The organism is Pseudonocardia sp. HH130630-07 (assembly GCF_001698125.1).
In the GTDB taxonomy this organism is placed as follows: Bacteria; Actinomycetota; Actinomycetes; order Mycobacteriales; family Pseudonocardiaceae; genus Pseudonocardia.
Genome location: NZ_CP013854.1, coordinates 2162932 through 2218461, shown reverse-complemented (window position 1 = coordinate 2218461; position 55530 = coordinate 2162932). Strand labels below are relative to the sequence as shown.

57 protein-coding genes and 3 pseudogenes (2 of these 60 cut by a window edge) are annotated in these 55530 nt (G+C 74.1%); 29 read left to right on the top strand and 31 right to left on the bottom strand.

Translation table 11 applies throughout. From position 1 onward, the window contains the following. The 9 genes and pseudogenes from AFB00_RS10775 to AFB00_RS10735 all read left to right on the top strand — a co-directional run. On the top strand, window positions 1–767 hold the 3' portion of the coding sequence (locus AFB00_RS10775) for a histidine kinase (RefSeq protein ID WP_231974318.1). Its footprint begins 460 nt before the window's first position; the window shows 767 of its 1227 coding nt (coding positions 461–1227); the start codon falls outside the window, past its left edge; its stop codon occupies window positions 765–767. A gap of 47 nt (window positions 768–814) precedes the next feature. Then, window positions 815–1711 carry a S49 family peptidase gene (locus AFB00_RS10770; protein ID WP_068797116.1) on the top strand — a complete coding sequence of 299 codons (897 nt, stop codon included), beginning with the start codon at window positions 815–817 and terminating at the stop codon, window positions 1709–1711. 169 nt (window positions 1712–1880) lie between these two features. Next, on the top strand, window positions 1881–2729 hold the full coding sequence (locus tag AFB00_RS10765) for a LytR/AlgR family response regulator transcription factor (protein WP_068800195.1): 849 nt from the start codon (window positions 1881–1883) through the stop codon (window positions 2727–2729). Next, window positions 2726–4453, top strand: coding sequence for a hypothetical protein (locus tag AFB00_RS35590; protein WP_197519815.1), 1728 nt, complete (start codon window positions 2726–2728; stop codon window positions 4451–4453). The genes AFB00_RS10765 and AFB00_RS35590 overlap by 4 nt, the downstream gene beginning before the upstream one ends. After that, window positions 4450–6207 carry a sodium/solute symporter gene (locus tag AFB00_RS10755; protein WP_068797115.1) on the top strand — a complete coding sequence of 586 codons (1758 nt, stop codon included), beginning with the start codon at window positions 4450–4452 and terminating at the stop codon, window positions 6205–6207. The genes AFB00_RS35590 and AFB00_RS10755 overlap by 4 nt, the downstream gene beginning before the upstream one ends. A 214-nt stretch (window positions 6208–6421) precedes the next feature. After that, window positions 6422–6766 (top strand): DUF485 domain-containing protein, encoded by a 345-nt coding sequence (locus AFB00_RS10750; protein ID WP_068800193.1) that lies wholly within the window; start codon window positions 6422–6424, stop codon window positions 6764–6766. After that, window positions 6763–8355 (top strand): annotated as a pseudogene (locus tag AFB00_RS10745) (solute symporter family protein); the annotation flags it as partial. The gene AFB00_RS10750 and the pseudogene AFB00_RS10745, both read left to right, overlap by 4 nt. Before the next feature lie 491 nt (window positions 8356–8846). Further along, window positions 8847–9176, top strand: coding sequence for a rhodanese-like domain-containing protein (locus AFB00_RS10740; RefSeq protein ID WP_068797114.1), 330 nt, complete (start codon window positions 8847–8849; stop codon window positions 9174–9176). 3 nt (window positions 9177–9179) lie between these two features. Next, window positions 9180–10202: a DUF4328 domain-containing protein gene (locus tag AFB00_RS10735; RefSeq protein ID WP_068797113.1), complete on the top strand. Its 1023-nt coding sequence runs from the start codon at window positions 9180–9182 to the stop codon at window positions 10200–10202. A 764-nt stretch (window positions 10203–10966) separates the two neighbouring features. On the opposite strand, the gene AFB00_RS10730 is transcribed toward AFB00_RS10735, so the two are convergent. After that, window positions 10967–11392, bottom strand: coding sequence for a hypothetical protein (locus tag AFB00_RS10730; RefSeq protein ID WP_068797112.1), 426 nt, complete (start codon window positions 11390–11392; stop codon window positions 10967–10969). A gap of 144 nt (window positions 11393–11536) precedes the next feature. Continuing rightward, the gene (locus tag AFB00_RS10725) at window positions 11537–12268 is read right to left on the bottom strand and encodes a hypothetical protein (protein ID WP_068797111.1); all 732 of its coding nucleotides are present in this window, start codon (window positions 12266–12268) and stop codon (window positions 11537–11539) included. 243 nt (window positions 12269–12511) lie between these two features. On the opposite strand from AFB00_RS10725, the gene AFB00_RS10720 reads away from it, so the two are divergent. After that, window positions 12512–13936 carry an IS1380 family transposase gene (locus tag AFB00_RS10720; RefSeq protein WP_068797110.1) on the top strand — a complete coding sequence of 475 codons (1425 nt, stop codon included), beginning with the start codon at window positions 12512–12514 and terminating at the stop codon, window positions 13934–13936. A 172-nt stretch (window positions 13937–14108) separates the two neighbouring features. Here the strand turns inward: AFB00_RS10720 and AFB00_RS10715 are convergent, their stop codons facing one another. Next, window positions 14109–15329, bottom strand: coding sequence for a cytochrome P450 (locus tag AFB00_RS10715; protein ID WP_068797109.1), 1221 nt, complete (start codon window positions 15327–15329; stop codon window positions 14109–14111). Between the two features lie 20 nt (window positions 15330–15349). On the opposite strand from AFB00_RS10715, the gene AFB00_RS10710 reads away from it, so the two are divergent. Then, window positions 15350–16285, top strand: a complete 936-nt coding sequence (locus AFB00_RS10710) for a DUF5926 family protein (RefSeq protein ID WP_068797108.1) — start codon at window positions 15350–15352, stop codon at window positions 16283–16285. 64 nt (window positions 16286–16349) lie between these two features. Here AFB00_RS10710 and AFB00_RS10705 read toward each other — a convergent pair whose 3' ends face one another. Continuing rightward, window positions 16350–16883 (bottom strand): ferritin, encoded by a 534-nt coding sequence (locus AFB00_RS10705; protein WP_068797107.1) that lies wholly within the window; start codon window positions 16881–16883, stop codon window positions 16350–16352. Window positions 16884–16956: 73 nt separating this feature from the next. Next, window positions 16957–17976, bottom strand: a complete 1020-nt coding sequence (locus tag AFB00_RS10700) for a hypothetical protein (protein WP_068797106.1) — start codon at window positions 17974–17976, stop codon at window positions 16957–16959. Between the two features lie 98 nt (window positions 17977–18074). Between AFB00_RS10700 and AFB00_RS10695 the strand changes: the two genes are divergently transcribed. After that, complete coding sequence (locus AFB00_RS10695) at window positions 18075–18356, top strand: hypothetical protein (RefSeq protein WP_156819483.1); 282 nt, start codon at window positions 18075–18077, stop codon at window positions 18354–18356. A 344-nt stretch (window positions 18357–18700) separates the two neighbouring features. Here the strand turns inward: AFB00_RS10695 and AFB00_RS10685 are convergent, their stop codons facing one another. Continuing rightward, window positions 18701–19528, bottom strand: a complete 828-nt coding sequence (locus AFB00_RS10685) for a CPBP family intramembrane glutamic endopeptidase (protein WP_068797103.1) — start codon at window positions 19526–19528, stop codon at window positions 18701–18703. Window positions 19529–19588: 60 nt separating this feature from the next. On the opposite strand from AFB00_RS10685, the gene AFB00_RS34730 reads away from it, so the two are divergent. Next, window positions 19589–20254 carry a hypothetical protein gene (locus AFB00_RS34730; RefSeq protein ID WP_231974528.1) on the top strand — a complete coding sequence of 222 codons (666 nt, stop codon included), beginning with the start codon at window positions 19589–19591 and terminating at the stop codon, window positions 20252–20254. Beyond that, window positions 20251–20571: a DUF3817 domain-containing protein gene (locus tag AFB00_RS10675; protein ID WP_068797102.1), complete on the top strand. Its 321-nt coding sequence runs from the start codon at window positions 20251–20253 to the stop codon at window positions 20569–20571. The genes AFB00_RS34730 and AFB00_RS10675 overlap by 4 nt, the downstream gene beginning before the upstream one ends. A gap of 8 nt (window positions 20572–20579) precedes the next feature. Here AFB00_RS10675 and AFB00_RS10670 read toward each other — a convergent pair whose 3' ends face one another. After that, the gene (locus tag AFB00_RS10670; protein WP_068797101.1) at window positions 20580–21359 is read right to left on the bottom strand and encodes a DUF2470 domain-containing protein; all 780 of its coding nucleotides are present in this window, start codon (window positions 21357–21359) and stop codon (window positions 20580–20582) included. A 116-nt stretch (window positions 21360–21475) separates the two neighbouring features. Here AFB00_RS10670 and AFB00_RS10665 point away from each other — a divergent pair, with 116 nt between their 5' ends. The 3 genes from AFB00_RS10665 to AFB00_RS10655 are packed head-to-tail and all read left to right on the top strand — an operon-like array spanning window position 21476 to window position 24083. Continuing rightward, the gene (locus tag AFB00_RS10665; RefSeq protein WP_068797100.1) at window positions 21476–22384 is read left to right on the top strand and encodes a hypothetical protein; all 909 of its coding nucleotides are present in this window, start codon (window positions 21476–21478) and stop codon (window positions 22382–22384) included. 2 nt (window positions 22385–22386) lie between these two features. Continuing rightward, window positions 22387–23349: a prephenate dehydratase gene (gene pheA, locus AFB00_RS10660; protein WP_068797099.1), complete on the top strand. Its 963-nt coding sequence runs from the start codon at window positions 22387–22389 to the stop codon at window positions 23347–23349. Then, window positions 23346–24083: a histidine phosphatase family protein gene (locus AFB00_RS10655; RefSeq protein ID WP_083275427.1), complete on the top strand. Its 738-nt coding sequence runs from the start codon at window positions 23346–23348 to the stop codon at window positions 24081–24083. Before pheA ends, AFB00_RS10655 begins: the two co-directional genes overlap by 4 nt. A 33-nt stretch (window positions 24084–24116) precedes the next feature. On the opposite strand, the gene AFB00_RS10650 is transcribed toward AFB00_RS10655, so the two are convergent. Next, a complete protein-coding gene (locus tag AFB00_RS10650) occupies window positions 24117–24467 on the bottom strand; it encodes a metallopeptidase family protein (protein ID WP_068797098.1) in 351 nt (116 codons plus the stop codon). Window positions 24468–24474: 7 nt separating this feature from the next. Next, on the bottom strand, window positions 24475–25830 hold the full coding sequence (locus tag AFB00_RS10645) for a septum formation family protein (RefSeq protein ID WP_068797097.1): 1356 nt from the start codon (window positions 25828–25830) through the stop codon (window positions 24475–24477). Window positions 25831–26070: 240 nt separating this feature from the next. Here AFB00_RS10645 and AFB00_RS10640 point away from each other — a divergent pair, with 240 nt between their 5' ends. Genes AFB00_RS10640 through AFB00_RS10630 form a run of 3 tightly spaced genes read left to right on the top strand, consistent with a single transcriptional unit; the run spans window position 26071 to window position 28488 of the window. After that, the gene (locus AFB00_RS10640; RefSeq protein WP_083275425.1) at window positions 26071–26832 is read left to right on the top strand and encodes a hypothetical protein; all 762 of its coding nucleotides are present in this window, start codon (window positions 26071–26073) and stop codon (window positions 26830–26832) included. Between the two features lie 3 nt (window positions 26833–26835). Then, complete coding sequence (locus tag AFB00_RS10635) at window positions 26836–28002, top strand: glutathionylspermidine synthase family protein (protein ID WP_068797096.1); 1167 nt, start codon at window positions 26836–26838, stop codon at window positions 28000–28002. 33 nt (window positions 28003–28035) lie between these two features. Next, window positions 28036–28488 (top strand): DUF350 domain-containing protein, encoded by a 453-nt coding sequence (locus AFB00_RS10630; RefSeq protein WP_083275424.1) that lies wholly within the window; start codon window positions 28036–28038, stop codon window positions 28486–28488. On the opposite strand, the pseudogene AFB00_RS31660 reads toward AFB00_RS10630, so the two are convergent. Both AFB00_RS31660 and AFB00_RS10615 read right to left on the bottom strand, forming a co-directional pair. Further along, window positions 28485–29382 (bottom strand): annotated as a pseudogene (locus AFB00_RS31660) (IS5 family transposase). The gene AFB00_RS10630 and the pseudogene AFB00_RS31660 overlap by 4 nt on opposite strands. Before the next feature lie 59 nt (window positions 29383–29441). Then, window positions 29442–30554 (bottom strand): nucleotide disphospho-sugar-binding domain-containing protein, encoded by a 1113-nt coding sequence (locus tag AFB00_RS10615; RefSeq protein WP_068797095.1) that lies wholly within the window; start codon window positions 30552–30554, stop codon window positions 29442–29444. A gap of 56 nt (window positions 30555–30610) precedes the next feature. Between AFB00_RS10615 and AFB00_RS10610 the strand changes: the two genes are divergently transcribed. The 3 genes from AFB00_RS10610 (at window position 30611) to AFB00_RS10600 (ending at window position 33303) form a co-directional block, all read left to right on the top strand. Next, window positions 30611–31417, top strand: coding sequence for an HAD family hydrolase (locus AFB00_RS10610; RefSeq protein ID WP_068797094.1), 807 nt, complete (start codon window positions 30611–30613; stop codon window positions 31415–31417). A gap of 162 nt (window positions 31418–31579) precedes the next feature. Further along, the gene (locus AFB00_RS10605) at window positions 31580–32176 is read left to right on the top strand and encodes a phosphatase PAP2 family protein (protein ID WP_083275423.1); all 597 of its coding nucleotides are present in this window, start codon (window positions 31580–31582) and stop codon (window positions 32174–32176) included. Continuing rightward, window positions 32173–33303, top strand: a complete 1131-nt coding sequence (locus tag AFB00_RS10600) for a decaprenyl-phosphate phosphoribosyltransferase (protein WP_083275422.1) — start codon at window positions 32173–32175, stop codon at window positions 33301–33303. Before AFB00_RS10605 ends, AFB00_RS10600 begins: the two co-directional genes overlap by 4 nt. A gap of 27 nt (window positions 33304–33330) precedes the next feature. Here the strand turns inward: AFB00_RS10600 and AFB00_RS10595 are convergent, their stop codons facing one another. The 4 genes from AFB00_RS10595 to AFB00_RS10580 form a co-directional block, all read right to left on the bottom strand. After that, entirely contained in the window at window positions 33331–34278 is a 948-nt protein-coding gene (locus tag AFB00_RS10595) for an NAD-dependent epimerase/dehydratase family protein (protein WP_068797093.1), read from the bottom strand. Window positions 34279–34313: 35 nt separating this feature from the next. Next, entirely contained in the window at window positions 34314–36344 is a 2031-nt protein-coding gene (locus AFB00_RS10590; RefSeq protein ID WP_068797092.1) for a DUF6541 family protein, read from the bottom strand. Between the two features lie 73 nt (window positions 36345–36417). Next, window positions 36418–36882 carry a DUF2304 domain-containing protein gene (locus AFB00_RS10585; RefSeq protein WP_083275421.1) on the bottom strand — a complete coding sequence of 155 codons (465 nt, stop codon included), beginning with the start codon at window positions 36880–36882 and terminating at the stop codon, window positions 36418–36420. A 4-nt stretch (window positions 36883–36886) separates the two neighbouring features. Further along, window positions 36887–37570, bottom strand: a complete 684-nt coding sequence (locus AFB00_RS10580; RefSeq protein WP_068797091.1) for a glycosyltransferase family 2 protein — start codon at window positions 37568–37570, stop codon at window positions 36887–36889. A 144-nt stretch (window positions 37571–37714) separates the two neighbouring features. Between AFB00_RS10580 and pseI the strand changes: the two genes are divergently transcribed. Continuing rightward, window positions 37715–38773 carry a pseudaminic acid synthase gene (gene pseI / locus AFB00_RS10575; RefSeq protein ID WP_068797090.1) on the top strand — a complete coding sequence of 353 codons (1059 nt, stop codon included), beginning with the start codon at window positions 37715–37717 and terminating at the stop codon, window positions 38771–38773. Between the two features lie 80 nt (window positions 38774–38853). On the opposite strand, the gene AFB00_RS10570 is transcribed toward pseI, so the two are convergent. Further along, window positions 38854–39978 carry an NADH:flavin oxidoreductase gene (locus tag AFB00_RS10570; protein ID WP_068797089.1) on the bottom strand — a complete coding sequence of 375 codons (1125 nt, stop codon included), beginning with the start codon at window positions 39976–39978 and terminating at the stop codon, window positions 38854–38856. 187 nt (window positions 39979–40165) lie between these two features. Here AFB00_RS10570 and AFB00_RS10565 point away from each other — a divergent pair, with 187 nt between their 5' ends. Then, the gene (locus AFB00_RS10565; protein ID WP_068800187.1) at window positions 40166–40612 is read left to right on the top strand and encodes an RrF2 family transcriptional regulator; all 447 of its coding nucleotides are present in this window, start codon (window positions 40166–40168) and stop codon (window positions 40610–40612) included. An 8-nt stretch (window positions 40613–40620) separates the two neighbouring features. Here the strand turns inward: AFB00_RS10565 and AFB00_RS10560 are convergent, their stop codons facing one another. The 3 genes from AFB00_RS10560 to AFB00_RS10550 form a co-directional block, all read right to left on the bottom strand. Further along, window positions 40621–41004, bottom strand: coding sequence for a type II toxin-antitoxin system VapC family toxin (locus AFB00_RS10560; protein ID WP_068797088.1), 384 nt, complete (start codon window positions 41002–41004; stop codon window positions 40621–40623). Continuing rightward, entirely contained in the window at window positions 40988–41236 is a 249-nt protein-coding gene (locus AFB00_RS10555; RefSeq protein WP_068797087.1) for a type II toxin-antitoxin system Phd/YefM family antitoxin, read from the bottom strand. The genes AFB00_RS10560 and AFB00_RS10555 overlap by 17 nt, the downstream gene beginning before the upstream one ends. 134 nt (window positions 41237–41370) lie before the next feature. Next, window positions 41371–41922, bottom strand: coding sequence for a sugar O-acetyltransferase (locus tag AFB00_RS10550; RefSeq protein ID WP_068797086.1), 552 nt, complete (start codon window positions 41920–41922; stop codon window positions 41371–41373). Window positions 41923–42012: 90 nt separating this feature from the next. On the opposite strand from AFB00_RS10550, the gene AFB00_RS10545 reads away from it, so the two are divergent. After that, window positions 42013–42939 carry a LysR family transcriptional regulator gene (locus tag AFB00_RS10545; protein ID WP_068797085.1) on the top strand — a complete coding sequence of 309 codons (927 nt, stop codon included), beginning with the start codon at window positions 42013–42015 and terminating at the stop codon, window positions 42937–42939. A gap of 102 nt (window positions 42940–43041) precedes the next feature. Here the strand turns inward: AFB00_RS10545 and AFB00_RS35760 are convergent, their stop codons facing one another. The 10 genes and pseudogenes from AFB00_RS35760 to AFB00_RS10500 form a co-directional block, all read right to left on the bottom strand. Beyond that, window positions 43042–43371 carry an alpha/beta fold hydrolase gene (locus AFB00_RS35760; RefSeq protein ID WP_335726565.1) on the bottom strand — a complete coding sequence of 110 codons (330 nt, stop codon included), beginning with the start codon at window positions 43369–43371 and terminating at the stop codon, window positions 43042–43044. A gap of 76 nt (window positions 43372–43447) precedes the next feature. Beyond that, window positions 43448–43783, bottom strand: a pseudogene (locus AFB00_RS36150) (alpha/beta fold hydrolase); the annotation flags it as partial. Between the two features lie 113 nt (window positions 43784–43896). Further along, the gene (locus AFB00_RS10535; RefSeq protein WP_068797084.1) at window positions 43897–44370 is read right to left on the bottom strand and encodes a GbsR/MarR family transcriptional regulator; all 474 of its coding nucleotides are present in this window, start codon (window positions 44368–44370) and stop codon (window positions 43897–43899) included. A 45-nt stretch (window positions 44371–44415) separates the two neighbouring features. Then, a complete protein-coding gene (locus tag AFB00_RS10530; protein ID WP_068797083.1) occupies window positions 44416–45024 on the bottom strand; it encodes an energy-coupling factor transporter transmembrane component T family protein in 609 nt (202 codons plus the stop codon). Further along, window positions 45021–45698, bottom strand: coding sequence for an energy-coupling factor ABC transporter ATP-binding protein (locus AFB00_RS10525; protein ID WP_068797082.1), 678 nt, complete (start codon window positions 45696–45698; stop codon window positions 45021–45023). The genes AFB00_RS10530 and AFB00_RS10525 overlap by 4 nt, the downstream gene beginning before the upstream one ends. After that, a complete protein-coding gene (locus tag AFB00_RS10520; protein ID WP_068797081.1) occupies window positions 45695–46831 on the bottom strand; it encodes a thiolase family protein in 1137 nt (378 codons plus the stop codon). The genes AFB00_RS10525 and AFB00_RS10520 overlap by 4 nt, the downstream gene beginning before the upstream one ends. After that, window positions 46828–48117, bottom strand: coding sequence for an AMP-binding protein (locus AFB00_RS10515; protein WP_231974316.1), 1290 nt, complete (start codon window positions 48115–48117; stop codon window positions 46828–46830). Before AFB00_RS10515 ends, AFB00_RS10520 begins: the two co-directional genes overlap by 4 nt. Beyond that, entirely contained in the window at window positions 48114–48695 is a 582-nt protein-coding gene (locus AFB00_RS10510) for a biotin transporter BioY (RefSeq protein WP_068797080.1), read from the bottom strand. Before AFB00_RS10510 ends, AFB00_RS10515 begins: the two co-directional genes overlap by 4 nt. A 129-nt stretch (window positions 48696–48824) precedes the next feature. Continuing rightward, on the bottom strand, window positions 48825–50081 hold the full coding sequence (locus AFB00_RS10505; RefSeq protein ID WP_068797079.1) for an RNA polymerase sigma factor: 1257 nt from the start codon (window positions 50079–50081) through the stop codon (window positions 48825–48827). A 13-nt stretch (window positions 50082–50094) separates the two neighbouring features. Further along, entirely contained in the window at window positions 50095–50478 is a 384-nt protein-coding gene (locus AFB00_RS10500; RefSeq protein WP_068797078.1) for a YciI family protein, read from the bottom strand. A 246-nt stretch (window positions 50479–50724) separates the two neighbouring features. Here AFB00_RS10500 and AFB00_RS10495 point away from each other — a divergent pair, with 246 nt between their 5' ends. Continuing rightward, window positions 50725–51147, top strand: coding sequence for a VOC family protein (locus AFB00_RS10495; protein ID WP_068797077.1), 423 nt, complete (start codon window positions 50725–50727; stop codon window positions 51145–51147). Window positions 51148–51324: 177 nt separating this feature from the next. Here the strand turns inward: AFB00_RS10495 and AFB00_RS34725 are convergent, their stop codons facing one another. Further along, window positions 51325–52887 (bottom strand): bifunctional UDP-2,4-diacetamido-2,4,6-trideoxy-beta-L-altropyranose hydrolase/GNAT family N-acetyltransferase, encoded by a 1563-nt coding sequence (locus AFB00_RS34725; protein WP_068797076.1) that lies wholly within the window; start codon window positions 52885–52887, stop codon window positions 51325–51327. Window positions 52888–52891: 4 nt separating this feature from the next. Next, entirely contained in the window at window positions 52892–53641 is a 750-nt protein-coding gene (locus tag AFB00_RS10485; RefSeq protein WP_231974314.1) for a cytidylyltransferase domain-containing protein, read from the bottom strand. Between the two features lie 79 nt (window positions 53642–53720). On the opposite strand from AFB00_RS10485, the gene pseB reads away from it, so the two are divergent. Continuing rightward, a complete protein-coding gene (gene pseB / locus AFB00_RS10480; RefSeq protein WP_068797075.1) occupies window positions 53721–54704 on the top strand; it encodes a UDP-N-acetylglucosamine 4,6-dehydratase (inverting) in 984 nt (327 codons plus the stop codon). After that, window positions 54704–55530: the 5' portion of a DegT/DnrJ/EryC1/StrS family aminotransferase gene (locus AFB00_RS10475; RefSeq protein ID WP_068797074.1), read on the top strand. Its footprint extends 304 nt past the window's final position; the window shows 827 of its 1131 coding nt (coding positions 1–827); its start codon is at window positions 54704–54706; its stop codon lies beyond the right edge, outside the window. Before pseB ends, AFB00_RS10475 begins: the two co-directional genes overlap by 1 nt.

The following is a 55530-nucleotide window of genomic DNA, read 5'->3' as shown; positions in this document are numbered from 1 at the left end:
GCGAGGGCACGATCATCGGCACCCTCGCCGCGCTCACCCCGACCACCGCGGGGCCGCCGGTCCTGCGGGCCACCGGCGAGGTCGCCCGGTACGTCTCCAGCCAGCTGGAGCTGGCCGAGCTCGACGACTCGCGGGCCCGGCTGAACCGGGCCGAGGTCCGTGCGCTGCGCGCGCAGATCTCGCCGCACTTCATCTACAACGCGCTGACCACGATCGCGTCGTTCATCCGCACCGACCCGCCGCGCGCGCGGGACCTGCTGATCGAGTTCGCCGACTTCACCCGCTACTCGTTCCGGTCGGCCGGGGAGTTCACGACGCTGACCGACGAGCTCGACAACATCAAGCGTTACGTGCAGCTGGAGAAGGCCCGGTTCGGCAACCGGCTCAACATCCGGCTGCAGATCGACGACGAGATCAAGAACGTCGTGCTGCCGTTCCTCGCGCTGCAGCCGCTGGTGGAGAACGCCGTCCGGCACGGGCTGTCCGGCAAGCCGAACGGCGGCACCGTCACCATCCGCGCGGAGAACGCCGGATCCGAGTGCGTCCTGGTGGTGGAGGACGACGGTGTCGGCATGGACCCGTCCCGGCTCGACCAGGACCTCGACGACGCCCACCTGTCCGGCGCGCACGTCGGCCTCGGCAACGTCGACGACCGGATGCGCTCGGCGTTCGGCGACAACTTCGGCCTGGTGGTCGACACCAACATCGGCGCCGGCATGAAGATCACGCTGCGGGTGCCGAAGTTCCGGGCCGGGATCCGGGCCTGAGGCGCGTCCGGTGGTGGGCGACCGGCCACCGCGTACGCTGATCGGGCATGGACGTCCTGCGTATCCCGGCCGCCGTGACCTCGCGGCTGCCCGGCAAGCTCGGTGAGACCGTCGGATCCACCGGTTCACCGGTCGTCTCGGTGGTGCGGCTGCAGGGTGTCATCAGCGCCCAGGCGGCCCCGGTGCCCCGGCAGGTGATCAACGCGGCGTCGGTGGACAAGGTGCTGGAGCGGGCGTTCGCGCCGGACCGGCTCGCCGCCGTCGCGCTCGTCATCAACTCGCCGGGCGGGTCACCGACCCAGTCCCAGCTCGTCGGCGACCGGATCCGGAGCCTCGCGGACGAGGCGGGGGTACCGGTGCTCGCCTTCTGCGAGGACGTCGCGGCCTCCGGCGGCTACTGGCTGGCCTGCGCGGCCGACGAGATCTACGCCTGCACGACGTCGATCGTCGGCTCGATCGGCGTCGTCAGCTCCGGGTTCGGGCTCGACGGCCTGATCGAACGGTGGGGCGTCTCCCGCCGGTTGCACACCGCGGGTGGCTCGAAGTCCCGGCTGGACCCCTTCCTCCCGGAGCGTGCCGAGGACGTCGCCTGGCTCACCGGCCTGCAGGAACAGCTGCACGAGCGGTTCGCCGGCTGGGTGCGGGAGCGGCGCGGCGACCGGCTCGCGACCGGCACCGAGCTGTTCGACGGCGAGGTGTGGCTCGGCGAGCGGGCCCGGGAGCTGGGCCTGGTCGACGGCATCGGCTCCGTGCACGAGGTACTGAAGGAGCGGTTCCCGGACGCCGAGCACCGCCCGGTCGAGCAGCGCAGGCCGCTGCTCGCCCGGCTCGGCGCGGGCGGCTCGGCGGCGCACGCCCAGCCGTTCGGGGCCCCGGCCGAGCTGGCGTTCGAACTGCTCACGGCGGTTGAGACGAAGGCGTCCTGGGCCCGTTACGGGCTCTGATCCGCTCCGGTGACCGCGGTGCGCGGCCTGGCTCGCCGTGTCCGCGCAGTCACCGATCCGGTTCGTGCCCTGGCATCAGAGGCGCTCTGGCGTCACCATGGTCACGCGCCGGGGGATCATCGAGACCGATGGGCTTCCCGGCCCGGCCCGGAAGCAGGATGAGGAGATCGTGGACAGCAACGACACTCGGGGACTGGTCGTGCTCGCGGTGGACGACGAGCAGCCCGCGCTCGAGGAGATGGCCTTCCTGCTCGAGGACGACCCGCGCATCGCGACCGTGCTGACCGCCGGGGAGTCCACCGAGGCACTGCGCATCCTGAACGGTCGACGTGCCGGTGCCCCCGCCGGGGGTCCCCCGGCCCCCGGGCCGGACGTCGCGAGCCAGACCGACATCGACGCGGTGTTCCTCGACATCCGGATGCCCGGCCTGGACGGCCTGGAGCTGGCCCGCGTCCTGCAGAACATGGCGGTGCAGCCGGCGATCGTGTTCGTGACCGCGCACGACGACCGCGCCGTCGACGCCTACGACGTCGGCGCCATCGACTACCTGCTCAAGCCGCTGCGGACCGAGCGGCTCTCCGCCGCGCTGGACCGCATCCTGGCGAGCCGCCGTTCCGGTGTCGCCGAGCCGGTGCGCGAGGAGAGCGGCGGTGGCGACGACGAGGTGATCCCGGTCGAGCTGGCCGGCACCACGAAGCTCGTCCCGCGGTCCGCGGTGCGCTACGTCGAGGCCCAGGGCGACTACGCCCGGCTGCACACCACCGAGGGCAGCCACCTCGTGCGCATCCCGCTGTCGGTGCTGGAGGACCGCTGGCGCGACGCCGGGTTCGTCCGCATCCACCGGTCGTTCCTGGTCGCGCTGCCGCTGGTCACGGAGCTGAGACTGGCCGGATCGGGTTACGTCGTCCGGATCGGGTCCGGGCCGGAGACGGCCGAGCTGCCGGTCAGCCGGCGGCACACCCGTGAGTTGAAGGACCGGCTCGTCCGCGCGACCAAGCAGGCGTGGAGCCAGAGGTGAGCAGGCCCACCGGCGGCGTCCAGCCGTCGGTGCGTCCGGGGTCCGAGCAGGACTCCGGCGACTCCCGGAACGAGGCGGATCCCGCGCCGTCCGGGCCGGGTCCCGGCACGCCGCGCCCGCGCAGCCCGGCCTTCTCCGGCGGGTACGCCCGTCCCGCCCCGGGCACGCACCCGCCCGCAGGCGGCCCGGCGGACGACACCGACGACACCGACGACGAACCGTCCGGCCGCCGCGCGCGCCGGGCGGACGCGCCGGGCGCCGACGGCGCGCAGTGGCTGCAGCAGGAGATCGCCCGCCGGGTCGCGGGCCGGGCCGGTGAGTCCGGGCGGCACGCCAGGGTGGAGCCGTCCGGCACGGACCCCGCTCCGGCCGATCCCGGCCGCGGCACGGACGGCAGTACCGACAGCAGTACCGACAGCAGCACCGGTGCCGGCCCCGAGGACAGCACGGTCGGCCCGGGTGACGCCGCAGGCCGCCGCCCGGTGGGTAGCACCGGCGACGACCCGTACGGCTCGACCGGCGGTGACCGCGCCGGTGGCAGCTCGAACGGCAGCGCCACCGGCACCACGGACGGCAGCATCGATGACGCCGCGAACAGCAGCAACGGCGGCAGCCCGAACGGCGCCGCCGGCGGCGCGAACGGCCCGGGCGACGGTCCCGGCAGCGGTACGAACGGTTCGGGCGGCAGCACCGGAAGCGCGGCCCGGCCCGCCGGCCCGCGGCCGCGCTCCACCCGCGTCCCGGACCCCTACGCCCCGGACGGCCTGCGGGACGGCGGCAAGCAGTGGCCCCCGAGCGAGGGCGGCGCCGGTCTGCCCCGCCGGGTACCGGGCGCGACGACCTCGTCCTGGAACACCGGCTGGACCCCCGACCCGGAGGCGCTGCACGCGGGTGCCCCGCCCGCCGCCGAACCGGCCGACGCTCACCCGGAGACCCGCCCGGTCCCGACCCGCTGGACCGCGGCCGGTCGGCGGAGCACCCCGGCGGCGGCGTCCGCACCGGCGGCGGCGCCCCCCAGGACCACGATCGAGTCGGCGATCTCGATCCCCGGACCGGCCGCCGTCGCGCCTCCGGCCGAGCCCGCCGCCGACCCGCTCGCCGACCCCGAGCCGCTCGACGCCCCGGCCCCGGACGACGACCTGCGCGGCCACGCGACCGAACGCACCGAGGTCATCTGGCGTGCCCCCGACCTCGACGACCCGGTCGCCCCGGCCCCCGTGCCCGAGCCGTCGCCCGCGGTGTCGGCCACCGCACCGACCGCCACGGCGCCCGCGGTCACCGGTGCGGGTGCCCGGCCCCGCCGGTTCGCCGGCGCGCCGGCCGTCCCGGCCACCGTCACCGAGGGCGCCGCCGAGGACACCCCCGACGCCGGCCGGGTGCGGATCGTGCTGTCCGAGCGCCGCTCCACCACGCACTCCTCCCGCGGTCTGTCCGACGTGCAGGACCCGGGCGCCGTCGGCACCGTGCTGCGGAACTCCCTGGTCCGTACCCAGCTGTTCCTGACCGCGCGGGTCGGCCTGGTCGCCCTGCTCGGCCTCGGCATGCTCCCGGCCCTGTTCGTGGCGGTGCCGGCCATGAGCGCGATCGAGATCCTGGGGATCCGGCTGCCGTGGCTGCTGCTGGGCTTCCTGGTCTACCCGTTCCTGTTCGGGCTGGGCTGGTGGCACGTCCGGTCGGCCGAGCGCGCCGAGCAGGAGTTCGCCGACGCCGTGGCCGATCGATGACCCCCACCGGGATCGTCTCCCTGATCGCGATCGTGATCGTCGCCGTCACCTCGGCGGTGATCGGGTCGATCGCCCACCGCACCCGGTTGACCTCGGACTTCCTGGTCGCCTCCCGGTCGGTGCCGTCCCGGCTGAACGCCGGTGCGATCTCCGGCGAGTACCTGTCCGCCGCGTCGTTCCTCGGTATCGCCGGGCTGATCCTGATGGAGGGCGTCGACGCGCTCTGGTACGCGGTCGGGTACACCGCGGGCTACCTGTTCCTGCTGCTGTTCGTCGCGGCGCCGTTGCGCCGCTCCGGCGCCTACACCGTCCCGGACTTCGCCGACGCCCGATTGGCCTCCCCGGCGCTGCGCCGGGCGTGCACGGTGATCGTCGTCGTCATCTGCTGGCTCTACCTCCTGCCGCAGATCCAGGGCGCCGGGCTGACCCTGGCCACGGTCACCGGCCTGCCGGACTGGATCGGCTCCGCCGCGGCCGGGGCGATCGTGCTGGCCACGGTCGCGCTGGGCGGCATGCGGTCGGTGACGTTCGTGCAGGCGTTCCAGTACTGGTTCAAGCTGACGGCGCTGGCCGTCCCGGTCGTCATCGGGCTGACGGTGTGGTTGGGCGACGGCCACTCCTTCGCCCGGGACCAGCCGCCGTCGTTCCGCGAGGCGACGACGGTCGAGGTGACGACCCCGGTCACCCTCGACGTGCGGCTCCCGGTCGAGGTGACGGCCCGCGGCACGGTCGACGGCCAGCGGGTCGACGGCCCGCTCCGGTGGGCGGCGGGATCGGTGCACACCGTCGCGCCCGGCTCCGAGCTGGACTTCGCCGCCGGTGAGCCGGTGCCGGTGACCAGCGGCTCGACCGCGGAGGACGAGAGCTGGCTGCGGCCCTTCGGCGGTGTCGGGGACCACCAGGTGCTGGCGACGTACTCGCTGATCGTGGCGACGTTCCTCGGGACGATGGGCCTGCCGCACGTGCTCGGCCGCTTCTACACCAACTCCGACGGACGGGCGGCCCGGCGGACCGCCGTCCTCGTGCTCGGGATGCTCGGCGGCTTCTACATCCTGGTGACGCTGATGGGGGTGCTGTCCCGGATCTACACCCCGCAGCTGTTGGTGACCGGGCGCAGCGACGCCGCCGTCCTGCTGCTGCCGACCGCGCTGCTGGGCAGCGGTGTGCTCGGTGTGCTGGTGGGCGGCCTGGTCGCCGCCGGGGCGTGGGCGGCGTTCCTGTCCACGGCGTCCGGGCTGCTGGTGAGCATGGCGAGCGTGGTCTCGACCGACATGTTCGGCGGCAAGGGGCGGATGAGCCGGAAGTTCCCGCTGGCCACGGTGCTGGCCGGGGTGCCGCCGACGGTCGTCGCGCTGGCCCCGACCGGGCTGAACTTCGCCGAGGCCGTCGCGCTGGTGTTCGCGGTGGCGGCCTCGACGTTCTGCCCGCTGCTCGTGCTCGGGATCTGGTGGCGCGGGCTGACCTCGACCGGAGCGATCGCGGGCGTCGTCGTGGGCGGTCTGGCCTCGGCCGGTGCGGTGATCGCGGCGCTCGCCGGGGCGGCGGCGTTCTTCCCCGGCGGCGACGGCGGTGCGGTCGGCGTCCTGCTCTACCGGCCGGCGATCGTCAGCGTGCCGCTGGCCTTCCTCACGGCGATGGTGGTCTCCCTGCTCACCCGTTCGCGGCGACCGGCTGATGCCGACCAGGTGCTGCTTCGGCTGCATGCCCCCGAACGGCTGGGCCTGATGCGCGATCGGCTGGACGATCGCACCTGAACGTCGGCCATCGGTGTGACGCTGGGTAGTCGACCGGACGGTGGGTCAGGTCGGATCGGGTGATTCCGCCGTTTCGGTCCCGGGTGACGTTCCCCGCGGCGAGCCGTCCTCGTTGTGGTCGTGAAGCGAATTCCTGCGCGGCGAGGCCCCCTGCGGGCCGCCCCGCGCCCGGCTCCCCGCCCCCAGCGATGTGAAAGGACCGGTGAACGGCGCGATGAGCACCCCCGCTGAGCGCTCGGCCGGCACCATCTACCAGCAGGTCCAGGCCAGTCCCGAGTTCAGGGCGTTCCGTGGCCGGCTCCGCCGCTACGTGTTCCCGATGACGGTGATCTTCCTCGCCTGGTACCTCGCCTACGTCGGCCTCGCCAGCTACGCCCCCGAGTTCATGTCCATCCGGGTCACCGGGACGATCACCGTCGGCCTGCTGGTCGGCCTCGGGCAGTTCGTCAGCACGTTCGTCATCACGACGCTGTACGTGAAGTTCGCCGAGCGCGAGATCGACGGCCCGGCCGCCGAGCTGCGCGCCCGCGTCGAGCAGAGCCGGGAGGTGCGCGCATGACCGGGCCGGTCCTCGCGCAGGCGGAGTCGGTCGGCTCCGTCACCGCGAACCTCGGGTTCTTCCTGCTCTTCGTGATCGTGACGCTGATGATCGTGCTGCGGGTCAGCCGCACGAACGCGACGCGGTCGGACTACTACACCGGTGGGCACGCCTTCACCGGCCCGCAGAACGGCACCGCCATCGCGGGGGACTTCCTGTCCGCGGCGTCGTTCCTCGGCATCGCCGGCGCGATCGCGCTCTACGGCTACGACGGCTTCCTGTACTCGATCGGCTTCCTGGTCGGCTGGCTGATGGCCCTGCTGCTCGTCGCCGAGCTGCTGCGGAACACCGGCCGGTTCACCATGGGCGACGTCCTCGCCTTCCGGATGCGGCAGCGCCCGGTCCGGGCAGCGGCCGCGACGTCCACCCTGATCGTGTCGCTGTTCTATCTCATCGCGCAGATGGCGGGCGCCGGCGGACTGATCTCGCTGCTGCTGCAGATCCCGAAGGACGACTCGTTCTCCCAGGCGATGGTGATCGTCGTCGTCGGCGGCCTGATGGTGTTCTACGTGCTGTTCGGCGGCATGAAGGGCACCACCTGGGTGCAGATCATCAAGGCCGGTCTGCTGCTCGTCGGCGCCGCGGTGCTGACGACCTGGGTGCTGGGGCGGTACGGGTTCAACCTGTCGGCCGTCCTGGAGCAGGCGACCGAGAACTCCGAGCACGGGGAGGCGCTGCTCAACCCGGGCCTGCAGTACACGAACAAGATCGACTTCATCTCGCTCGGCCTCGCGCTGGTGCTCGGCACGGCCGGTCTGCCGCACATCCTGATGCGCTTCTACACCGTGCCCTCGGCCAAGGAGGCCCGGCGCTCGGTGGTGTGGGCGATCTGGCTGATCGGCATCTTCTACCTGTTCACGCTGGTCCTCGGCTACGGCGCGATGGCGCTGCTGCCGCCGGGGACGATCACCCGGGCGAACCAGAACGACGCGGCTCCGCTGCTGGCGTACGCGCTCGGCGGCGAGATCATGCTCGGGCTCATCTCCGCGGTGGCGTTCGCGACGATCCTCGCGGTCGTCGCCGGGCTGACGATCACGGCGTCGGCGTCGTTCGCGCACGACGTCTACGCCAACGTGCTCCGCCGCGGGACCGCGTCGCCGGACTCCGAGGTCAAGGTCGCCCGCACCACGGCGCTGGTGATCGGTCTGGTCGCCATCGGCGGCGGGATCCTCGCCAACGGGCAGAACGTCGCGTTCCTGGTGGCGCTGGCGTTCGCCGTCGCCGCCTCCGCGAACCTGCCGACGATCCTGTTCTCGCTGTTCTGGAAGCGGTTCAACACCACCGGTGCGCTGTGCAGCATCTACGGCGGCGTGCTCATCTGCGTGGCGCTGATCGTCGTGTCGCCGGCGGTCTCCGGGTCGCCGACGTCGATGGCGCCGGACCTGGACTTCGCGATCTTCCCGCTGTCGAACCCGGGACTCGTGTCGATCCCGGCGTCGTTCCTGCTCGGCATCGTCGGCACCTTCCTCGGCGGCCGCGAGCGGTTCAACGCCGCCCGCTACGCCGAGATGGAGGTCCGGTCGCTGACCGGAGCCGGTGCCGTCCGGTCCACCGCGCAGTCCGCAGAGACCGAGCCGGCCGCACCGGAGCCGGTCGCGGCGCCCGCGTCCGGCGCGGTCCGGTCGGGTGCGCACGCGCTCGCCGAGCGCGAGCCGCGGCCCCCGCGCCCGGACGGCCGCCCGTCCCCGCGGCCCCGGACCAGCAACCAGGCCGGTGAGCTGTTCGGCAACACCGGGCTGACCGGGACCCAGCCCGCGGTCGGGCCCTCCGGCCGTCCGGCCCGGCCGACGCCGCACCGCATGGCGCGCGGCGGCGAGTACGGGCCCGGATACGGCGGCGAGCCCGGCCCGGTACGGGGCGGGCACCGGCACCAGGTCCCGGTCACCGGCGGGCACCGCATGGAGCCGCCGCCGGACCCGAACGAGGTGACGGTCCCGCACGGCTCGCTCTACTACCGCGACGGGCGGTACTGAGCGACGGCACCCGTGCGGCGGGATCCGGCTCACCCGGTGTTCACGGTGGTGCGTGGCAGGATGGCGGCATGTCCGACCAGGTGCCCACCGTGAGCGTGTCCGACGTCCCCGCCGACGCCCCGATGCTGGACGTCCGGGAGCTCGACGAGTGGACCGCCGGGCACGCCCCGGCGGCCCGGCACCTGCCGATGTCGGAGCTCGCCGGCCGGACCGGGGAGATCCCCGGCGACGACCCGCTCTACGTCGTCTGCCGCTCCGGCGGCCGGTCCGCCCGGGTCGTGGCCTACCTGGCCCAGCAGGGCTTCCCGGCGGTGAACGTCGCGGGCGGCATGCAGGAGTGGTCGGCGTCGGGCCGCGACGTGGTCACCGACGACGGCAGCGCACCCCGGATCGCCTGACCCGTGCCCGCGCCCGGGAAGGCGGCCGCGCCGTGCCCACGGTGCGGCCGGACGGCGCCGGACGGCAGCGGCGCGTTCTGCCCGTGGTGCGGCCGTTACCTCGCGGCGCTCGACTGGGTCGCGACGGTGCCCGGGGGCGGCGTCGCTCCTCCTGCGACCGGCCGGGCCCGGCGGGCCGGCTACACCGGGCCGCCGCGGTACCGGTCGATCCCGTCCTGGGGCCTGCCGGTGGGCCCCTGGCGCCGGCCGCCGCCGGCCGCCGCGGGTGCGGCCGGCCGTGCGCTGGACCGGACCCGCTGGCTGGCCGGTCAGCTGATCCCGGTGCTGTGGGTGACGGTCGCGATGGGCGTCGTCGCCGCGGCGGCCGAGCTGTGGCGCTACGGCCTGCTCGTGGCCAGCCTGTCGGACGCGCTGTCACCGACCGCGGTCGGCTGGTCGGACGCGATGGTCTGGTTCGGCGGCTGGTCGTCGATCGTCGCGCTGGTCGCCGGCGGGGTGCTCACGATCTCGTGGAGCCTCGCGGCCTACCGCGCGGCGGCCGAGCGGTCCGGGACGCGGGCGTGGCGGAGCCGCCGGTCGGTCGTCGCCGGCTGGCTGGTGCCGGGCTGGAACCTCGCGGCCCCGGGATCGCTGCTCGGCGAGATCGAGCACTCCGCGCTGGAGCTCCCGGCGGACCGGCGCCCGCGGCCGTCGCGGGACCTGCTCGTCTGGTGGGGCCTGTGGATCGCCTCGGTGGTGCTGGGCGCGGTCACGCTGGCGTGGCGGTTCCGGACCGGGACCCAGGCACTGGCCGACGGCGTGCTGCTGCACGTGTGGGCGAACCTGCTGGCTGCGGTGACGGCGTACTGGACGGTCCGGGTGGTGCGCCGGCTCAGCGGTCTGCTGGAGCCGGATCCGGACGGTCCGCGGGAGCTGCTGGTCCGGGCGGGCCCGGGCGGGCCTGCGACGACGCCGGGACCGGACCGGGGAGCATCGCCGACAGCGGCGCCCCCGGTCGCGGAGGGTACGACCGCACCGGTGCGCTGACGGCCCGGTGCGGAGCGGTCGCCGCGACGTCCGGGCGGTCGGGCTCGTCGGCCCGCTCCGGTCCGGTCGGCACCGGAGCACCCGGCACCGGTCCGGCAGGGACCGCACCGATCTGGGCGATGCCGCTCCGCACGGTGCTGGTCGGCAGGGCTCCGGTCTGCGGGGCGCTGGTCTGCGGGGCGCTGGTCTGCGGGGCGCTGGTCGGCACGGCGCTGGTCGGCACGGCGCTGGTCGGCACGGCGCCGGTCGGGGCCCAGGCCGCGGAGCCGGGTCGCACGGCGACCGACGGTCCGGCGGTCAGCGCCGGTCCGGACACCTCACGCAGGCGCTTGCGCACCTTCGCGACGATCCGGTCCGGCCCGCGGACGACGACCGACAGCGCGAGCCGGCCACCGTGCGGGTCGGTGACCGTGTGCAGCACGTGCCGGTCCGGGCCGGCGTCGAGGACCAGGCCCAGGACGCCACCGGAGCCGGGGGCGAGCGCGAGCCCGATCCGCACCAGCTCCGCGTGGGCGGCGCCGCGCACCTCGTCCCGGTGGTCGTGGTCGGCCGCCCGCCCGCTGCCGAGCCGGCCGGTGGCGGTGTCCGGCCCGCAGACGTCGAGGACCATCCCGCTGTCCACGTCGATCAGGGCGGCGGACCGGATCCGGGGGTCGGCGAGGAGCGGTCCGAGCACGACGGCGAGGCCGTCGGTCCGGACCGCCACGTCGTGCCGGTGTCGTCCCATGTGGCTGGCGGCTCCGTGCGGTCTCCGGGGTCGGTCGTCAGCGCTGCGCCGGGAAGTACGCCTGCCCGGCCGGCTGCGGTGCCGTCTGCGGCGACGCCATCGCGAACTGCTGCTCGATGACGCGCAGGTCGCGCCGGGCCATGGCCAGGTTGGCCTGGGCCCGGTTCAGGACGAGGTAGAAGAACAGCTGCTCGTCGGTGCCCCGGATGATCCGGATCAGGTGGTACTGGGTGTCCAGCGTGATCAGGATGTCCTCGATGGTCTCCCGCAGCCCGAGCTTGTGCATCACCTCGAGCTTGGTGCGGACCACCTCGGAGTTGCCCGGGGCGGCGACGTCCAGGTCGAACTCCGGGCTGCCGCCGCGGGACCCGAGCGTCATGCCGCTGTCGAAGTCCACGATCGCGACCGCGAAGGCGCCCTTGATGTTGGCCGCCATGTCCAGCGAACGATCGATGTTGTTCATGCTAAGTGCCTCCGAACGGCGCGGTGCTGCCGTATTCGAGTTCGAGGAGCGTGGCTCGGCGGTCATTCCTCCGGGGGGCCGAGGAATGGATCTGCGTCGTGGTCACCGCCGAGACCGACAACGATAACCCCGAATTGACGGGCGTCAACCATCTGTGGGGTGCGACCGATCCATGCGGCGCAGTCCGGCGAGGATCCGGGCCATTGTCCGGAGATCGTCGGCCCACCGGCCGCCCGGCGGTTCCACCGGGTTCCGCGGGTGCAGCGCCGGATCCGTGGGCCGGTTCCGGTCCGCAGGTGCGGCTCCGGCCGCCGGCACCGGGGACGGCGCCGGACCGGCCCGGTCCACCCGCGGCGACGGCGACGGCGTGACGACCGGCACGGGCACCCGGACGGGCGGCGCCGACGGCGTCGTGGCGCCCGACCCCCGCCGCGGGAGCGGGATCGCCGACGGGGTCCGTTCGATCGCCGGTGCCGGCGCCTGGGCGGGCACGAGTGGGCCACCGGATACTTCCGATCCGGATGTGTTCCCAGGTGGAAGGGGGTATCGACGGAGCGAGACGAGGGTCCTCCTGGCGAGTGCCAGGTTGCCGTGGGTCCGGTCGACGCACAGGTAGACCAGCAGCGGCGCCCGGTCGCCGGGCAGCGTCCGGACGAGGTGGTACGCGGTGTCCGTCGTGATCACCGCGTCGTCGAGCGGGTGCCCGGACGCCTCCTCCGCCGCCGCCCACCCGGTGACGGCCGCCGCCGGTCCGGCGTCGGGTGCCGGGGTGCCGCGCGCGGCGACGACCGAACCGCTGGCGGGGTCGGTCAGGCGGGCGTACCGCGCGCCGGGAGTGTCCAGGGCGCGGCCGAGCAGTTCCGACCACGATTCCATCGGAGAGATTCCATCATGTACCGGGGTGATTTCCTACGGCCCCCCGTTCGCCGGGCGCGCCGCGCAGGAGTAGGTATCGGCAATTCTGCCGTAGGAATCCCTCATTCGGTCCGACGGGCTAGCCCGGACTCTTCACGGGTTGTGCCGGTGATCTCCGACCCCAACTGAAGAAAGTGCCTCGTGACCAGGTAAGACAGCGGGTGTCGAAGCCCTGTCCGCCATGGTCGAGGAGGCACTTTCCGAGTGCAGACTACAAGCACGCGCCCACCGGTCATCGTGACCGCCGACGGCGCTGGGGTGGTGTCGCACGTCGGGTCGCGTCTGCTGGCCGATGTCGCCGACCGGACCACGTTGGCCAGTGAACTCTCGACCGCGCTCGCACCGCTGCGACGAGCTCGGGCGCGTCATGATCCGGGGCGGGTGCTGGTCGATCTGGCCGTCGCGGTCGCCGACGGGGCCACGAGGATCTGCGAGATCGCGGTCCTGGCCGATCAGGGCGCGGTGTTCGGGTCGGTGGCATCGGACTCGACCTGCTGGCGACTGCTCGACAAGCTCGACGAGCGCCGGTTGTCCTCGATCGCGGCGGGGCGGGCGCGGGCCCGGGAGGTGGTCTGGGCCCAGCACGCCGACGTCGATGGTCGCGCGTTTCCCGCGGCTCGGGTCGCCGGCCGCGACCTGCGCCGGCACGGCCGGGACGTGCTGGTGATCGATCTCGACGCCACGATCGTCATCGCCCACAGCGAGAAGGAACAGGCCACGCCCACGTTCAAGAAGACGTTCGGGTATCACCCGATGCTGGCGTTCTGCGACAACACCGGCGAGTTCCTCGCCGCCCGCTTGCGCCGCGGGAACGCCGGTGCGAACACCGCCGCGGATCACATCAGCGTGCTCGACGACGCGCTCGCCCAGATCCCTGACGCGTTCCGTCACGGGCACCCGATCCTGGTCCGCACCGACACCGCGGGCGCCACGAAAGCCTTCCTCGCCCACATCCGAGCGCAACAAGACACAGCGGTGAGCTGTGAGTTCTCCGTCGGCTGGGCCGTCACCGACCGCGAACGCACCGTGATCAGCCTGGTCCCGAAGACGGTGTGGGCCGAGGCGGTCGACGCTGACGGCGGGCACCGTGACGGCGCCGGGCTGGCCGAGATCACCGGCTTGCTCCCCGCCTCCGCGTTGGTCGACTACCCGGCCGGGACCCGCGTTGTCGTCCGTCGTGAACGGCCGCATCCCGGCGCGCAGCTCGATGCGTTCGAGGAGCGTGACGGCTGGCGCTACACCGCGTTCGCCACCGACACCCGCGTCGGGCAGCTCGCCTTCCTCGACGCCCGCCACCGCGCCCACGCCCGGGTCGAGGACCGGATCCGCTGCGGCAAGGACACCGGCCTCAACCACTTCCCGTCCCGGTCCTTCGCCGTCAACGCGGCGTGGTTGACCGTGGTCATGCTCGCGGTCGACCTGATCACCTGGACCCAGCGCCTGCTTCTCGACGGCGACCTGGCGAAGGTCGAGCCGAAGGCGTTGCGCTACCGGTTGTTGCACACCGCCGCGCGGATCACCCGCGGGCAACGCCGAGTCTGGGTCCGCATCCAACGGTCCTGGCCCTGGGCGGTCGATCTCGCCCGCGCGTTCGCGCGGCTGTGCGCGTTGCCTGTTCCTGCTGGTTGATCTCCGAAGCCCGACACGACGAGCGGCGGGAGCTCCCGGCAGAACGCGCAGGCCGGCCCCTTCGCCATGCCCACCCATCGAACGAACCGGACCGGATCCGCCGCCAGCCGATCACGCGGTCAATCCGCAGCTCCGTGAATCACCAGGGCTAGTGCGAATGCGGCCGTTCGGCTCATCCGGTCAGCCGCAGTTCCGTCCAGCCGCGCATGACGAACCGCGGCCGACGGACGGGGGCGCCGTCCAGGGCCGCGTCCGGCATCCGGCGCAGCAGCGCCCGCAGCACCTCCGCGACCTCGAGCCGGGCGAGCGGCGCGCCGAGGCAGTAGTGCACCCCGGCCCCGAACCCGAGGTGCGGGTTCGGCGAGCGGCCGACGTCGAGCCGGTCCGGTTCCGCGAACGCGGCCGGGTCCCGCCCGGCGGCCCCCAGCAGTGCGCCGATCCGGGTGCCGGCCGGGACGGGGTGCCCGGCGACCGTCGTGTCGGCGACCGCGGTGCGCTCGAACAGCTGCAGCGGCGCGTCGAACCGGATCAGCTCCTCGACGGCGGTGCCCAGCAACCCCGGGTCGGCGACGAGCCGTCGCCACTGGTCCGGGTGCCGGAGCAGGGCGTGCACCCCGTTGCCGATGACGTTCACCGTCGCCTCGTGCCCCGCCATGAGCAGCAGCACCGCGGTGCCGACGATCTCGTCGTCGGAGATCGCCCCCTCGGTGCCGTCGTCGGTGTCACGGACGGCGAGCAGGTCGCCGACGAGGTCCCGCCCGTCGCCCGGGTGCGTGGCCGGCGCACCCGACCGGCGTTCGGTGATGAGGTCGCGGACCATCGCCACGAATCCGGCGGACGCCCGCTCGGCGGCGGCCCGGCCGTCGTCACCGGGGTCGGGTTCGTACATCCGCACGATCGCGTCCGACCACGCCCGCAGCGGCCCCCGCCTCGTCTCCGGGACGCCCAGCAGGTCGGCGATCACCAGGACCGGCAGCGGCTCGGCGACCAGTTCGACGAGGTCGGCGGGGGCGCCGTCGCCGGACCGCCCGGCCAGGTCGTCGACGAGTGCCTCGGCGCGGGCCCGGACCAGCGGGGCCAGGCGCTCGGTGTGCCCGCGGGCGAAGGCGGACGCGACGAGCCGGCGCAGCCGGGTGTGCGGCTCGCCCTCACGCTCCAGCAACGAGTTGCGGTGCAGCAGGTTGAACGACGTCAGCTCGGCCGCGGGCTCGGCGTCGGACCAGATCCGGCCCAGTCCCCGGTCGCGCAGCACCGCCGAGCAGGCCGCGTGGGTCACGGCCACCGGGACGCCGAGCCCGGGATGGTCGTGCACCGGCCCGGCGGCGCGGAGTGCGGCGTAGGCGGGGTACGGATCGGCGAGGAAACCGGGGTCGGCCGGATCGAAGGCATGCATGACCCGCTACCTTGCCGCGGATGGGCAAGAAGACGCGCAACCGAGCCACCCGGTCCGAGGTATCCGCCGCCGACAACCCGCGGCGGCCGTGCCCGTGCGGGTCGGGCAAGCGGTACAAGGTCTGTCACGGGGCCGGTGACGACATCATCGTCGTCCGGCCGTTCGAGGGACTGGCCGCCGAGCCCGATCTCGTCGCCATGCGGGAGTTCCTCCCGTCCGCGACGGCGGCCCTGCCGGTCCGCTCCGGCGGCCCGGTGACGCTGGCGTCGGTGCTGCCCGGCGCGTCCGCGGCGATCGTGCGGGACAACGGTGACGTCCTGATCGGCATGCAGGTCCAGACCCGGTCCGGCGACCTGTCCACCGACCTCGCCGGGGCGCTCGCCTGGGCCCGCTCGGCGGAGCCCGGGTCCTCGCTGCCGGTGGTCGGACCGGACCGGCGGACCGCCGAGCGGCTGCAGGACGTGCTGGAGCCGGAGACGGCGCTGGAGCCGACGGTGCACGCCGACTTCTCCTGGTGGATCCCCGGCGGCGAGCCGGATCCCGAGGCGCAGGCGATGCTGGAGCGCGCCAACTCGGTGATCATGCCGACCGAGGCGGTCGCGGGGCCGGGCGTGCGGGGCGCGTACTGGGTCGACACCGGGTCGAAGGCGCACGTGCGGTGGGTGCGCACCGAGGACGAGCCGACGCTGATGGCCGCGCTGGCCCGGCTGTCCGACCAGGGCGGGCTGGAGCTGGGCGAGGGCTCGCGCTACGCCGGGTCGTTCCGGGCGCACGGCCTGGTCGTCCCGGTGTGGGACGTGGACCGGGAGTCGCACTCCTCGGAGTGGGGAGCCCCGGCCGCCGAGTTCGCGAAGCGGCTCGACGAGGTGCTGGCCGGTCTGGCGGAGAAGCCGCTGAGCGACACCGAGCACCGGGCGCGCGCAGTGCTGGCGGGCAAGCAGATCACCCTGCGCTGACCGCCCCGCAGGGCCCGGTGCGCGTGGCACCGGGCCCCGGGCGGACCGACGGGGTGGACCGGCCTCAGAGGCGGCCGCCGGCGACCGCGGGTGCGGTCGCGTCGGCCGCCTCGCCCGTCAGCTCGCGGGCGACGAAGTCCTCGATGTGGAACAGGTTGTCGCCGGCCCGGCGGACGACGGTGAGCAGCGTCGTCATGGAGGCGACCTCCTCGACCTGCTCCTTGAGGAACCACTGCATGAACTGCTCGCCGAGGTAGTCGCCCTCGTCGCGGGCGGTGCGGGCGAGCGCGGTGATCTGCTCGGTGACCTGCTTCTCCTGGGTCAGCGCGAGCTGCACGACGTCCTCGACCGAGGCGAACTCGGTGCGGACGGCGTCGATCCCCGGGATCGTGGCCTTGATGTCGTTGTCGAGCTGGAACTGGACCATGCTCAGGGCGTGGTTGCGCTCCTCGACGGCCTGCGCGTAGAAGTGCGCGGCCAGCTGCGGGAGGTCCTCGTCGTCCAGCCAGACGGCGATGGCCAGGTACTGCTGGCTCGCGGTGAACTCGCTGCGGACCTGGTCGCGGAGCAGGGCGTGGAACTTCGTGTCGTCGGTCATGGTGACCAGATTAGACCCGCCCGAGACTTTCTTGAACCACTCCAGAGTTGAGTTCGGTCTCAGTTGGCCAGGTTCACCTTTCTCCAGGTGAGGGGCCCTTTCTCGATGCATCGCCGACGCTCTCCGGAGCCGCCGGACTGGCGTACTCGCGGACGGTGGCGGGCCCGGTCCGGGTCGTCAGCAGTGACAGGTGCCACGGCCCGCTGTCCACCTCACCGGCCCGGTCGAAGCCGACCCAGCGGCCGCTCGCGGCCCGGCCGGTCGGGTCGAGCACCAGCTTGATCGCACCGTGGTAGCGGGCGCCGCGGTAGTGGCCGTCCGGGGCGGTGTACTCGGTCCACGTCCCGGTGAGTGCCTGACGTTCGCGGAACAGGTCGAGCTGGGCGGGGGAGTCGTTCGATCCGTCGGTGCTCATGACCGTCACTCCTCCGTTCCGGTCCTCGTCCACCGTCATGTGGTGCCGACGCTCGATGGGGCCGCGCGAGGTACTGACGTAGGTGTATCGGCTCAGCCAGATTCCGGTCAGCCTGTCGCTCTCGTCCGGCGCCGCACGGACGACTGTGAGTCCAGGTCGTCCGGAATCGGACCCGATGACGGACGCGCCCGCTGCGGCAGCGGTGCTCAGCTTGAGCAACCATGCCCGGCGCTCTTGGTGCTCGACACGGTCGGCCCAGCGGGTCACCGCTCGGGTCAGCTCCGGCAGGTCGAGGTTGCGGACCTGCCACGCCAGCGTCTCGGCGTCGGCCGGGTCCCCGTCCCCGGCGCCGTGGTCGGGGAGGTCGGCCAGCAGGTCGTGCACCCCGCAGGCGTAGAGCCGGGAGAGGCGTTCGAGCACGTCGACCGACGGTGCGTGGCCGCTCGGACCCGGCCAGTTCTCCCAGTAGGAGAAGTTCTTGAACGTCCGCGGGGCGTCGGGCCAGCGCCGGGTCCACTCGGCCGCGGCCTCCGACTGGCTCCAACCGTGGGCGAGCCGCATGGCCGCGAGCGCGCGGACGGCGAACCGGTCCCGCAGCTGACGGGCGATCGCCGGGGGTGCGGCTCCGGTGGCGCGCAGCGATCCGGCGAACAGCAGCTGTTCGCGTCGCCCTGTCATGAAACGGCACGGTACTCCCGGCCGGACCGGGAACCGGGCGGTCACCCACCCGGCGCCGGGGGGTGAACGCGCAGCGCAGGGAACCGGAGGCTGAGCGGGTGACCAGAGACGTCTCGGACCTCGCCCGGCTCCTCGCCGACCACGATACCCTGCGTGCTGCGTTGCTCGCGACGCACACCGCACGCCCGGACGGGCGGTGCCGTGCCTGTGGCTCGCAGACCGGGCTCGCGTCCCGCTGGCCGTGCCGGCTGCACTCCGCCGCCGAGCAGGGTGCACGTCTGGCCGGGGACCGGCACCGGCCCACGGGCCCGCGCCGCGACCCGGTCCGGGGACCGCCGGCGGGGGAGCGGGGTGAGGGGCTCGCCGGCGATCCCCGGTGATCGGATCTCGGTGTGCGTTCGGTGCCACTGACGGCACTGATCGTCGCCGAGAAACCGATCATGAGGGTGCAGGCCCGGTACAGGGCTCCGGAGCGGGCCACCGGCGCGGATCGAGCCCTCGTCGGGACCGGAGTCGCGCCCGTCGCAACCCGGTCGCTCGTGGCGAGCGGAGCGCGCTCACCGGGGAGACGGGCGCTGCACCGCATCGACGACCGGTGATCGGATCCCGGACGTCACCGAGAAGTCGATCTCCGGACCCGGCCCACCCGAAGCACCGGATACCGGGATGCCACCCACGGAGCCGGGTCGCGGCGAGCCGGACGGGCGGTCGGGACACCCCGGCGTCAGAACGGCAGGACGTCCACCAGCAGGGCGTACCCCACGAACGCGACGATGTCGATCAGCAGGTGCGCCCCCACCAGCGGCCACAGCCGGTTGGTGCGCTGCCAGTAGCGGGCGAACACCAGGCCCATGACCAGGTTCCCGACGAACGCGCCCACGCCCTGGTAGAGGTGGTAGGCACCGCGCAGCACGCCCGCGAGGAGCGCGGACCGGTTCTCCGAGAAGCCCAGCTGGCGGAAGCGGGTGAGCAGGTAGCCGATCATGACCACCTCCTCGGCCCAGGAGTTCGCCGCGGCGGACAGGACCAGCATCGGGATCCGCCACCAGACGTCGGTGAGCGTGCTCGGGGCGACGTCCGGGGTGATGCCGGCGAGCCGGCCGACGAGGTAGAGCCCGAGGCCGGGGATCCCGATCAGCGCGGCCAGCCCGGCCGAGTGCAGTGCGTCCCGGCCGGGGCGGCGGCCGTCGAGCCCGACCCGGCGCAGTGCGAACCCGGCCCGCAGCAGCAGGTACGCGGCGAGCGCGCCCCACCCGGCCAGCTGCAGGGCGCGGACCAGCTGGAACGCCAGGTCGATCCACGCGTCGGTGGACGCCGGGGCGTTCAGGGTGACCTGCTGGTCGGCCAGCGGGGCCGGTGCGAGCAGCGCCTCCACCAGGGACAGTGCGCTGCGCAGGCCGGACAGCCCGAGCGTCACGGTCAGGACGACGGCGATCTCCAGGCCGATCAGCCGTCGTTCCCGGCGGTCGGTCACCGGCTCCGGGTCCGGCGGCCGGGGCGGGGAGAACCACGCTCGCAGGCCGCTCGCCGCCGTCGTCACGCCGCCGATCATGGCACCGCCGCCGGAAGGAGGCGTCACCCGGCGGTCACCCGGTTGCGTACCCTGGTCGGCGTGATCCGGCTGTTGCTGTCCCGACGGTGGATGGTCTGGCACGTCCTCACCCTCGGCGCCATGGTGACCTGTGCCTGGCTCGCGGTCTGGCAGTGGCAGCGGGCCGGGTCCGCGATGGGCTCGGCGCTGAACATCGGCTACGGCCTGCAGTGGCCGGTCTTCGCGGTGTTCTTCGGCGTCATGTGGTGGCGGTTCCTGCGTCTGGAGGTCCGCGAGCTGCGCGCGGCCGGGTTCGACGGGGCGCCGGACGGCGAGCCCGTGCGGACGACGGCCGGGCCGGAACCCGTCGTGGCCGCCGGTCGCCCGAGCACGGCCGCACCCGGCGTCCCCGCGAACGCTCCGGCAGCCGGTACCGGACACGGAACCGGCGCCGCGGCGGTGCCCGGCCACGGGAGCACGGCCGGCCCCGGCCGTGCGGACGCGCCCGGAGCCGGGACCGAGAGCGCGCCCGGAACCCCGCACGCAGACGGAACCGGACACGGAGACCGCGCCGGATCGGCAGCCGGGCAGCCGCCCGGTGACGCCCCGGCGGAGGCGGCCCGGCCGTCGCCGTTCACGTCCCGCCCGGCGGGCGCGACCGCGCCCCGGGGCACCGACCCGCAGTTGCGGGCCTACAACGAGGAGCTGGCCCGCCTGGCGGTCCGGCATGAGGAGTCGACCCCGTGACCGTCGCACGAGCCTTGAAGGCCTACCGGATCTCGGCCTGGGTCACGGGTGTCGGCCTGCTGCTGCTGACGTTCTACGCGATGCCGGCCAAGTACCTCTTCGGCGACCCGCGGCCGGTCGCGCTGATCGGCATGGTGCACGGCTTCCTCTACATGATCTACATCGTGTGCACGCTGATCCTGGCCGAGCGGTGCCGGTGGAAGCCGGTGTTCGCGGTGATCATCCTGGCGGCGGGCACGATCCCGGTCGCGTCCTTCGTCGCCGAGCGCAAGGTCACCCACAAGGTGCAGGCCGAACACCTCGCCGGGGCGGCCTGAGCAGGAGCTCAGCCCTCCGGCTCGTGCAGCACCGGGCAGCCGACGAGCTCGGCGAACCGGTGCTGCAGCTCGGCGGGTGTCGTGGCCTCGGCGGAGAACGCGAGCCGGACGTCCTGCGTCCCGCCGCCCGGCGCCGGGACGCGCACCCGCAGCCCGCACCGGTCGACGCCGATCGGCCGGATCCGGCCGTCGATCCCCCGCAGGCCGTGCGGGAGGTGCCGGCGCAGCGCGCACAGCATCTCGGGGTGCGCCTGGTCCAGGTGCTCCAGCCAGGGCTGCTCCACCCGGCAGAACGGGTCCGGCTCGGCCGCCGCCAACTCGGCCGGTGAGACCGGGGCGCAGCCCTCGGCGTCGGAGTAGACCGCCGACGACGGGTGCAGCCGCAGCATCGTCGCGCCGCGGCCGGCGTCGAGCAGGTTGGGGTGCGGTGCCTTCTCGGCGAGGCGCAGCGCCCGCTCCCGCCCGGTACCCGGGTCCGGCTCGTGCAGCCGGCCCAGCAGCCACAGGAGCTCCCGCACCGGCTCGGGCAGCGGCACCGGCGTCGAACCGGTCAGCTCCAGCATCACCGGGACGCCGTCGGCGGACCGCCGGGCCTGCTCGCGCACCCGGTGGTCGTCCGGGAGGAGCAGGTCGGTCGTCCCGTCCGGCCAGGTGTGGTGCATCAGGGGCGTGCAGGGCTCCGGCTCCCCGGTCCCGACGAGTGCGGCGCGGCCGCCCCGGCTGACCAGGCTGCGTGCGCGCTCGGCGACGACGGGCGTCGGGGGGCGTCGCGTGCGGGTGGTTCCCACTCTCACCTCCGATTAGGCAACCCTTACCTAATCAGTTGTGAGTGCGCCCTGTCCAGGCTTCCGGACAACCCCCGTTGTCCACGCGTCGTGACCCGACCGTTAGCGTCGACGACGTGATGACCGTGCCCTCGGGTTCCACTGCCGACCCGTGGCCGATCCGTCCGCTGCTGGCATCGCTGGTCGACGACACCAGCCTGCTGCAGCCCAGGACCGTCGCACCGGGAGTCGACGCCGTGGTGTCGCGCTACCTGGCCGCTCGCGACGGCCACTACGGAGGCCTCATCGGACGGCTGGTGTGCCCGGCCTCGCAGCTGCCGGCGGTGGTGACCGAGCTCGCCCGCTCGGCCCCGAGCCGGCCCGCCGACCTCGCCCTGGTGGTGGACACCGGCCTCGGCGCCGTGCCCAAGGCCCTGTCCACCGTGTTCTCCCGGTCGAGCCTGCTCACACCGAGCACCGTCGAGTGCGCCGCCCCGCCGGACGTCGACGGCGTCTGGCTGGAACGGGTCTCGGAGTTCGTCCCGGACGAGGTGACGCCGGTCGTCGAGCCGCGCCGCCCGGTGGAGGGTGACGAGCCGGGCACCGAGGCCTGGCTGGCCGCCGTCCGGAAGGTCGCCGAGCACGGCTGCACCCCGAAGATCCGTCTCGGCGGCCCGCGGCCGTCGGCCGTCCCGTCGGTGCCCGACGTGTACAGCTTCCTGCAGGCCGGCCTGGAGAGCGGTACCGGCGGGATCTCGGCGCAGGGCCTCGACCGGATCGTGCGCGAGGAGCCGTCGGACGCGCTGCCCCGCGGCCGGCACGGCCTGCTGAACCTGATCGTCGCGGTCGCCCGGATGACCGGGGTCAGCGCCTCGCCGGACCCGGCCGAGGACGCGCTGGAGTGCACCGACGGCGAGCAGCTGGCCCGCGAGCTGGACGAGCTGCCGGAGGCGGCGGTCGAGCAGGTCCGGACGGTGCTGCCCCGCTGCGGCGTCGACCCGGACCCGGTGCCGATCGCCGATCTCGTCGCGCTCGGGCTGCTGGACTGAGCGTGCCGAGCCGGCTCCGCCTGGGTTTCCTGGGCCCGAACGCCACCTTCACCGAGCAGGCGCTGCGCACCCTGCCCGCGGCCGCGGACGCCGAGCTGGTCCCGATCGCGGGTGCGCCCGCGGTGCTGGCCGCCGTCCGCGACGGATCGGTCGACGCCGGCTGCGTCCCGATCGAGAACACCGTGGAGGGCGCCGTCCCGCCGGTGCTCGACGGGCTCGTGGAGGAACCGCGCCTGGTGATCGCCGAGGAGGCGCGGGTCGCCGTCCGGTTCAGCCTGATGGGGCGGCCCGGGACCGGGACCGGCGACATCACGACGGTGGCCTCGCACGGCCACGGCATCGCCCAGACCCGGGAGTGGCTCGCGGCGAACCTGCCCGGCGCCGAGGTGCGGGTGACCAGCTCCACCGCCGAGGCCGCGGCCCAGGCCGCCCGCGGCGAGGTGGACGCGGCCGTCGCCTCGCCGCTGGCCGCGCAACGGCACGGCCTCGCCGTGCTGGCCGAGGACGTCGCCGACAACCCCGGCGCCGTCACCCGGTTCGTGCTGCTGACCCGCCCCGGCCCGCCGCCCGTCCCGACCGGGTGGGACCGGACGACGCTCGTCGCGACGACCCCGAACCAGCCGGGCACGCTGCTGGGTCTGCTCACCGAGCTGACCGTGCGCGGGATCGACCTCACCCGGATCGAGTCCCGCCCGGTGAAGGACCGGCACGCCCAGTACTGGTTCCACCTGGACTGTTCCGGGCACGTCGCCGAGCCCGCGATGGGCGAGGCGCTCGCCGCGCTGTACCGGCGGTGCGACCGGCTGATCTACCTCGGCTCGTTCGCGCGGTCGGACCCGGCGCCGGGCGACGTGACACCGGCGGGCACCGGCAGCCCGGTCGTCCCGCTGCGCACACCCACCGCCGACGACCACGCCACGTCCGAGCGCTGGCTCGACGCGATCCGACGGGGGACCGGTACATGACCGAGCACGCCACCGACCGGCGCCCCGACGCCGAGCACGACGGCGCCGCGTCCTTCGCCGCCGTCGGGGTCGGCGACCGCGGGCCCTCGGTCCCGCCGGACGACGGCGCGGTCCGCCTGGTGCTGGTCCGGCACGGGCGGACCCCGGCCAACGTCGTGCACTCGCTGGACACCGGCCTGCCCGGCCCGGGGCTCGACGAGCTCGGTCACGAGCAGGCCAGGGCCGTCGCCGGGCTGCTGTCCGGCTGGCCGGTCCGGGCCCTGTACGCCTCGCGGGCCACCCGGGCGCAGGAGACCGCGGCCCCGATCGGCGCCGCGCTCGGCCTGCCGGTCGGCGAGCTGGCCGGCGCCCACGAGGTCTTCGTCGGTGCGCTCGACCGGCGGACCGACGACGAGGCCCGCGCGATGTTCGACGACGTCTTCGAGTCCTGGTGGGACGGCGATCTCACCCGCCCGATGCCCGGCGGCGAGTCGGCGCGCGACGTCTGGGACCGCTTCCTGCCCGACGTCGACGCGGCGGTGGCCGGCGTGGACTCGGGGGCCGTCGTCGTGGTCAGCCACGGCGCCGCGATCCGGCTCGTCGCGCTGGGGCTGCTGACCGGCCGTCCGGACGAGCAGTTCGGCCGGGACAACCCGATCCCGAACTCCGGCCGGGTCGTGCTCCGCCGCGACCCCGACGGCTGGACGCGCGAGCTCTGGGACCCGATGCCGGCCCACCGCCGCTCGCCGCACTGAGTCGACCCGTAGCGACCGAGGTGACCGGGGCACTCAGCCCCAGCCGAGCTCGTGCAGCCGCTCCTCGGCGATGCCGAAGTGGTGGGCGATCTCGTGCACCACGGTGATCGCGACCTCGTCGACGACCTCGCGCTCGTCGGAGCAGAAGTCCAGGACCGCGTCGCGGTAGACGGTGATCCGGTCCGGCAGCTCGCCCGCGTAGTCCGCCGTGCGCTCGGTCAGCGCGACGCCCTCGTAGAGGCCGAGCAGGTCGGGCTCGTCGGGATTGCGGTCCTCGACCAGCACGACGACGTTGTCCATCGCCCCGGCCAGCTCGGCGGGCACGAGATCGAGCGCGTCGCCGACCAGCTCGTCGAACCGGTCCGGCGGCATGGTCACCGGCATCCGGGCCTCAGTCGTCGAGTCCGGGCAGTCCGGGCGGCACGTCCAGGTCCGGATCGCCGGCCCCGGAGTCCGGCGCGGCGGGCTGGTCGGACTCCGGCTGCTCGACCGGGGCCTGCCCGCCCTCGGCCGGGGGCTGCGGCGACCCGGGGGCGGCCGGTGCGCCGGGTGTGGCGGGTGCGCCGGGTGCGCTCGGCGCGGGCGGCGCCGCCTGGTCGCCGACGACCAGGTTCCCCTTCACCGAACCGGTGATCGAGGCGAACCCGCTGCCGTCCGGCAGCAGGGTGCCGATGTTGCAGTTGACCTTGCGGCTGCCGGCCTTCCAGGACGGCTCGGCCACGTTCCCCCAGTAGACGGTGAGCTTCCGCTCGGCGATCACCTTGTCGTTGCCGGCGAAGCCGTTGGCGGCCTGGGTGCAGGCCGGTTGCAGGAACTTGTCCTGGTCCTCGACCGAGGGCCAGGCGTCCTTGAACTCGGTACCGAGGTCGACGAGCCCGACGGTCTCCACGGCGTGCGGGGAGGCGCAGTCGATCGGGTCGCCGACGGTGCGCCCGTCGATGCCGAGGCAGGTGCCGACCGGCTGCACCGCGGACTGGTCCTGGGCCGCGACCTTGCCGGTGATCGGGAACATCGAACCGCTGCGCGAGGCCATCTGCAGGCCGCAGCGCATGCCGCGGTCACCCTCGTTCCACCGGGTCTCCGACGGCTTGAGCGCGCCGACCCGGAACTTGCCGTCCGGGTCGAACTTCTCGCCGAGGTACTTCGTGGCGACCGGGGTGCAGCGGTCGGCGACGAGCTTCTGCCAGGCCGCGTCCGGCGGGAACACCGGCTGGTCGGTGAGCACGACGCGGCCGGCCTGCTCGAACAGGTGCGGCTGGCTGCAGTCGACGGCCTTCGTGTCGGTGGCGTCGCTGCGGCTCCAGGTCAGGCAGGTACCCGGGGTGTCCGGCGGCGGGGGCATCGGCGGCGGCTCCTCGGACCGGGTCGGGACACCGGAGGAGGCGAACGACCCCAGCACCGGGACCTGCGCGCCGAGCAGCGAGTCGACCGTCGCCACGGCGAACATGAGGAACGCGCCGACCAGGATCCCGACCCCGACCCGCCGGGCGCCGCGCAGGCCGCCACCGCCCGGCCCCGCGGTGGTGCCCCGGCGACGGGTGGGGGCGACCGGGGTGAGCGAGGTGGGGCCCGCGGCCGGTGCGGCCGGTGCGGCGGCCGGGTCGTCCGGCCGGGACAGCACCGTCGTCGCGCCGGGGGCCCGGGAGTACCGGCCGTCGTACCCGTCGTAGGCCTGCTCGCCGGTCGTCTCGGGACCGGTCTCTGCAGGCGTGCCGGGGTCGGAGCCGGCCGGGGCGCTGGGATCCATGGCCCTCCCATGATGCAGCCCGGCCGGACCGCGCCTCGCGCCGCCGGTCCTCCGCGCGGCCATCGGTCGGCGGCATGCTGTGAACGTGCAGGTGACGGCGATGGTCCGGGACCCTCCCGACCGGTCGTCGAGCCGCCGTACGACGAACCGCGTCCGAATCGAGATGGGCGTTCGCCGACGGGGCGGGCGTCCGGTTCGGTACGGTTCGGCCCGGGGGGCTGCAGTGATGGGTGATCAGCGATGAGCGACGGACGGCACACCGGCGACGGGCCGGAGCGCGACTCGACCGGACCGGTGGGCGGGGACGACCCCACGCCGGTCGACCGGGCGCCGGGTTCGGCCTGGAACGACGGGACGCCGGAACCGGGCGCGCCGGTGCTCGGCCGGCCGGACGGCGGCGAGCCCGCGGGCGCGGAACCGGAGCCGCCCGCCGCGCCGCGCGGCCGGATGCGCCAGCAGGACGGCAGCACCACGCCGCGCGAGCCCACGCTGGCCGAGAAGCGGGCCCGTGAGCAGCGGATCCGGGCGGACCGCGAGGCGGTGCGCCTCAAGGAGGCTCGCTCGAAGACGACCAAGCGGGTGATGATCGGTGCCGGCGCCACGATCGGCGTCGTCGCCCTGATCGCGGCCGTCTACGCCGCCTCGTCCCCGGACGAGGAGATCGTCGCGCAGTGCGTGGACGACAACCAGGTCGTCGTCCCGGACGAGAACTGCGCCGGGTCGTCCCAGGAGGGCCGGGTCAGCGACGGTGGCGGCGGGTTCGCCTTCGTCCCGATCTTCTTCGGTGGCGGTGGCCGCCAGTACCACTACAACTACGGCAGCACCGGCAGCGTCGGGCAGGTCGCGACCGGCGGCACGGTCAGCCCGCCGCCCGCGGCGTCCAAGAGCGGCACCACCGTGCGCAGCGGTACCTCCGGCGGCACGATCTCGCGCGGCGGGCTCGGGGTCGGCGGGTCCAGCTCGTCGTCCTCGGGCGGCTCCGGCTCGTCCAGCGGGAGCTGAGGCGTGCGACGCGAGCGCGGCACCCCGCGTCCGGACTGGCAGCGCACCGTCGCCGACCAGGGTCTGGTCTTCGGCACCCCCGGCCGGGACGGGTCCGGCGGCGAGCGGCCGTACTGGGACGAGTCGGTGCACTACGTCTTCGAGATGGACGAGATCCTCTCCCTGGAGGCCGACGTCGAGGTCCTGCACTCGATGTGCCTGGCCGCCGTCGACCACGTGGTGACGACCGAGCGGTTCGCCGACTTCGCGCTGCCGGAGTGGTGCTGGCAGGCGGTCACCGACTCCTGGAAGCGGTCCGACCCGCACGTCTACGGCCGGTTCGACCTGCGCTACGACGGCTCCGGCCCGGCGAAGCTGCTGGAGTACAACGCCGACACCCCCACCTCGCTGCTGGAGGCGTCGATCCTGCAGTGGTACTGGCTGCAGGACGTGCACCCCGGCGACGACCAGTGGAACTCGCTGCACGAGAAGCTGGTCGAGCGGTGGGGCGAGATCCGGCAGGGACTGCCGTCGTCGGAGGTGCACTTCACCTGGTCCGGCGCCGATTCCTCCGGCGAGGACCACATCACCGTCGGGTACCTGCAGGAGGCTGCGGCCGAGGCCGGCATCGACACCGTCGGGCTGTCCATCGAGGACATCGGGTGGGACGTCGCGCTGGACCGCTTCGTCGATCTCGAGGAGGCGCCGATGTCGGGCGTCTTCAAGCTCTACCCGTGGGAGTGGATGCTCTCCGACGACTTCGGCAAGCACGTCGGCCGCAGCCTGCCGGAGACCATGTGGCTGGAACCGCTGTGGAAGACGCTGCTGTCGAACAAGGCGCTGCTCGCCGTGCTGTGGGAGCTCTACCCGGGGCACCCCAACCTGCTCCCCGCCTCGCTGAAGGACCCGGGCATCCTCACCGAGTACGTCCGTAAGCCGCTGCTCGGCCGGGAGGGCGCGAACATCCAGATCGTTGCCCCCGGCTACGAGACCGGCACCGGCGGCGTCTACGGCGAGGAGGGCTTCGTCTACCAGATGTTCGACCCGCTGCCCGAGTTCGACGGCTACCGCCCCGTCCTGGGCGCCTGGCTGGTCGGCGACACCGCCGCCGGGCTGGGCATCCGGGAGACCGCCGGCCTGATCACCGACGACGGCGCGGCGTTCGTCCCGCACCGCATCCCCGCTTCGTAGAACCCGCTCCCCGCACTACCGGAGGCAATTCCCGTGATCCTCGCCCAGGCGCTCGACGCCACCTACTGGGGCTTCCTCGGCCGTGGCATCGGCGCGATCCTGCTCTACGCCGTCATCGGCACGATCATGATGCTGGTCGGCTTCTGGGCGATCGACCTGACGACGCCGGGCAAGCTGCCGCAGATGGTGCGGGCCGGCCTGCCGAACGCCGTGACGATCACCTCGGCCGGCATGGTGTCGATGGCGTTCATCATCGTGACGGCGATCTACGGCTCGTCCGGCTCGCTGCTGCAGGGCGTGATCTCGTCGCTGGTGTTCGGCCTGATCGGGATCATCGCCCAGGTCGCGGCCGTCCGGCTGCTGGAGTGGGTGACCGGGATCGACATCGGCGACGTCATCCAGGACGACACCCCGCGCGCGGCGGCGAAGGTCGTCGCGGCCGCGCACGTCGCGCTGGGCCTGATCGTGGCGGTCGCGGTCTTCTAGGGTGTGTCTCCCAATGCGCGGAGCCAGGTGACGATCGCCTTCAGGACGGCGCCGCCGCGGAAGGTCAGGGCGAGCTTGTCGTAACGGGTGGCCAGCCCGCGCCACTGCTTGACGTGGCAGAACCCGCACTCGACGACGTTGCGGTTTCGGTAGTCGACCGGATCGAATGCGGGCGGTCGGCCACCGCGTGAGCCCCGTCGTTTGCGGTGTCCCTGCTGGTCAGAGGGCTCCGGAATGACAGCGATGATCCGGCGCTCGCGCAGGTGCCGGCGGATCGCGCGTGAGGAGTAGGCCTTGTCCGCGCGCACGCGTTCAGGCCGGGTCCGGGGTCGTCCCGGGCCCGGTCGGGCGATGCTCAGGCGCGCCATCAGGTGCGGAAACATTGGCGAGTCGCCGCCCTGGCCGGGGCCGAGGAGGACCACCAGCGGGCGGCCGTGCCCGTCAACGAGCTGGTGGATCTTCGTCGACAGCCCTCCGCGGGACCGTCCCAGCGCGTGATCTGCTGGTTCGGCGAGCAGATTCGTGTAGTTCGATCCGGCCCCCTGTGTCGCGCTTGAGGGTCGCGGCGTGCTGGTGGGCACGGATGATCGTGGAGTCCACGCTGACCGCCCACCCGAGCACCTCGGCGGCGTCGGCCTCGACCAGAAGAGCAGCCAGGATGTGGTCCCAGGTGCCGTCGCCGCTGTAGCGGCGGTGCCGCTTCCACAACGTCTGCCACGGCCCGAACTCGGCTGGGACGTCGCGCCAGGGAAGCCCGCACCGATACCGGTAGATGATCCCCTCGATCACCCGGCGGTCATCGCGGAACGGGCACCCGCGACGACCCTCGGAGGAGGGCAACAGCGGCGCCAGACGGGCCCACTGGGCATCAGTCAGGACAGCGGTACGCGGCACCGATCAAGCATCGCGCACCCCGCTCCGCCTATCTGGGAGACACGCCCTAGGTCCGGCGGTCAGGCCAGCGCGGCCACGACGTCGACCCGGGACTGCGGCGGCGGCATCGCCTCGATCTCCGAGCGGACCTCGCGGGCCGCGGCGGCCAGCTCGCCGTCGTGCACCAGGCGGCGCAACGCCTCCCCGGTGACCGGCCCGCCGATGCCGGCCCCGCGCGCCTGCACCAGCATCGCGTTCCGCCTGCGGTCGCCGGGGCCGGGCAGTGCCAGCTGCGGCACCCCGGCGGCGAGCGCGGACAGCACGTGCGCCGAGTTCCCGGCGTGCAGCACGGCGGCGCAGGCGGGCAGCAGCTCGGCCGGGGTGACCCGGCCGACCGAGCGGACCGCGCCGCCGAGGCCGCGGGCGAGCCGGCCGGACGGCCGCACCAGCACGAGCTCGCAGTCCGGGCCCTCCCCGTCGCGCACCACCCGCACCGCGGACGTCTGCACGACCGTGCGCCCCGGCCCCCCGCCGCGCAGCACGAGCAGCCGCGGGCGGACCGAGGGCTCCAGCAGCCACGCGGGCGGCGGGGTGCCGCCGGGCAGCCACATCGGGCGGACGGCGAGCGCGTCCCGGGCTCCGACGAGGCTCGCCGGGGCGATCGTCAGCACCACCGCCGGCGCGGGGACGCCGCGCAGCCCCCACCGGGCACCGGCACGCTGCAGGGGCCGCGAGTCCAGCAGGGCGCGGGTGGTGGCGAGGCCGTCGAGCAGGCCGTTCTCGTGCAGCACGACCGGCACGTCGTGCCGGGCCGCGGCGAGCGCCCCGGCGACGCCCATCGGCTCGTGCACGACGACGTCCGGCCGCCACTGCTCGGCCACCGTCATCAGTGCGTCGGTGAGCTCCTCGTTCATCGGGGCGAACAGCGAGCGGAGCCCGGCGTCGCCCCCGCGGCCGGCCAGCTGCGCGCGGGCGGTGACCGGGTGCGCGGCGAGCGAGCGGACGGCGAGCCTGCCGACCCGTAGGTTCCGGGCGACGTCGATGAACGGCAGCGGCCCGGCACCGCCGGACGGCAGCGACTCACCGCCGGTGGCCAGCAGGACCTCGTGCCCGGAGTCCCAGAGCGCGTGCGCGAGGGGGAGCAGCGGTGCGAGGTGTCCCGGCAGCGGGGCCGCGACCACCAGAACACGCACCCGACGAGGATATCCATCCCCGGCCGTCCCCGGGGGGGTTCCGTACGCTCGGCGGTGTGATCGCCGAGAACTCGCCCCGGTTGGTCGCGTCCGACGTCGACGGCACCCTGCTCGACGACCGCGACGCCGTCACCCCGCGCACCGCGGCCGCGGTCGCCAGGGCGGTCGCCGCCGGAGCCGGTTTCGTGCTGGTGACCGGCCGGCCGCCGCGCTGGGTCCCGCCGATCGTCGCCCAGCTGCCGCCCGGTGTGGTCCGGCTGGCCGTCTGCGCGAACGGGGCGGTGCTCTACGACGTGGTCGAGGACGTCGTGCTGGACGCGCACACCCTCGGACCGGACGCGATCGCCACCGTCGCCGGGCTCGCCACGGAGCTGTTCCCGGGGTGCGGGCTGGCCGCCGAGCGGGCGAGCGGGGGCGGCGACTTCCGCTCCGAGCCCGGGTACCTCGACGCGTGGGGCGAGCAGGGCAACGCGATCCCCCGCGCGGAGCTGCTCTCCCAGCCGGTGACGAAGCTACTCGTCCGGGCACCCGAGCTGACCAGCGAGCAGATGCTCGAGGCGCTCGCCCCGAAGGTCGAGGGGCTCGCCGACCTCACGTTCTCGCACCCACGGGGGCTGCTGGAGATCTCCGCCCCGGGGATCACGAAGGCGACCGGGCTGGCCGAGGTCGCGGCCCGGCTGGGCGTCGGCGCGGCGGAGACGATCGCGTTCGGCGACATGCCCAACGACCGCGAGATGCTGGCCTGGGCCGGTACCGGGGTCGCGATGGGCAACGCGCACCCGGACCTGGTCGTGCTCGCCGACGAGATCGCCGCCCCGAACACCGAGGACGGCCTGGCCGCGGTCCTGGAACGCTGGTTCTGACCGCGGCGGCACCCGCCGGTCGCCGTCCGTTCACCGGGGGCTCATCGCGGGGTCCGTGACGTGCCCCGATCCCGGGGCGCGACCCGGTCGCGCGTACCATTACGGGCTGTCATCGCCCGGATCGAGCCGGGTGCCAGCGGCACGCCAGGAGGGCCCCACCCCGTGGCAGACACCCTGGACCGTTCCGGTCCGCAACCGCCCGCCGACGCGGGCGTCGACCCCGCCGGGCCCCCGACCGGCGAGATCGTCGTGCTCGCGACCGTGCAGGACGCGCTCGCCACCGGGCCGACGGTGTCCGTCGCCCGTGGGATGTCGCTGTTCGGCGAGCACGCCGCCGGGTGGCTGGCGATCGGCCTCGCCGGGGCCGCGCTGGACCGTCCGCGGCGCCGGGAGTGGCTCGGCTCGGCGGCCGCGGTGGCGTTCGCCCACGGCGCCTCGATCGGCGTCAAGCGCGTCGTCCGGCGGCGCCGCCCGGACCACCCGTCGGTCCGGGTGCTCGTCGGCACCCCGAGCCGGCTGAGCTTCCCGTCCTCGCACGCCACGTCCACGACCGCGGCCGCCGTGCTCTACGGCGGCCTGCTCGGCCGTCGTTCCCGGCCCGCCGCGGCCGCGACGGTCGGTCTCATGGCGCTGTCCCGCCTGGTCCTCGGCGTGCACTACCCGACCGACGTCGCCACCGGCACCGCGCTCGGCGCGGTCGTCGCGACCGGCGCGCGGCGCGTGATCCGCCGCAACCCCACCCGGAGGGTGAGCGCATGACCAGCACGGACCCCGCCAAGATCGACCCCGCGAAGATCGACCCCGCCGGGATCGACGCGACCGACCCGACCGACGCCGCCACCGGCACCCCGTCGAAGGCCGAGATCGCCCGCGCCGCCGACCCGGCCACCCCGGTCGAGCCGGACGCCCCGGACGACGCCGGCGCCCCGGAGGGCCACGAGGCCGACGCGGCGGTGGGCGCAGCGGGTGCCGCGGCCGCGCCGCACGTCCCGCTGGACCCGTCCGAGCGGACGACGGCGATGGTCGCCCGCGGCCTGGTCCGCACGATGCGTCCCCGGCAGTGGGTCAAGAACGTCCTGGTGTTCGCGGCGCCGTTCGTCGGCGGCGGGCTGTTCGGCCTCGAGGTGCTGGTCGACTGCCTGATCGCGTTCGCGGCGTTCTCGCTCGCCGCGTCCGGCGTCTACCTGGTCAACGACGCGCTCGACGTCGAGGCCGACCGGGCGCACCCGACGAAGCGCCGCCGCCCGATCGCGGCCGGGATCGTCCCGGTGCCGCTGGCCTACGCGGCCTCCGCGGTGCTGTTCGGGGCGGCGATCCTGCTGTCGTTCCTGGTCACCTGGGAACTGATCGTCGTGCTCGCGGTGTACGTCGCCGTGCAGCTGTCGTACTGCCTGTGGCTCAAGCACCAGCCGGTGCTCGACATCTGCATCGTCGCGTCCGGCTTCCTGATGCGCTCGATCGCCGGTGGTGTCGCGACCGGCATCCCGCTGTCGCAGTGGTTCCTGCTGGTCACCGGTTTCGGATCGCTGTTCATGGTGGCGGGCAAGCGGTACGCGGAGCGGCAGCTGGCCGAGGCGACCGGGGCGAAGATCCGCAAGTCGCTGGAGAGCTACTCGTCGTCGTACCTGCGCTACATCTGGTCGCTGTCGGCCACGGTCATGATCATGACCTACGGCCTCTGGGCGTTCGAGATCCGCGAGGCGCACCACAACACCGTCTGGTCGGTGCTGTCGATCGTGCCGTTCGTGATCGCGGTGCTGCGGTACTCGGTGGACGTCGACCGGGGCACCGGCGGCGAGCCCGAGGAGATCGCCCTGGGCGACCGGGTGCTGCAGGTGCTCGCCGTGGCCTGGATCGCGATGCTGACCCTGGCCGTCTACAGCTGATCCGCCCGGGGCCGGACCGCTCGGCGGTCAGGCCCGGGAGGTGTGCCAGGCCCAGGTCGCGGCGAGGCCGTCGGCGAGCGTCGTCGGGGTCGGCAGACCCAGCTCGGCGATCCCGCGGGACGGGTCGAGGCAGCTGCGCCGCAGCTCGCCCGGCCGGGCCGCCCGGTACTCGGGGGCGAAGTCCGCGGCGTCCAGCCCGGCGATCCGGCCGATCGTCGCGGCCAGCTCGGTGATGGTGGACTCGGTGCCGGTGCCGACGTTGAACACCGAACCGGCCAGCTCCCCGGCCGCGAGCCGGTCGGCGGCCGCGGTCGCGGCCCTGGCGATGTCACCGACGTAGAGGAAGTCCCGCGTCTGGCCGCCGTCGCCGAACACGGTGGGCCGCAGCCCGGCCCGCGCCCGGTCGCAGAACAGCGACACCACCCCCGCACCGCCCGCGGGGTGCTGGCGCGGCCCGTAGACGTTGGCGAAGCGCAGCACGAGCGCGGGCAGGCCGTGCTCCCGCACGAAGAAGCGGGTGTAGCCCTCGGCGGCGAGCTTGCTCATCCCGTACGGCGACTCCGGCTCGGCCGGCTGGTCCTCCCCGGTGGGGAGCGGCGCGCCGTCGCCGTAGATCGCGCCCCCGGTGGAGCAGACGACGACCGCACCGGCGCCCGCGTCGCGCGCGGCCCGCAGCACCGACAGCGTGCCGAGGACGTTCACCGAGGCGTCGTGCAGCGGGTCGGCCATCGACGTGCGGACGTCGATCTGCGCGGCCAGGTGGTACACGGCGTCCGGCCGGAAGTCCGCGGTGCACGCCGTCAGTCGCTCGGTGTCGCGGATGTCCAGCTCGGTCGGTCCGACCCCCGGCGGGAGGTTGTCCCGCTTCCCGGCCGAGAGGTCGTCCACGACGAGCACCTCGTCGCCCCGGGCGAGGAGCGAGTCGACCAGGGTGGAACCGATGAAACCGGCTCCGCCGGTGACGAGCGCGCGCATGCGTGGGTCCTCTCGTGGTGGGTGGGGGACGGCGGTCAGCCGACCGGCTGGTCGATGCGGTCCAGGTCGAGCCGGTACACCGACACCGTGCCGTCGGTGAACTCCTTGGTCAGGCCCGGGAGCGGACGCTCGTCGAGATCCTGCAGTCCCGGCGGGACGGTGAACGGGACGGTGGGGTCGACCCAGTTGTACGGGGCACCCGCGGCCCCGATCCCGGGTGCGGCCGTATCGACGTAGACCCAGCCCACGTCGAGATCGCGCAGCATCCCGCGGATCGACGGGTCCTGTGGGTAGTCCCGGAAGCCGCGTTGCAGCGGGATGGACCAGCCCGTCGTCGCGGTGCCCAGGGTCGCGGTGCTGACGACCGGGATCCCGGCCCCGACGTAGAGGAACGTGGACCCGTCGTTGGCCGAGTTCATCACCCGCTCGCCCGGCGCGACGCGGTCACGCAGGAACTCGACCGCGGCGAGGTCCTCGGGGCCGACCCGGACGAATTCCGGTTCGGCGTAGCGGGAGGCGACCGCGGCCGTGTTCGTCGCGACGGCGGTGCGGACGGGGACGACGACGAGCCCGGCGGCGCACGCCAGCACGGCGACGGCGAGCACCGTCGGACCGCGCAGCACGACCGGGAGCGCCCGGCGGACCGCACGGACCACGACCGCGACCGCCAGCACCACCGCGAGGGCGGCCAGCGCCGGGACGAAGATCGACACGTGCGCCCAGATCCGCACCATCGCGTGGTAGAAGAAGCCGGTGACCGGGGCCTCCGCGCCGGTGCCGGGGCTCAGCATCGCGGCGAAGGTGACACCCACCCAGGCCGCCCACGCGGTGACCAGGCCCAGACCACGCCCGGCACGGACCGCCGCGGCGACCCCGGCGAGGCAGAGCACGGTGAGCCCGGCCTGGCCGATCCGGTGCCCCTCGTCGAGGTAGCCGCCGTAGCCGAGCCCGATCGCGCTCCCGAGCGCGTCGGCGAACCCGGACGGCGGGCTGTCCGGCGGGAACGCGGCGACGCCTCCGACGGAGGCCGTGCTGGACAGCACCAGGGGGAGCCCGGCGAGTACCGCGACCGCCGCGGTGCCGCCGAGTACCGGCAGGGTGCGGTACAGCGTCGCCCTGGTCGGCCGGTGCACGAGGTCGCCGACCGCCCAGGCGAGCAGGCTCAGCCCCACGGTCATGGCGGCGCTCGGGTGCACGGCGACCAGACCGGCCGAGCCGAGTCCGAGTGCGGCACCGGTACCGAGCCGGCTGCGCTCCCGCCAGGCCAGCAGGAACCCGGCGAGCAGGCCGGGTGTCAGGGCCAGCGCGACGGCGTTCGGGTAGATCCCGCCGTCGTGCATCAGCTGGAACGGCGGCCGGTACAGCGCGGGTGCGACGACCGCGGCGACGCCCCCGACCAGCCACGACGTCGTCCGCCCGGTACCGATCCGGCGGGCGGCGACGACACCGAGGACGGCGGAGCCGAACACCCAGCACACCGCGAGGTAGACGATCGTGAACGCGTTCAGCGCGGCGACCGGCTCCGCCCCGAACCCGGCGAGCAGTGCGGGCGCGAGGTGCCCGCCGCCGGGGTAGGTCGACACCGGCTGCCCGGACAGCAGGTCGGACGGCTGGATCTGCCACGGGGCCATCCGCCCGGTGCGCATCATGTAGGCGACGAGCACCTGGTGGGTGACCATGTCGTGCTCCTGCGCGACCCGGTCGAGGCCACTGAACCCGCGCAGCCAGGTCCGCGTGGCGAGCGCCGCGCCGACCGCGACCATGCCGATCGCGGCGACCCGCGGTGCCCACGGGCGCAGCCGGGGGACCGGCCGGTCGGCCCGGCGCCACCACCGGACGATCCCGCCGGCGACGAGAAGCAGCGTCAGGACGCCGACCCCGACCGGGCCGAACGGTAGCCCGGCCGCGGCGAACCCGCAGGCGGCGAGCACGAGCAGGCCGATCGTCGTGGCCGGGGCGACGGCGAGGACGAGCAGCGGGGAACGCACCCCGGCGAGCAGGGCGAGCCCCGCACCGGGCGCGAGGGCCAGGATCAGTGCACCGAGCAGGATCAGGTGATCGAGCACGGCGCACCCCCGAGCCCGTCCGCCCGGACGCGCCGTGGCGCCGGTGGCCGGCCTCGCCCGAACCCGCGCACGATCAGGTGTGCGGCCGTCCCGCCGCACCGGTGACGGCGTCGCTCGCGTCCTGGGCGTGGCCGTTGCCGGCGGCCGTCGCCGACCGGGCGTCGCGCTCGGCGAGCTGGTCGAGCTTGCGGGCCAGCTCCTCCTCGCGGCGGGCCAGCTCGGCGTCCCGGACGGCGATCTGGCGGGCCAGGTTGGTCAGGTGCTGGCTGATCTCGCGGTCGCGCAGGTAGGAGTTCAGCATCCCGAACACGAACGCGACGACCAGCAGGTACACGATGAGGTCGGTGCCGCGGCCGATGCCCAGCGCGCGGGCGAGGACGGTCACGTCGTCCGGCCGGAGCACCGCATAGATGTTCACGACGACGAACGCACCGAACGCCAACCGCTTGCTGGCGCGGATCTTGACGTTCTGCCCGCTGCGGACGAAGTAGACGAGCGCGGCCAGCGCGGCGAGCACGAGGACGATCTGGACGATCACGGCACTACCTCTGTCGGACGGACAGGTCGAACAGGATGTTCACCCCGTTGAACAACGACTGACCCTTGGATCGGGAGTACTCGGTGTACCGGATCGTGACCGGTGCCTCCCTGATCCGCCAGGACGACCGGGCCAGCGCGGCGACGATCTCGGAGGCGTGCGCCATCCCGTTCATCGAGATCCGCAGCTCCTCCAGCACCGGCCGGGACAGCACCCGCAGGCCGTTGTGCGCGTCGGTGAGCTGCAGCTTCCGGCTGGCCGGGGACAGCATCGCGACGGTCCGCAGCACGAGCCGCTTGAGCGGGGGGATCGGCTCGGTCGCCTCCAGGAACCGGGAGCCGAGCACGGCGTCGGCCGCCCCGCTGCGCACGATCTCGACCATCGCCGCGGCGTCGGCCACGTCGTGCTGGCCGTCGGCGTCGAAGGTGACGACCCGCTCGGCGCCGCGGCGCAGGGCGTAGTCGATCCCGGTCTGCAGGGACGCGCCCTGACCCAGGTTGATCGGGTGCCGAACCAGGTGCGCGGGGGTGCCCGCGATCCGGGCGGCGGAGTCGTCGCGGCTGCCGTCGTCGACGCAGACGACGTTCGGGAAGCGGGTGCGGACCTCGGTGACGACGTCGGCGATGACGGTCCCCTCGTTGTACACGGGGACCACCACCCAGGTGCCGGTGTCGGCGTCGGTGTCCACTCCTCGTCCTTCCCGGGCGTCGGTCGGTCCTCCTACGGCGCCGCGGCCAGCAGGCTATCGCTCCGGCGTGTCGTGGTTTGCGGCCGGTCGGTACTTCGGGGACGGCGGCGCACCGCCGGACCCGGCCTGACTACCCTCGTCGGCATGCGCATTCCGGACGCGATCGAGATCGGTGGACACCGCGTCGGCCCCGGCGAGCGACCGTTCGTCATCGCCGAGGTGTCCGGCAACCACAACGGATCGCTGGACCGCGCCCTGGAGATCGTCGACGCGATCGCCGGTTCCGGCGCGCAGGCGGTCAAGTTCCAGACCTACCGGGCCGACACGATCACCATCGACGTCGACGGGCCGGCCTTCCGGATCCGTGACGACCACGGGCTGTGGGGCGGCCGGAACCTCTACCAGCTCTACGAGCAGGCGCACACGCCGTGGGAGTGGCACGAGCCGCTGTTCGCCAGGGCCCGGGAGCACGGCCTCGTGCCGTTCTCCAGCCCGTTCGACCCGACGGCGATCGAGCTGCTGGAGTCCCTGGACGCCCCGGCGTACAAGGTCGCCTCGGCCGAGCTGGTCGACCTGCCGCTGATCCGCCGGATGGCCGCCACCGGCAAGCCGCTGGTCGTCTCGACCGGGATGGCGACGCTCGCCGAGATCGACGCGGCGCTGACCGCGGCCCGCGACGGCGGGGCGACCGAGATCGTGCTGCTCGCCTGCACCGCCTCGTACCCGGCCGACCCGGCGGACGCGAACCTGCAGTCGATCTCGGCGCTGCGCGAGGCGTTCGGGATCCCGATCGGGCTGTCCGACCACACCCCGGGCATCGGCGTGTCGGTCGCCGCGGTCGCGCTGGGCGCGGTGGCGATCGAGAAGCACGTGACGCTGCAGCGGTCCGACGGCGGCGTCGACTCGGACTTCTCGCTGGAGCCGGGGGAGCTGGCGTCGCTGGTCACCGAGGGCGACGCCGCGCGGAAGGCGATGGGCCCGGCCCGGTTCGGGCCGCGGGAGTCCGAGCGCGACACCCTGGCCCTGCGCCGGTCGCTCTACGTCGTCGCCGACGTGGAGAGCGGGGAGAAGGTCACCGAGCAGAACGTGCGCTCCATCCGCCCTGCCGGTGGCCTCCCGACCGACACCCTGACGACCGTCCTGGGCCGGACCTTCACCCGCAGCGTCCCCCGCGGCACCCCTCTGACGTGGGAGATCATCTGACGGGCTCGGGTCCCTGCACTCATGGAGCTTCAGCCCGGTCCCACGAGGCCCACGCTCCATGAGTGCGTCCGCGGGCGGGGTCAGTGCAGGGTGGTCAGGGCCTCCTTGGTGAACGGGACGAGATCGGACTCGCGGCCCTCCAGGACCTTCCGCCCCCACTCCGGGTCCGCCAGGAGCGCGCGGCCGACGGCGACGAGGTCGAACTCGTCGTTCTCCAGCCGGTCCAGCAGCCGCTCCACGCTCTCCACGTGCGCGGTCCCGATGCCGTCGGCGAGCGTCTCCGGGGCGAAGACCTGGTCCAGGCCGACCGAGCCGACGGTGATCGTCGGCCGGCCGGTGACCTTCCGGGTCCACCCGGCCACGTTCAGCGCCGGGTCGGCGTCGGGGAACTCCGGCTCCCAGTAGCGGCGCCCGGAGGCGTGGAACGCGGTCACGCCGGCCTCGGCCAGCGGGGTGAGCACGGTGGCCAGCTCGTCCGGCGTCCGGGCGAGCTTCGCGCCGTAGTCGCCGGCCTTCCACTGCGAGAACCGGAACACGATCGGGAAGTCGGGGGCGACCTGCGCCCGCACCGCGGCCACGATCTCCGCGGCGAACCGGGCCCGCTCGGCCGGGCCACCGCCATAGGAGTCGGTACGGCGGTTGGTCCGCTCCCACAGGAACTCGTCGATCAGGTAGCCGTGCGCGCCGTGCAGTTCGACGCCGTCGAAACCGATCCGCTCGGCCTGGCGCGCGGCCTCGGCGAACGCACCGATGATGCGGTCGAGCCCGGCCGTCGTCAGGGCCTCGCCGGCGCCCTCGGTGCCGTCCAGCGCGATGCCCGACGGGCCGACCGACGGCGCCTCGGGGACCGGCCCGCTGCCGACGGTGCGGGTGATGCCCACGTGCCAGAGCTGCGGCATGATCCGCCCGCCCGCCTCGTGCACCCCGGAGACGACCTCGGACCAGCCGGCCAGCGACGCCTCGCCGTGGAACCGCGGCACCGTCGGCACGTCACCGGCGGACGGGTCGTCGACGTAGGTGCCCTCGGTGATGATCAGCCCGGTGCCCGCTGCGGCCCGTCGCCGGTAGTAGGCGGCGACGTCTGCACCGGGGACGCCGTCCGGCGAGAACGCCCGGGTCATCGGGGCCATGACGATCCGGTTCGGCAGCTCCGCGGAGCCGAGGGTGAGGGGCCGGGCGAGGAGCTCGGCAGCACGAGTGGCCATGTCGGTGTCACTTCTCCTGCAGGTGGGGCCCTGCACGGGCACGTCGGCGGGTCCGGGCGGGAGCGATAAAAGGTTCCGATCAAAGATACATATAGACTCACGATCTGCAACAGTGACTGTTGCCATTCGGTCCGCGGTGGCCCGGGACCGGTACGCTGTGGTCCGGCCGATGCGGGGAGGTGACGCCGTGCTGGACATCCGGTTCTCCAGCGCACTGCAGGCGATGCTGTACCTCGCGGTCGGGGCCGACGGCGACGAGCGCCCCACCAGCTCGGCCGAGCTCGCCACGGCGCTCGGCACCAACCCCAGCCTGGTCCGCCGGATGCTGGTGCCGCTCGCGGCCGGTGGACTGATCACGTCGGTCAAGGGGCGCGGCGGCGGCACCCGGCTGAGCCGTCCGGCCGGGGAGATCAGCCTCGCCGAGATCTACCGCTGCGCGGTCGGGGAGAAGCCGCTGTGGGCCTGCCGGCCGGAGGGCGAGCACGTCTGCCTGGTCAGCACGAACGGCGCCGAGTACTTCGCCCGACTGACGGCAGACGCGGAACGGGCGGTGCTGGAGTCACTGGGCGGGCGCACGCTGGCCGACGCCCTGGCCGACATCCGTCGTCTGGACCGGGAGCCCGCGCCGCGCTGAGCCGCTGGTCACCGGGTGGCGTCGACGACGAAGTCCCGGCCGAGTCCGAGCAGCACGCGGTCCGCCGTGAGGAGCCGCCAGCCTTCGCACTGTGCCTGGGCGACGATCAGCCGATCGAACGGATCGTGCCGGACGAGTTCGGGGAAGGTCCGCAGGCCCTCCGCGTGTGCGGCGGTGACGTCGAGGATGCTCACCCCTTCGTCGTCGAGGAGTTGCGGGAGCCCGGCCGGCAGGTCCAGCTTCCCGAGCATGGCCTTGATCATGAGTTCCCAGACCGTCGCGGCCGAGACGTGTACCCCGGAGTCCGTCTCCACGGTCCGTTGCGCCCGGGGTCCGAGCCTGCTGCTGCCCGCCAGGACCCACAGCAGCGCCTGGCTATCGAGGAGCAGCATCGTCGCCGTAGAACATCCGCTGGATGTCGGGATCGATCTCGCCGAAGTCGGCGTCGTCGTAGCGGATACGGCCACGGAGGCCGCCGATCCGCACGGTTCGACGCTGGTGCGGGACCAGGTCGGCGACGGGTGTCCCGGCCCGGGAGATGGTGATCCGCTCGCCGGCGGCGACCCGTTCGAGCAGCTGGGACAGCTGGGCCTCGGCCTCGTGGATGTTGAACTCCGCAGTCACCGGTCCTCCTCGTCGGACGTCGGCGATTCTAGGGTGTGCCCACTGGTTCGCGGGGACGGATCAGCGCCGCTGTCGGTATCCTGACTCGGCGGTCGGGGGCCCGGTGGCCTGTGCGGACTCCCGCGCGTGTCGCGTCAGTCGATGCTCCTGACCACCCGCGCCGGGACGCCCGCGACCAGGGTGCGGGCCGGCACGTCACGGGTGACGACCGCCCCGGCCGCCACGACGGAGCCCGCGCCGACGGTCACGCCCTGGGTGACGACGGCGGCCGCGCAGATCCAGACGTCGTCCTCGATCACGATCGGCGCGCTGGCGACGTACTCGCGTCGCTCGGCCAGGGCGAGCGGATGCCCCCCGGTGACGAGGCTGACCCGGGGAGCGATCATGACGCCGTCGCCGATGCGGATGCCGCCGTTGTCCATGAACGTGCAGCCCTGGTTCACGAAGACGTTCTCGCCGAACCTCGTGCCCAGCCCGTACTCGGTGAAGAAGGGCGGGTAGATCGTCACCGACTCCGGTAGCGGGCCACCGAAGACAACCGAGAGTAGTTCTGCACGGGCCTCGGTGTCGCTGAACGGCAGCGCGTTCAGCCGGGAGGTCGCGTCGGTCACCAGCGCGATCCTCTCCGCGTAACGCGCGAACTCGGGTGTGCGGACGTAGGTGACCTGCTCGGTGCGGGTGGACATGCTGCGGATCCCAGCACCCTGGCGACGTCCCGATCAAACAACCCGACGCGCGTCCGTAACAACTGCTGGTTGTCTCCGTAGGGTGGTGACGTGGACATCGGGGCGCTGCGCACCTTCGTGGCCGTCGCCGGGGCCGGGCAGTTCCAGGCCGTGGCCGACGAGCTCGGGATCAGCCAGCAGGCGGTCTCCAAGCGGATCGCGGGCCTGGAGCGGGACGTCGGGGCCGCGCTGCTGGTGCGCACCTCCCGCGGGTCGCGGCCCAGCCCGGACGGGCAGGTCCTGCTGCCGCACGCGAGGAAGGTCCTGGCGGCGATCGAGCAGGCGGAGCGCGCCCTGCGTCCCGGCAGCCGGCCGCTGCGCGTCGACGTCCTCAACCGGCGGATCGCCCCGGCCCAGGCCGTCTACCGCTTCTACCGCTCCCGCCCCGACACGGCCATCGACACGGTCACGCTCGACGAGGACGCCGTCCGGGCCGCCCGGGCCGTGCTCGAGGGCAGCGTCGACGCCTCGTTCCGCGCCGTTGCGGCGGACCGGGTCCCGGCCGGGATCAGGGCCGAACGGCTCCTGGACGTGCCCGTGCAGCTCCTGGTCGGACCCGGGCATCCGCTGGCCGGCGAGACCCGGGTCCGGCCCGCCGATCTGGCCGGTCACCGCATCTGGGTCCCCGGGATCAGGCCGGGGACGGAGTGGGAGCGGTTCCACCGGTCGCTCGCGGACGCCTTCGGCCTGGGCATCGACGGGCTCGGCCCGCACTTCGGCGACGAGGCACTCATGGACACGCTGGCCGACTCGGCCTCGCTGGCGACCCTGGTCGGTAGCGGTGACCGTTACGTGTGGCCGGAGAGCTACGACCTGCGGCGCATCCCGCTGCACGATCCGACCCCGGTCTACCCGCACGTCCTGCTCACCCGCTCCGACGACCGGCACCCGGTACTGACCGGCCTGCGCGACCATCTACGAGCCCAGGCCCCGGACGCCGTCGACGACGTGTGGGTACCGGACTGGGTAGCCCCCTGATCCCCCCGCTCCCCGTTCCACTCATGGAGCTTCGGCCCGGCCATACGAGGCTGAAGCTCCATGAGTGGAACGGGAGACGGGATGGGCGCCCCCCGACTTGTGTCACTCGGAAAAGAAGTCCCTGATCAGGGCGTTCACCTCGGCCGGGGACTCGCGGTTGGACCAGTGTCCGCGGCCGGGCAGGACCTCGAGGCGGGCGCCGGGGACCGCGGCGGCCGTCGCGCGGGTCGTCGCGAGCGGGATCCCGGCGTCCCGGTCGCCCTGGACGAACAGGGCCGGGCAGCGGATCTCCGGCAGGCGGGGGCGCAGGTCGAGGTTCATCCGGCGGAACCCGATCTGGGTCGTTCTGCCAGTCCGAGCTGCCCGCGTTGCCGGACCGGGCCTCGGCCAGGACGGCGTCGACGATCTCGTCGAGGTCGTCGACCCCGGCACCGCCCGAGCCGAACAGCGCCCGCCGGGTGAAGGCGTCGACGGCGGTCCGGCTGCGGAAGGCGAGGTTCGGCAGCGTGCGACCCAGCAGCGGGACCTTCGCCGTCAGCCAGAGCAGCTGGTGCACGACCGGGGGGAAGGTCAGCGTCCCGCCCGGCGCGAGCGCGACGATCCGTCGCACCCGCTCCGGCCGCTCGATGGCGTAGGCCAGCGTCATCGCCCCGCCCTGGGACATCCCGACGATCGAGGTCCGCTCGACGCCGAGGTCGTCCAGCACGTCGGAGATCGTCCGCAGCAGCACGGCGTGCGTCGCCCGCCCCTCCCACGGCCGGCTCCGGCCCTGCTTCGGCCAGTCCGGCGCGATCACCCGGTGGTCCCTGGCGAGCTCCGGGATCAGGTGCTTCCAGCTGAGCATCGCGTTGTCCAGCCCGGCCCCGGACAGCAGCAGGACGGGCGGGCCGGTGTCCCCGGCGAGGTGGACGTGCAGGCGCCCCTCGGGACGGTCGATCACGTGTGTGGTCACGCCGGTCATCGGTCTCCTCCGGTGCGGCGGGCGTCCCAGCGCTCCCACAGCGCCGGCAGCTCGGACTCCAGGAACAGGTACAGCTCGTGCACGTGGGTCAGGCGGTCCCGGCGGGCCGCGGGCTCGTCGGCCAGCGCCTCGAGGCCGTGTTCGAGCACCTCGCGGAACGCGGTGGCCCGCGCGTACCGGTCGGCGAGCATCCGGCTCCAGCCGTCGGGAGCGATCCGGAACAGCTCCACACGCTCGCCGCGACGCCGGACCCGCTCGACCAGACCGCCGGGGGTCAGCATCCGGGTCGCGGTGCTGATCGAGCTGCGGCTCACGCCGAGCACCGCGGCCAGGTCCGCCGCGCTCTGCTCGGGCGGGTCGCTGATCAGCAGCCAGCCGATCACCCGTCCGGTGATCAGCGGCAGACCCTCCCGCTCGAACGACGCCGCGATCTCGTCGACGAGGTCCAGTTCCCGTTCCGTGGGTGCCACGACGCCGACCGTACAGTCTTTGCAGTAATTACTGCAAAGACTGCATCAGTCCCGGTCGCCCCAGCCGCGGGCGGCCAGTGCCTCGCCGAGCGCGTCGGCGTGCCGCAGCGTCCGGACCATGAACGGCACCGCGAACGCCGTCACCGATCCACCGGCCCCGCGGGCCCGGGCGGCCGCCCTGACCTGCCCGGCGATCCCGGACAGGGTGCCGACCGACTGGATCGTCAGTCCGACGAGAAGGCCGAGGCGCTCGGGATCGACGCCGAACCGCCGCAGCGGGCCGAGCCCGCGCTCGACGGCGTCGACCAGGTCGTCCACCCGCGTCGTCAGTGTGAACAGGGTGGCGACGCCGATCGCCGCGACGAGCCGCAGTGCGATCACCAGCGCCCGGTCCGGGCCGAGCAGCCACCACTGCACCAGACCGATCAGGACCAGCAGGACGGCCAGCGTGCGCAGGACGGACCGCAGCCGTCGCCACGGGATCCGGGCGACGAGGTAGCCGAGCGCCACGAGCCCGCACACCGCACCGAGCACCCGCGGGTCGGTGACGAGCACGGAGCCCCCGGCCACGACGAGCACCACCAGCAGTGACGGGCCCGCGGGCGCCCGGTGCAGCAGGCTGGTGCCGGGCTCGTAGAGGCCGAGCGGGGTCACTGCGCGCAGATCCTGCGGTAGTGGGCGACGGCGGGCCCCGGCTCGTCGTCGGCGACGACCCGGCCGCCGTCGAGCACGATGACGCGCTCGAAGCCGTCGAGCAGGTCGAGGTCGTGGGTGGCGAGCAGGACCTGCTGGCGCAACCCGGCCAGCCGCTCGGCGAACAACCGTTTGTTGCGCAGGTCGAGCAGGGTCGTGGGCTCGTCGCAGACCAGCACGTCCGGGTCCCCGACGAGGACCGCGCACAGCGCGAGGAGCTGCTTCTGCCCGCCGGAGAGCTGGTGCGCGGGGTGTTCCAGGTGCGCGCCCAGGCCGAACTCGGTCAACCGCTCGGCGGCGATCCGGGCCCGCTCCGCGCGATCGCGCACGGTCCGCCGCAGCGAGAACGCGACGTCCTCGGCCGCCGTCGGCATCACGATCTGCGAGTCCGGGTCGCTGAAGACGAAGCCGACCCGGCGGCGGACGGCGGCTCCCTGGCGTGCGGGGTCGCGGCCGTCCACCCGTACGGTGCCGGTCCCGGGGTGGACCAGGCCGTTCACCGTCCTGGCCAGGGTCGACTTGCCGGAGCCGTTCGCGCCGATCAGCGCCACCCGGCGCTGCGGCAGCGTGAGATCGACGCCGTCGAGCACGACCCGCTCGCCGTAGCGGTGGCCGACGCCGTCGAACTCGATCATCGGACGACCCGCCAGCGGGTGGCGACGCCGAGGCCGCCCCCGGAGGACAGCGCGGCCAGCCCGGTCGCGCCGAGGCCCTGCACGACGAGCCGGTGGAACAGCCGCACGACGAGCACGGCCCCGGACGCGCCCCACGGGTGGCCGAGCGCGATCGCGCCGCCGTCCGGGCTCACGACGGTCTCGTCCAGGCCGGTCGCGTCGAGGCAGGCCAGCACCTGGCCGGCGAACGCCTCGGTGAACTCGACCGCGTCCGGTGGTCCGCCCTGCACCGCGGCGATCGCCGGCACCGCGCCCAGTCCGAGCAGCTCCGGCGGGCACGCCCGGGTCGCCGCGGCCTCCAGCGCGAGGCCGGGGACGCCGAGCTCCCGGCGGCGCGCCTCGGACACCAGGAGCACGGCGGCCGCGCCGTCGTTGACCCCGCAGGAGTTCGCGGCGGTGTGCGTCCCGTCCGGGGTGAAGGCGGGCCGGAACCGGGCGAGCCGCTCGGTGGTGAACCGGTCCCGGGGCCGCTCGTCGCCGTCGACGAGGTGGGCCGGGCCGCCCCCGACGATCTCGGCGGTGAACCGGCCGGCCCGCTGCGCGTCGACGGCGCGGGCGTGGCTGCGGGCGGCGAAGGTGTCCTGGCGTTCCCGGGAGATCCCCGCGCGGGCGGCGACGAGATCGGCGGCCGGGCCCATGTCCGGGTCCGGGTGCCCGGCCGGGGCGAACGGGGCGCGGGTGTAGCCGGTCCCGTCCGGCCGGGTCCGTGCCGGCGCGGTCGACGGCGACTCGGCCCCACCGGCGAGGTACGTGCTCCCGGGGTCGGCCCGGACGGCCGCGGCCGCGGTGACGATCGCGGACAGCCCGCTGGCGCACTGCCGGTCGACGGTCATGCCGGGCACCGTCGCACCCAGCCCGGCGGCGAGCGCGGCCACCCGGGCCGGGTTGCCGCCGGGCCCGAAGACGTTGCCGAGCAGCACGTCGTCGACCGGGGCGTCGGTGTGTGCCGCCAGCGCGGCCAGCACGGGCGCGGCGAGCGCGTCGACGGTGTGGTCGCGCAGGGCGCCGCCCGCGGTGCCGATCGCGGTGCGGTACGCGGCGACGACGACCGGCGTGTCGTCAGGGAGCGCCGGTGCGTCCGGGCCGGGGGTCATCGGTGCGTCCCGCAGGGCCGGGCGTCGAGGGTGCCGTCGCGCAGGCCCGCGTCGACCGCGGTCCGGGCGGGCTTGCCGGACCCGAGCCGCGGCAGCGCACCGGTCACCAGCCAGCGCCGCGGGCGTTTCGCCGGGGACAGCGCCCGGCGGGCCGCCTCCCGCAGCGCCCGGCGGTCGGCGTCGCCGCCCGGAGCGGGCTCGACGACGGCGGTCACCAGCATCCCCAGCGACGCGTGCGGCGTCCCCGCGACGACGACGTCGGCGACCCCGGGCACCGCGCGCAGCACCTGCTCCACCTCCTCGGCGGCGACCAGCGTGCCGCCGGTGGAGATCGTCGCCGAGGCCCGGCCGAGGACGGTGAGCGCCCCGTCCGCGTCGATCACGGCCCGGTCCCCGACCGTGCTCGGGCCCGGTCCCGCGGGTTCCAGGACACCGTGGCGCAGGCGTCCGGCGACGGCCTGTGGACTGTCCACCCACAGGACCCCGTCCGCGAGGGTCAGCTCCACCCCGGGCACCGGCCGCAGCGGCCCGCCGTCGCGCCGGATCGCGATCAGCGAGTGCTCGGCCGAGCCGTAGTACTCCAGCAGCAGGGTGCCGGGCAGGAGCCGGGCGCAGCGGTCGCGGACCGCGGGGGCGACGTGCGCCCCACCGCACACGACCACCGACGGCGCCGGGCCGCCCGGGTGCCGCTCCCGGTCGTCGAGCAGTGCGGACAGCAGCGCGGGCACCAGGTGCACGGTCCCCGCGGCGCGGGCGTCGGCGGGGTCGAACCGGCCGGTCGTGACCGGGTCCAGCCCGTGGTGCAACGCGTACAGGGCGCCGAAGAGGTAGAGCGTCGACGACGGTGGCCCCGGCACGAGCACCGGCCCCGGCAGCGGCCCGAGCACGTCGAACCCGATCCGCCAGGACTCCCGGGTCCGGGCGAGGACGGACGGGGCGCCGGTACTGCCGGACGTCGTCGGGAGCAGGGCGGTCCCGTCCTCCGGCCGGGTCGCACGGCCGGGGTCGCGCGGGCCGGTGACGCCGCCGGTCGCGACGACGAGATCGGGATCGGCGTCGAGGAGCACCGCCCGCCGTTCGGCGGCCGACCAGCCCGGATCGGCGACGAGCGTCGCCAGGCCCAGGTCCGCGGCCGCGAGCAGGTGCGGCAGCACGTCCCAGCGGGAGCGGGCCGGGGCGTCCAGCACGATCCGGTCACCCGGCCGGGCCCCCGCCGCCCGCAGCCGGGCCCGCGCGTCGGTGACGCCGGCGGCGAGCCGGTGTGGCAGCAGGGGGGCCGTGGTCACCGGGTGCGGGCCCCGGTGGCGGCGGGCGGCGGCAGGAGATCGGGCAGCGCCCGGTGGACGAGCCCGGCGATCACGGCCGCCAGCACGACCTTGATCAGGTCTCCGGGGACGAACACCAGCGACTGCACGATCCCGGCGCCGAGGTCACCGACGTACGCGCCGATCACCGGCATGCCGATCAGGTAGTCGGCGAGCAGCCCGGCGAGGCAGGCGAGCAGCAGGACGGGCAGCGTGCGCCGCCGGGCCCGCTGCACGATCAGGCCGGTGACCAGCGCGGACAGCAACCAGCCCACGACGAACCCGGCGCTCGGTCCGACGAACACGCCGATGCCGCCCCGGCCGCCGGACAGCAGCGGCAGCCCGATCGCGGTGAGGACCAGCAGCAACGCGACCGACATCGTCGCGAGCCGCCAGCCGAGGATGGCGCCGGCCAGGATCGGGCCGGCGTTCTGCACGACGATCGGGACCCCGGCGACACCGCCGATCCCCGGGAACAGGCCGAGGACGGCGATGAACGCGGCGAACACGACGATGCGCGCGAGATCGGCCGTGGGGAGCGCGGAACGGGACCCGGACACGCGCGAAGGGTAGGTCACGGCGGGCGGTCGGCGGCCGGATGTGCGGGGCGCATCACCGTGGCGCTGTGCGGGGCGCGTCGCCGTGGCGCGGTGCGGGCGGGTCGGGCAGGTCACGCTCGTCAACGCTCGTTACCGAGCTGACTGGCTGCGCTGCCGGTCGAGGTAGCGCCGTTGGAGAGGGTTCGTGGTGAGGGCGTGTGCTTGGTCGTAGGCATGTGCTGCGTCGTCTGACCGTCCTAGACGGCGCAGAACGTCGGCCCGCGCGGCCGGCAGGTAGGGGTATCCGGGTAGTTGATCGGCCAGCGCGTCGAGTTCGGCCAGGATGTCGGGCAGATCGGTCTCTTTCGACCAGCTGCGTGCCATCGCCCGGTTGAGCGCCACCACCGGAGACGGCCAGCTGCGCATCAGGCTGTCGTAGGAGGCGACGATCTGGTCCCAGTCGGTGTCGGCCCAGCTCGGGGCCACCGCGTGCAGCCCGGCCACGGCAGCTTGCAGGGTGAACCGGCCGGGCCGGCCACCACGCAGCGCCGCCGTGGCCAGCGTGAGTCCCTCGGCGATCATGGTGCGGTCCCACTGAGACCGGTCCTGGTCGGGGAGCAGGACCATCTCACCGTCCTCGCCGGTGCGGCTCGGACCGCGTGCGTCGGTGAGCGTGATGAGCGCCAGCAGACCGCGGGGCTCGGGCTCATCGGGCAGCAGGCGCACGAGCAGGCGGGCCAGCGCGACGGCCCGTGTGTTCAGCGCGTCATCGCGCAGCCCGTGGGAGGAGTGGGCGTGAGCTGCCAGGTGACCGGCCGTGTGGGTGAGGTGGACGACGGTCAGCGCAGCGTCGAGCCGTTCGGACAGTTCACGTGCGCACGGAAGCCGGAACGGCACCCGCGCCGCGATGATCTTCTGCTTCGCCCGGGTGATCCGACGTGCGACTCCGGCCCGCCCGCTCAGTGTCACCGCCGCGATCGCGCCGACGTCCAGGCCACACACCAGTCGAAGGGTCAGTACGACCTGCGACTCCCGTGACAGCGCAGGATGGCAGCACAGGAACACCAACCGCAGCGGGTCCTCCGGCGCGAGGACTCCGGCGTCGTCCTCGTCGGCGTCGTCCTCGTCGGCGTGGCCGCCGTGCGGTTCCACCAGCAGCGGAAGCTTGCGACGCAGGGCCGTGTCGCGACGCAACCGGTCGAGCGCGATCCGGCGCGCAGTGGTGATGAGCCAGGCTTGCGGAACCCTCGGGACGGCCTCGTCCCAGCTGCGCAACGCTCGCTCGAGCGCTTCCTGAGCGCAGTCCTCGGCAAGGTCGAGGTCACGGGTGAACCGGGCTGTGGCCGCGACCACGACGGGCCAGGCGTCCCGGAACGCGTCCTCGACGGCTCTCCCTCCGGTGCTCATCCGGCGCCGCCGCTCATCCGGCGTCGTCGGGCATCTGCATGACCGGGCGGACTTCCACGGTTCCGGCAGGGCAGACGCGAGCCAGGCGCAGCGCGACATCGAGGTCGGGTGCGTCGATGACGTAGAAACCGCCGAGCGCTTCCTTGGTGTCGGCAAACGGGCCATCGGTCACCAACGGTTCGGGACTCCCGCTCCCGCCGGCACCCGTCGCCCCGCGGCGCACGGTGCTGGCAGCCGACGAGCGCTCCAGCGCCTCGCCCCCCACGACGTCGGCGCCGGCGGCGCGCACCGCTTCCATGAACTGCTCGTGCAATGCGAACTCGTCCACGATGGCGTGCTCGTCGGCGGTGTTGTACCAGTCCTCCGAGTCGTACATCAGAAACACGTAACGCGTCACCGTGACGCTCCTTCCCCAGGCCGACGACAGCAGTCACCACACTGACGAACAGCGAACACCAGATCGGACACCAGGCCCATACCGGTTGCTCCGGACCGTCGGCCCGTTGCGCCAGGTCCCTGTGCAGGTGCGCACGTGTCGTGCGGGTCGGGTCGTGGCAGCCCGGTACCGGTCCGCCGATGATTCTCGGGTCCCGGTGGGGTCAGGACCGACATGACACCAGCAGCTGATGGGCAGTACACGGGCATGGCGTGGCGCCTGGAGGTGGTGGTCGTACCCGTCGCCGACATCGACCGGGGTGTCGCCTTCTACGCCGACCGGCTCGGGTTCACCCTCGACCACGACGTTCGCCCGGGACCGGGGAACAGGATCGTGCAGCTGACCCCACCCGGTTCCGGTTGCTCGATCGTCCTCGGCGAAGGCGTCGTGCCGGCCATGACGCCGGGTTCGCTGCGCGGCCTGCAACTGGTCGTCCCCGACGTCGTAGCGGCGCGTGAGCAGTTGGTGGGTCGCGGAGTCGAGGTCAGCGAGATCCAGGTCCTCGGCGGCGACCCCGACGCGGTGAGTCGTGGAGGCTCGGCGTTGGACGACGTCGGATTCGTCTTCTTCGACGATCCCGACGGCAACGCCTGGACTGTGCAGCAGATGTCGCAGCGGAACGGATCGTGACGATATCGACCGCCGAGGAGTCCGTGACCGCTGTCCGCGACGAGCAAGCTCGGCTCCACCGACCGCGCCCGACTCGGCCACTGACCCCGAGCCCTGTCCACACAGCCGGTCCCTATGACCGGCCGGACGGCTCGACGGCGTCGCCGTGGCGCGGGGAGGATCCCCGGGGCCGGTCGATCACAGGACGCGGCGCAGGGTGTGGAAGCCGTCCGGGTCCGGGCCGGTGCCGTCGTCGGCGTACCCGGCGCGGGCGAACAGCCGTGCGGACGCGGTGTTCTCCGCGTGCACCACGGCCGTCACCGGGGTCCCGGGGCCGGTGACCGCACGCAGCGCCCGTTCCCCCTCGAGCAGCAGCGGCAGCGCCAGCCGGGCCCCGCGCCGCTCGGGCGCGACGGTGATCGACACCTCCCAGGCGCCGTCGTCGAGGTCCCAGCGGACGGTGCCGACCGGGCCGGTGACGTCGTCGACGACGAGCAGCCGCCGGTCGTCGCGGGCGAGGGAGGCGGTCAGCCAGCGCCGGTGGTCGTCGAGGGTGATCTCGGTCCTCGAGCGGGACCGGCGGCGGGTCTCCGGGTCGTTGCGCCAGCGCAGGAGCAGTTCGGCGTCGTCGGTGCGGGCGTCCCGGGAGACCAGGATCCCGTCCAGCAGGTCCCGCTCGATCTCGTCCCGCGCGGGGTTCCCGGCGCTGCCCGCGATCGCGTCCACGATCCGGTTCGCGCCCATCCCGTCGACGACGGCACCGGCCCGGGCGGCGAGCGCGTCCCGCGCGCCGGGGTCGGTGAGCAGCCGGTGCAGGACGGCGGTCGCGGGCCCGGGATCGACGAGGTCCGCCGGTCCGCCCAGCCCGGCGGCGGCGCCGGACGCGACGACCGTCCGGTAGCCCTCGGTCTGGTTGTCCGCGGCCCGCAGGAGCGCCATCGGCACGGCGACGCAGCAGAGTTCCCAGACCGTCGTCCCGGCCGCGCTGACCACGAGATCGGCCTCGGCCATCGCGGCGGGGAGATCGGGGAGCGGGGCCACCGCCCGGAACCGGACCGGACCGTCGTCGGGCAGCGTGACGCTGCGCCCGGCCGGGACGACGACGTCGACCGCGGCCGCGACGCCGGTCCCGGCGAGCGCGGTCACCACCGGGCCGAGCAGGCCCGCCGCGTCGGTGCCGCCCATGACGACGAGCACCGCGGGCACCCGGTCCGGCGCCGGGGTCCGGTCGCGGATCTCGCGGATCCGGCGGGCCCGGCGGGCGGAGTGCCGCAGCGGGGCGAAGCCGGGCCCGCGCAGCAGGGCGGGGGAGCCGTCGTCGGGCCGGGGGTGGCCGTCGGCGCCGAGATTAGGGTCGACGACCAGGTCACCCGGGCGCCGCCCGGTCCCGAAGTCCTCGACCGTGCTCAGCGTGACGCCCTCCGCGCCGAGCGCGGCGCGCAGGTCGGTGCCGAGCAGGTAGTGGTCGACGTGCACGGCGTCGATCCGGTGCGTCCGGCACAGCCGGGCCAGCTCCGCCGCGGTGTCGGCCGGGGCGAGCAGGGTGCCGGGCGGTCCGGGCTCCGGCGCGGGGGAGGTCCGCGGATCGGTGGACCACCCCAGCTGGAGCAGGCCGTCCCACAGCCAGCCGAGGCCGTCGAGCCGGCCGGACCAGAACACCTCGTGCCCGGACAGACCGGCCGCCTCGGCGACGGCGGCGCAGCGCACGGCGTGCCCGACCCCGGTCGACGGTCCGGCGTCGCACCGCAGCAGCAGGCGCATCCGCTCAGCCCTCCGCGAGCGACTTCTGGCGGACGTGCGCGTTGCGCGCCACCAGGTCCGGACGGGCCCGCAGCGCCGACACGACCGACCGCCAGTCGGTGCGATCGCCCAGCAGCTCGACCAGCCCGCGCAGCGCGTGCAGGTCGTCGACGGTGTCCAGGGTGACCCGCAGGTCGTCGGCGGCCGGGGCGACGACCAGACCCAGGCAGCGGAAGCGCCCGGGATCGCCGTAGAGCCCGGAGGTCACGTGGGTGCGGTCGTACCCGGTCGCGGTGCCGGCCAGCTCACGCAGCGCGGGCACCGCGGCCAGCTCGACGTCGAGTCCGCGCGGCAGCGTCCGGACCAGGGTGGTCGCGACGTAGTCGTGCTCCGGGGCGCTCCGCCAGGTGGCGGCGGCCAGGCCGATGAGCGCCGGGTCGAGCAGCGGGCAGTCCGCGGTGAGCCGGACGACGGCGTCGCACGGGTGCTCGTCGACGGCCTGGACGAACCGGGCCAGCACGTCGTCCTCGGAGCCGCGGACCACGTCGACGCCCAGTCCGGCCGCCCGGTCGGCGACGGCGTCGTCACCGGCGGCGGTCGACGTCGCGACGATCACCCCGTCCACGCCGGGGGCCGCGCGGGCCGCGTCGAGCACCCGGTCCAGCACCGGACGGCCGCCGAGCTCGGTGAGCACCTTGCCGGGCAGCCGGGTCGATCCGGTCCGGGCCTGGACGACGGCGTTGATCCGGGGACCGGTCCGGGTGGTGGTCGGCACGTGCACCTGCTTCGATTCGTCCGGGTGAGCGCGTGCCATCATGCCGGGCGGGAGAGATCCTGACGGATGTGGAGGCGTGATGTCGGTACTCAAGGGCTCGTCGGTCCTGGTCACGGGCGGTACGGGTTCTTTCGGCAAGGCGTTCGTACGCGCCCTGCTGGACCGTTACGAGCCCCGTCGCCTGGTGATCCTGTCCCGGGACGAGCTGAAGCAGTACGAGTGCCGGTCGCTGTTCGGCGACGACCCTCGCCTGCGCTGGTTCCTCGGTGACGTCCGGGACCGGGACCGGCTCAAGCGCGCCATGCACGGCGTCGACTACGTCGTGCACGCCGCGGCGCTGAAGCAGGTCGACACCGCGGAGTACAACCCGTTCGAGTTCATCCGGACCAACGTCGAGGGCTCGCAGAACGTCGTCGAGGCCGCGATCGACTCCGGCGTGAAGAAGGTCGTCGCGCTGTCCACGGACAAGGCGTCGAGCCCGATCAACCTCTACGGCGCCACCAAGCTGTGCGCCGACCGGCTGTTCGTCTCCGCGAACCACTACGCCGCCGCCTACGAGACCCGGTTCGCGGTGGTCCGCTACGGCAACGTGCTCGGCAGCCGCGGCTCGGTGGTGCCGCTGTTCAAGCGCCTGGCGGCCGAGGGGCAGTCGCTGCCGATCACCGACAAGCGGATGACCCGGTTCTGGATCACGCTGCCGGACGCGGTGCAGTTCGTCATCGACTCGTTCGACGCGATGCAGGGCGGCGAGCTCTACGTCCCGCGGATCCCGTCGATGCGGATGACCGACCTGGCCGAGGCGATCGCACCGGGCGTCGCGACGCACGAGATCGGCATCCGGCCGGGCGAGAAGCTGCACGAGGAGATGATCGCCGCGGACGACTCCCGCCGGACGATCAAGCTCCCGGACCGCTACGTCGTCGAGCCCTACATCGCCGGCTGGGGCTACACCTCGCCCGCCGGCGGCGAGCAGGTGCCGGACGGGCAGGCCTACCGGTCGGACACGAACGACCTGTGGCTGTCCCCGCAGCAGCTGCGCGAGATGGTCGAGGCGCTCGACTGATGCTCCCCTACGGCCGGCAGTCGATCTCCGACGACGACGTCGCCGCGGTCGCCGAGGTCCTGCGTTCGGACTGGTTGACCACCGGCCCGGCCGTCACCCGGTTCGAGGACGACCTGGCCGCCGTCGCCGGGAACCCGGCGGCCGTGGTGACGTCGGGGACGGCCGCGCTGCACGTGGCCTACGCCGCGGCCGGTGTCGGGCCGGGCCAGGACGTGGTGGTGGCCCCGCTGACGTTCGTGGCGACCGCGTCGTCGGCGGCGCTGCACGGCGCGAACGTGATCTTCGCCGACGTGAGCGAGGACACCGGCAACCTGGACCCGGCGGCGGTGGAGGCGGCGCTGACGCCGGGCACCACCGTCGTCGCCGGGGTGGACTACGCCGGGCACCCGATCGACGCCGACCCGCTGCGCTCGCTGGCCCACGACGCCGGTGCGGTGCTGCTGGAGGACGCCGCGCACTCGATCGGCGGGCACTGGCACGGCCGTCCGGTCGGCGATCTGGCCGACCTGACCACGCTCTCGTTCTTCCCGACCAAGAACCTGACCACCGCGGAGGGCGGCGCCGTCGTCTCGCCGCGGGCCGACCTGCTGGCCAGGGCGCGCACGTTCCGCAACATCGGGCTGGTCCGGGACAAGGCGGTCCAGCGGTTCCCGGACGAGGGTCCGTGGCACCAGGAGGTGCACGAGTTCGGGCTGAACTACCGGTTGCCGGACCTGCTCGCCGCGCTGGGCTCGTCGCAGCTGCGCCGGCTCGGGGCGTTCCGCGCCCGCCGGGCGGAGATCCACACCCGCTACGACGCCGCGCTGGCCGACGTCGCCGAGGTGCG

Excerpts from the sequence above, each read along its gene's own strand:
- AFB00_RS10655 (WP_083275427.1), top strand. The coding sequence starts at position 23,346 with ATGACCGAGCACGCCACCGACCGGCGCCCCGACGCCGAGCACGACGGC.
- AFB00_RS10750 (WP_068800193.1), top strand. The coding sequence starts at position 6,422 with ATGAGCACCCCCGCTGAGCGCTCGGCCGGCACCATCTACCAGCAGGTC.
- AFB00_RS10700 (WP_068797106.1), bottom strand. The coding sequence starts at position 17,976 with ATGACAGGGCGACGCGAACAGCTGCTGTTCGCCGGATCGCTGCGCGCC.
- AFB00_RS10665 (WP_068797100.1), top strand. The coding sequence starts at position 21,476 with ATGACCGTGCCCTCGGGTTCCACTGCCGACCCGTGGCCGATCCGTCCG.
- AFB00_RS10710 (WP_068797108.1), top strand. The coding sequence starts at position 15,350 with ATGGGCAAGAAGACGCGCAACCGAGCCACCCGGTCCGAGGTATCCGCC.
- AFB00_RS10600 (WP_083275422.1), top strand. The coding sequence starts at position 32,173 with ATGACCAGCACGGACCCCGCCAAGATCGACCCCGCGAAGATCGACCCC.
- pseB (WP_068797075.1), top strand. The coding sequence starts at position 53,721 with ATGTCGGTACTCAAGGGCTCGTCGGTCCTGGTCACGGGCGGTACGGGT.
- AFB00_RS34725 (WP_068797076.1), bottom strand. The coding sequence starts at position 52,887 with ATGCGCCTGCTGCTGCGGTGCGACGCCGGACCGTCGACCGGGGTCGGG.
- AFB00_RS10645 (WP_068797097.1), bottom strand. The coding sequence starts at position 25,830 with ATGGATCCCAGCGCCCCGGCCGGCTCCGACCCCGGCACGCCTGCAGAG.
- AFB00_RS10685 (WP_068797103.1), bottom strand. The coding sequence starts at position 19,528 with ATGATCGGCGGCGTGACGACGGCGGCGAGCGGCCTGCGAGCGTGGTTC.
- AFB00_RS10705 (WP_068797107.1), bottom strand. The coding sequence starts at position 16,883 with ATGACCGACGACACGAAGTTCCACGCCCTGCTCCGCGACCAGGTCCGC.
- AFB00_RS10550 (WP_068797086.1), bottom strand. The coding sequence starts at position 41,922 with ATGTCCACCCGCACCGAGCAGGTCACCTACGTCCGCACACCCGAGTTC.
- AFB00_RS10755 (WP_068797115.1), top strand. The coding sequence starts at position 4,450 with ATGACCCCCACCGGGATCGTCTCCCTGATCGCGATCGTGATCGTCGCC.
- AFB00_RS10525 (WP_068797082.1), bottom strand. The coding sequence starts at position 45,698 with ATGATCGAGTTCGACGGCGTCGGCCACCGCTACGGCGAGCGGGTCGTG.
- AFB00_RS10640 (WP_083275425.1), top strand. The coding sequence starts at position 26,071 with ATGAGCGACGGACGGCACACCGGCGACGGGCCGGAGCGCGACTCGACC.
- AFB00_RS10740 (WP_068797114.1), top strand. The coding sequence starts at position 8,847 with ATGTCCGACCAGGTGCCCACCGTGAGCGTGTCCGACGTCCCCGCCGAC.
- AFB00_RS10505 (WP_068797079.1), bottom strand. The coding sequence starts at position 50,081 with ATGAGCACCGGAGGGAGAGCCGTCGAGGACGCGTTCCGGGACGCCTGG.
- AFB00_RS10570 (WP_068797089.1), bottom strand. The coding sequence starts at position 39,978 with ATGGCCACTCGTGCTGCCGAGCTCCTCGCCCGGCCCCTCACCCTCGGC.
- AFB00_RS10715 (WP_068797109.1), bottom strand. The coding sequence starts at position 15,329 with ATGCATGCCTTCGATCCGGCCGACCCCGGTTTCCTCGCCGATCCGTAC.
- AFB00_RS10770 (WP_068797116.1), top strand. The coding sequence starts at position 815 with ATGGACGTCCTGCGTATCCCGGCCGCCGTGACCTCGCGGCTGCCCGGC.
- AFB00_RS10730 (WP_068797112.1), bottom strand. The coding sequence starts at position 11,392 with ATGAACAACATCGATCGTTCGCTGGACATGGCGGCCAACATCAAGGGC.
- AFB00_RS10595 (WP_068797093.1), bottom strand. The coding sequence starts at position 34,278 with ATGCGCGCGCTCGTCACCGGCGGAGCCGGTTTCATCGGTTCCACCCTG.
- pseI (WP_068797090.1), top strand. The coding sequence starts at position 37,715 with ATGCGCATTCCGGACGCGATCGAGATCGGTGGACACCGCGTCGGCCCC.
- AFB00_RS10560 (WP_068797088.1), bottom strand. The coding sequence starts at position 41,004 with ATGCTGCTCCTCGATAGCCAGGCGCTGCTGTGGGTCCTGGCGGGCAGC.
- AFB00_RS10725 (WP_068797111.1), bottom strand. The coding sequence starts at position 12,268 with ATGGAATCGTGGTCGGAACTGCTCGGCCGCGCCCTGGACACTCCCGGC.
- AFB00_RS10520 (WP_068797081.1), bottom strand. The coding sequence starts at position 46,831 with ATGACCCCCGGCCCGGACGCACCGGCGCTCCCTGACGACACGCCGGTC.
- AFB00_RS10495 (WP_068797077.1), top strand. The coding sequence starts at position 50,725 with ATGGCGTGGCGCCTGGAGGTGGTGGTCGTACCCGTCGCCGACATCGAC.
- AFB00_RS10650 (WP_068797098.1), bottom strand. The coding sequence starts at position 24,467 with ATGCCGGTGACCATGCCGCCGGACCGGTTCGACGAGCTGGTCGGCGAC.